This is a genomic window from Kribbella sp. NPDC023972 (assembly GCF_040639075.1).
In the GTDB taxonomy this organism is placed as follows: domain Bacteria; phylum Actinomycetota; class Actinomycetes; order Propionibacteriales; family Kribbellaceae; genus Kribbella.
The window spans coordinates 171,219-228,889 of record NZ_JBEZZH010000002.1; the positions used below are offsets into that span (position 1 = coordinate 171,219).

Annotated in this window: 49 protein-coding genes (2 of these 49 cut by a window edge); 30 read left to right on the top strand and 19 right to left on the bottom strand. The window is 68.7% G+C overall.

The genetic code is table 11. The features are described 5' to 3' along the window. Window positions 1-322, bottom strand: partial view of an STAS domain-containing protein gene (locus tag AB0F43_RS10095; RefSeq protein ID WP_360473391.1) — the 5' portion only. It extends 62 nt beyond the left edge of the window; the window shows 322 of its 384 coding nt (coding positions 1-322); the start codon lies at window positions 320-322; the stop codon falls past the left edge of the window. A gap of 400 nt (window positions 323-722) precedes the next feature. Between AB0F43_RS10095 and AB0F43_RS10100 the strand changes: the two genes are divergently transcribed. Both AB0F43_RS10100 and AB0F43_RS10105 read left to right on the top strand, forming a co-directional pair. Further along, a complete protein-coding gene (locus AB0F43_RS10100) occupies window positions 723-1,466 on the top strand; it encodes an SDR family oxidoreductase (RefSeq protein ID WP_360473393.1) in 744 nt (247 codons plus the stop codon). 23 nt (window positions 1,467-1,489) lie between these two features. Further along, window positions 1,490-2,191, top strand: a complete 702-nt coding sequence (locus AB0F43_RS10105) for a DNA alkylation repair protein (RefSeq protein WP_360474501.1) — start codon at window positions 1,490-1,492, stop codon at window positions 2,189-2,191. A 101-nt stretch (window positions 2,192-2,292) separates the two neighbouring features. Here the strand turns inward: AB0F43_RS10105 and AB0F43_RS10110 are convergent, their stop codons facing one another. The 3 genes from AB0F43_RS10110 to AB0F43_RS10120 all read right to left on the bottom strand — a co-directional run bounded on the left by AB0F43_RS10110 (window position 2,293) and on the right by AB0F43_RS10120 (window position 5,482). Then, window positions 2,293-3,123: a CPBP family glutamic-type intramembrane protease gene (locus AB0F43_RS10110; RefSeq protein ID WP_360473395.1), complete on the bottom strand. Its 831-nt coding sequence runs from the start codon at window positions 3,121-3,123 to the stop codon at window positions 2,293-2,295. Between the two features lie 84 nt (window positions 3,124-3,207). Then, window positions 3,208-4,674, bottom strand: a complete 1,467-nt coding sequence (locus AB0F43_RS10115; RefSeq protein ID WP_360473397.1) for an MFS transporter — start codon at window positions 4,672-4,674, stop codon at window positions 3,208-3,210. Between the two features lie 16 nt (window positions 4,675-4,690). Continuing rightward, on the bottom strand, window positions 4,691-5,482 hold the full coding sequence (locus tag AB0F43_RS10120) for a hypothetical protein (protein ID WP_360473399.1): 792 nt from the start codon (window positions 5,480-5,482) through the stop codon (window positions 4,691-4,693). A gap of 236 nt (window positions 5,483-5,718) precedes the next feature. Between AB0F43_RS10120 and AB0F43_RS10125 the strand changes: the two genes are divergently transcribed. From AB0F43_RS10125 to AB0F43_RS10145, 5 genes are all read left to right on the top strand, one after another. Continuing rightward, window positions 5,719-6,540, top strand: coding sequence for a DUF4397 domain-containing protein (locus tag AB0F43_RS10125; RefSeq protein ID WP_360473401.1), 822 nt, complete (start codon window positions 5,719-5,721; stop codon window positions 6,538-6,540). Window positions 6,541-6,722: 182 nt separating this feature from the next. After that, window positions 6,723-7,229 (top strand): class F sortase, encoded by a 507-nt coding sequence (locus AB0F43_RS10130; protein WP_360473403.1) that lies wholly within the window; start codon window positions 6,723-6,725, stop codon window positions 7,227-7,229. 19 nt (window positions 7,230-7,248) lie between these two features. Next, entirely contained in the window at window positions 7,249-7,866 is a 618-nt protein-coding gene (locus tag AB0F43_RS10135; RefSeq protein WP_360473405.1) for an L-threonylcarbamoyladenylate synthase, read from the top strand. A 111-nt stretch (window positions 7,867-7,977) separates the two neighbouring features. Further along, window positions 7,978-8,595: a penicillin-insensitive murein endopeptidase gene (locus AB0F43_RS10140; RefSeq protein ID WP_360473407.1), complete on the top strand. Its 618-nt coding sequence runs from the start codon at window positions 7,978-7,980 to the stop codon at window positions 8,593-8,595. A 316-nt stretch (window positions 8,596-8,911) separates the two neighbouring features. Beyond that, on the top strand, window positions 8,912-9,559 hold the full coding sequence (locus AB0F43_RS10145; RefSeq protein ID WP_360473409.1) for a nitroreductase family protein: 648 nt from the start codon (window positions 8,912-8,914) through the stop codon (window positions 9,557-9,559). Here the strand turns inward: AB0F43_RS10145 and AB0F43_RS10150 are convergent. Continuing rightward, complete coding sequence (locus AB0F43_RS10150) at window positions 9,546-10,046, bottom strand: DNA polymerase ligase N-terminal domain-containing protein (protein WP_360473411.1); 501 nt, start codon at window positions 10,044-10,046, stop codon at window positions 9,546-9,548. The two genes, AB0F43_RS10145 and AB0F43_RS10150, sit on opposite strands and share 14 nt — an antisense overlap. After that, the gene (locus AB0F43_RS10155; protein WP_360473413.1) at window positions 10,043-10,864 is read right to left on the bottom strand and encodes a SigB/SigF/SigG family RNA polymerase sigma factor; all 822 of its coding nucleotides are present in this window, start codon (window positions 10,862-10,864) and stop codon (window positions 10,043-10,045) included. The genes AB0F43_RS10150 and AB0F43_RS10155 overlap by 4 nt, the downstream gene beginning before the upstream one ends. A gap of 195 nt (window positions 10,865-11,059) precedes the next feature. Here AB0F43_RS10155 and AB0F43_RS10160 point away from each other — a divergent pair, with 195 nt between their 5' ends. Both AB0F43_RS10160 and AB0F43_RS10165 read left to right on the top strand, forming a co-directional pair. Then, window positions 11,060-11,242, top strand: a complete 183-nt coding sequence (locus AB0F43_RS10160; protein ID WP_360473414.1) for a hypothetical protein — start codon at window positions 11,060-11,062, stop codon at window positions 11,240-11,242. Between the two features lie 68 nt (window positions 11,243-11,310). Then, entirely contained in the window at window positions 11,311-11,673 is a 363-nt protein-coding gene (locus tag AB0F43_RS10165; protein ID WP_360473416.1) for a VOC family protein, read from the top strand. Here AB0F43_RS10165 and AB0F43_RS10170 read toward each other — a convergent pair. From AB0F43_RS10170 to AB0F43_RS10180, 3 genes are all read right to left on the bottom strand, one after another. Continuing rightward, complete coding sequence (locus AB0F43_RS10170; RefSeq protein ID WP_360473417.1) at window positions 11,670-11,891, bottom strand: hypothetical protein; 222 nt, start codon at window positions 11,889-11,891, stop codon at window positions 11,670-11,672. The genes AB0F43_RS10165 and AB0F43_RS10170 overlap by 4 nt on opposite strands. Window positions 11,892-12,112: 221 nt before the next feature. After that, on the bottom strand, window positions 12,113-12,250 hold the full coding sequence (locus tag AB0F43_RS10175; RefSeq protein WP_360473418.1) for a hypothetical protein: 138 nt from the start codon (window positions 12,248-12,250) through the stop codon (window positions 12,113-12,115). A gap of 5 nt (window positions 12,251-12,255) precedes the next feature. After that, window positions 12,256-12,786, bottom strand: coding sequence for a hypothetical protein (locus AB0F43_RS10180; protein ID WP_360473420.1), 531 nt, complete (start codon window positions 12,784-12,786; stop codon window positions 12,256-12,258). 213 nt (window positions 12,787-12,999) lie between these two features. Between AB0F43_RS10180 and AB0F43_RS10185 the strand changes: the two genes are divergently transcribed. The 7 genes from AB0F43_RS10185 (at window position 13,000) to AB0F43_RS10215 (ending at window position 20,330) form a co-directional block, all read left to right on the top strand. Then, on the top strand, window positions 13,000-13,932 hold the full coding sequence (locus AB0F43_RS10185; RefSeq protein ID WP_360473422.1) for a LysR family transcriptional regulator: 933 nt from the start codon (window positions 13,000-13,002) through the stop codon (window positions 13,930-13,932). 150 nt (window positions 13,933-14,082) lie between these two features. Beyond that, window positions 14,083-14,823, top strand: a complete 741-nt coding sequence (locus AB0F43_RS10190; protein WP_360473424.1) for an SDR family oxidoreductase — start codon at window positions 14,083-14,085, stop codon at window positions 14,821-14,823. 31 nt (window positions 14,824-14,854) lie between these two features. Further along, entirely contained in the window at window positions 14,855-15,745 is an 891-nt protein-coding gene (locus AB0F43_RS10195) for an SDR family oxidoreductase (protein WP_360473426.1), read from the top strand. Continuing rightward, a complete protein-coding gene (locus AB0F43_RS10200; RefSeq protein WP_360473428.1) occupies window positions 15,745-16,647 on the top strand; it encodes an amidohydrolase family protein in 903 nt (300 codons plus the stop codon). The genes AB0F43_RS10195 and AB0F43_RS10200 overlap by 1 nt, the downstream gene beginning before the upstream one ends. Window positions 16,648-16,657: 10 nt before the next feature. Then, window positions 16,658-17,356, top strand: a complete 699-nt coding sequence (locus AB0F43_RS10205) for a GAF and ANTAR domain-containing protein (RefSeq protein ID WP_360473430.1) — start codon at window positions 16,658-16,660, stop codon at window positions 17,354-17,356. Between the two features lie 275 nt (window positions 17,357-17,631). After that, on the top strand, window positions 17,632-18,930 hold the full coding sequence (locus AB0F43_RS10210) for an SWIM zinc finger family protein (RefSeq protein ID WP_360473432.1): 1,299 nt from the start codon (window positions 17,632-17,634) through the stop codon (window positions 18,928-18,930). After that, window positions 18,897-20,330, top strand: coding sequence for a DUF5691 domain-containing protein (locus AB0F43_RS10215; protein WP_360473434.1), 1,434 nt, complete (start codon window positions 18,897-18,899; stop codon window positions 20,328-20,330). Before AB0F43_RS10210 ends, AB0F43_RS10215 begins: the two co-directional genes overlap by 34 nt. Window positions 20,331-20,364: 34 nt before the next feature. Here AB0F43_RS10215 and AB0F43_RS10220 read toward each other — a convergent pair whose 3' ends face one another. Beyond that, window positions 20,365-21,561, bottom strand: coding sequence for a transposase (locus AB0F43_RS10220; RefSeq protein ID WP_360473436.1), 1,197 nt, complete (start codon window positions 21,559-21,561; stop codon window positions 20,365-20,367). A 103-nt stretch (window positions 21,562-21,664) separates the two neighbouring features. Here AB0F43_RS10220 and AB0F43_RS10225 point away from each other — a divergent pair, with 103 nt between their 5' ends. From AB0F43_RS10225 to AB0F43_RS10240, 4 genes are read left to right on the top strand one after another with little or no spacing between them, the layout of a single operon-like run. Next, window positions 21,665-22,747, top strand: coding sequence for an AAA family ATPase (locus AB0F43_RS10225; protein ID WP_360473438.1), 1,083 nt, complete (start codon window positions 21,665-21,667; stop codon window positions 22,745-22,747). Next, on the top strand, window positions 22,744-24,921 hold the full coding sequence (locus AB0F43_RS10230) for a DUF5682 family protein (RefSeq protein WP_360473440.1): 2,178 nt from the start codon (window positions 22,744-22,746) through the stop codon (window positions 24,919-24,921). Before AB0F43_RS10225 ends, AB0F43_RS10230 begins: the two co-directional genes overlap by 4 nt. A gap of 5 nt (window positions 24,922-24,926) precedes the next feature. Then, the gene (locus AB0F43_RS10235; protein WP_360473442.1) at window positions 24,927-26,093 is read left to right on the top strand and encodes a VWA domain-containing protein; all 1,167 of its coding nucleotides are present in this window, start codon (window positions 24,927-24,929) and stop codon (window positions 26,091-26,093) included. 4 nt (window positions 26,094-26,097) lie between these two features. After that, window positions 26,098-26,430 carry an antibiotic biosynthesis monooxygenase gene (locus AB0F43_RS10240; protein WP_360473444.1) on the top strand — a complete coding sequence of 111 codons (333 nt, stop codon included), beginning with the start codon at window positions 26,098-26,100 and terminating at the stop codon, window positions 26,428-26,430. A gap of 6 nt (window positions 26,431-26,436) precedes the next feature. On the opposite strand, the gene AB0F43_RS10245 is transcribed toward AB0F43_RS10240, so the two are convergent. The 3 genes from AB0F43_RS10245 to AB0F43_RS10255 form a co-directional block, all read right to left on the bottom strand. After that, window positions 26,437-26,784 carry a YciI family protein gene (locus AB0F43_RS10245; protein WP_360473446.1) on the bottom strand — a complete coding sequence of 116 codons (348 nt, stop codon included), beginning with the start codon at window positions 26,782-26,784 and terminating at the stop codon, window positions 26,437-26,439. A gap of 10 nt (window positions 26,785-26,794) precedes the next feature. Further along, complete coding sequence (locus AB0F43_RS10250; protein WP_360473448.1) at window positions 26,795-27,736, bottom strand: aldo/keto reductase; 942 nt, start codon at window positions 27,734-27,736, stop codon at window positions 26,795-26,797. A 115-nt stretch (window positions 27,737-27,851) separates the two neighbouring features. Beyond that, entirely contained in the window at window positions 27,852-28,304 is a 453-nt protein-coding gene (locus AB0F43_RS10255) for an SRPBCC family protein (RefSeq protein WP_360473450.1), read from the bottom strand. A gap of 118 nt (window positions 28,305-28,422) precedes the next feature. Here AB0F43_RS10255 and AB0F43_RS10260 point away from each other — a divergent pair, with 118 nt between their 5' ends. Then, window positions 28,423-28,992 carry a TIGR03086 family metal-binding protein gene (locus tag AB0F43_RS10260; RefSeq protein WP_360473452.1) on the top strand — a complete coding sequence of 190 codons (570 nt, stop codon included), beginning with the start codon at window positions 28,423-28,425 and terminating at the stop codon, window positions 28,990-28,992. On the opposite strand, the gene AB0F43_RS10265 is transcribed toward AB0F43_RS10260, so the two are convergent. Next, entirely contained in the window at window positions 28,963-30,129 is a 1,167-nt protein-coding gene (locus AB0F43_RS10265; RefSeq protein ID WP_360474504.1) for a hypothetical protein, read from the bottom strand. The genes AB0F43_RS10260 and AB0F43_RS10265 overlap by 30 nt on opposite strands. A 19-nt stretch (window positions 30,130-30,148) precedes the next feature. Beyond that, window positions 30,149-31,171 carry a glycosyltransferase gene (locus AB0F43_RS10270; RefSeq protein ID WP_360473454.1) on the bottom strand — a complete coding sequence of 341 codons (1,023 nt, stop codon included), beginning with the start codon at window positions 31,169-31,171 and terminating at the stop codon, window positions 30,149-30,151. 119 nt (window positions 31,172-31,290) lie between these two features. Here AB0F43_RS10270 and AB0F43_RS10275 point away from each other — a divergent pair, with 119 nt between their 5' ends. From AB0F43_RS10275 to AB0F43_RS10290, 4 genes are read left to right on the top strand one after another with little or no spacing between them, the layout of a single operon-like run. Next, complete coding sequence (locus AB0F43_RS10275; protein WP_360473456.1) at window positions 31,291-31,854, top strand: TetR/AcrR family transcriptional regulator; 564 nt, start codon at window positions 31,291-31,293, stop codon at window positions 31,852-31,854. Beyond that, window positions 31,851-32,708 carry an LLM class F420-dependent oxidoreductase gene (locus AB0F43_RS10280; RefSeq protein WP_360473458.1) on the top strand — a complete coding sequence of 286 codons (858 nt, stop codon included), beginning with the start codon at window positions 31,851-31,853 and terminating at the stop codon, window positions 32,706-32,708. The genes AB0F43_RS10275 and AB0F43_RS10280 overlap by 4 nt, the downstream gene beginning before the upstream one ends. 54 nt (window positions 32,709-32,762) lie before the next feature. After that, window positions 32,763-34,328, top strand: coding sequence for a malate synthase A (gene aceB / locus AB0F43_RS10285; RefSeq protein ID WP_360473460.1), 1,566 nt, complete (start codon window positions 32,763-32,765; stop codon window positions 34,326-34,328). Window positions 34,329-34,365: 37 nt separating this feature from the next. After that, a complete protein-coding gene (locus AB0F43_RS10290) occupies window positions 34,366-34,590 on the top strand; it encodes a hypothetical protein (protein WP_360473462.1) in 225 nt (74 codons plus the stop codon). A 44-nt stretch (window positions 34,591-34,634) separates the two neighbouring features. Here AB0F43_RS10290 and AB0F43_RS10295 read toward each other — a convergent pair whose 3' ends face one another. Both AB0F43_RS10295 and AB0F43_RS10300 read right to left on the bottom strand, forming a co-directional pair. Then, window positions 34,635-35,291 (bottom strand): Rid family hydrolase, encoded by a 657-nt coding sequence (locus AB0F43_RS10295; protein WP_360473464.1) that lies wholly within the window; start codon window positions 35,289-35,291, stop codon window positions 34,635-34,637. Then, a complete protein-coding gene (locus tag AB0F43_RS10300) occupies window positions 35,288-36,871 on the bottom strand; it encodes a flavin monoamine oxidase family protein (protein WP_360473466.1) in 1,584 nt (527 codons plus the stop codon). Before AB0F43_RS10300 ends, AB0F43_RS10295 begins: the two co-directional genes overlap by 4 nt. A gap of 325 nt (window positions 36,872-37,196) precedes the next feature. Between AB0F43_RS10300 and AB0F43_RS10305 the strand changes: the two genes are divergently transcribed. Next, a complete protein-coding gene (locus tag AB0F43_RS10305; RefSeq protein ID WP_360473468.1) occupies window positions 37,197-38,870 on the top strand; it encodes an alpha-amylase family protein in 1,674 nt (557 codons plus the stop codon). A gap of 47 nt (window positions 38,871-38,917) precedes the next feature. On the opposite strand, the gene AB0F43_RS10310 is transcribed toward AB0F43_RS10305, so the two are convergent. After that, the gene (locus AB0F43_RS10310) at window positions 38,918-39,862 is read right to left on the bottom strand and encodes a zinc metalloprotease (RefSeq protein ID WP_360473470.1); all 945 of its coding nucleotides are present in this window, start codon (window positions 39,860-39,862) and stop codon (window positions 38,918-38,920) included. 106 nt (window positions 39,863-39,968) lie between these two features. Continuing rightward, window positions 39,969-42,101, bottom strand: a complete 2,133-nt coding sequence (locus tag AB0F43_RS10315; RefSeq protein ID WP_360473472.1) for a glycosyltransferase — start codon at window positions 42,099-42,101, stop codon at window positions 39,969-39,971. 3 nt (window positions 42,102-42,104) lie between these two features. Here AB0F43_RS10315 and AB0F43_RS10320 point away from each other — a divergent pair, with 3 nt between their 5' ends. The 4 genes from AB0F43_RS10320 to treY form a co-directional block, all read left to right on the top strand. After that, the gene (locus AB0F43_RS10320; RefSeq protein ID WP_360473474.1) at window positions 42,105-42,362 is read left to right on the top strand and encodes a hypothetical protein; all 258 of its coding nucleotides are present in this window, start codon (window positions 42,105-42,107) and stop codon (window positions 42,360-42,362) included. Between the two features lie 492 nt (window positions 42,363-42,854). Next, window positions 42,855-53,027: a calcium-binding protein gene (locus AB0F43_RS10325; RefSeq protein ID WP_360473476.1), complete on the top strand. Its 10,173-nt coding sequence runs from the start codon at window positions 42,855-42,857 to the stop codon at window positions 53,025-53,027. Between the two features lie 120 nt (window positions 53,028-53,147). After that, entirely contained in the window at window positions 53,148-55,265 is a 2,118-nt protein-coding gene (gene glgX / locus AB0F43_RS10330) for a glycogen debranching protein GlgX (RefSeq protein WP_360473478.1), read from the top strand. Beyond that, a protein-coding gene (gene treY, locus AB0F43_RS10335) for a malto-oligosyltrehalose synthase (RefSeq protein ID WP_360473480.1) crosses the window boundary here: on the top strand, window positions 55,262-57,671 show its 5' portion. Its footprint extends 23 nt past the window's final position; 2,410 of the gene's 2,433 nt are visible here — the first part of the coding sequence; it begins with the start codon at window positions 55,262-55,264; its stop codon lies beyond the right edge, outside the window. Before glgX ends, treY begins: the two co-directional genes overlap by 4 nt.

Consider the following 57,671-nt stretch of genomic DNA (forward strand, 5'->3'; position numbering starts at 1 on the left):
TGATGGACAACGGCCGGTCGACCGGCCGGCCGACGCCGACCAGGGCCAGGGTGATGTTGTGCTGGCCGGCCAGGTTGCGGGCCTCGACCAAGTTGCCGAGACCGGCCGAGCTGCAGAACGTGACGGCGGAGACGTCGATCAGGACCAGCCGGGCCGGCGGTGCCACCGCGGCACGGATCGACTCGGCGGCGAAGTCGGTGGTCGCGATGTCGATCTCACCGGACAGCCGGACCAGCAGTACGCCAGGCTCCAGCTCCTCGGTCACAGCGTCGAACGTGGTTTTGATCATCTCGCCGTCCCGCGGCTCAGGCTGGCTTGTCACGCCGGTCTCTCCCCCGGGTAATCCCGCGAACGCCGGTCGGTCCTGGCGAGGTGGAACTGCCCTGCCCTCACCGTATGCCCCAACACACAGGCGTCACAACGGCTCTGACCCGGATGACCTCGGAGCGTGATCTAACCAGGGATGTAAGCGCTACCAGCCAGCGCAACTGCCGGTGCAAACGCTGCGATCATCTGCCTCGTGCAAACGCCCACTCCGCAAGCAAACGCATCACCTCCAAAAGGCCGGCCGGTTTTCCTTCGGCGCCAAGCCTAAGCCGTGGTTGATACGTTATGGAAGCGATCTGACACAAAGAGTGAGGCGGTGGGTATCACCGAGACGCCGTCATGAAGAGCGGCACGGTGATAGACAAAGGAGTGCGGCGACTGCGGAAGGAGCTCTGATGGGCGTACTCGACGGCAAGGCGGCCCTCCTCACGGGTGGCTCGCGTGGGATCGGTGCGGCGATCGTACGGCGGCTGGCCGGCGACGGTGCCGTGGTCACCTTCACCTACGCGTCGAACGAGTCCGCGGCCGCGGACGTGGTCAACGAGGTCAAGGCGGCCGGCGGTCAGGCGATCGCGGTGCGGTCCGACCAGGCCGACCTCGCGGCGCACGCCGAGCTGGTCGAGCGAGCGACCGAGCCGACCGGGGCACTCGACATCCTGGTCTGCAACGCGGCGATGTCGCACGTGCGGACGATCGCCGACGTCACCGAGGACGAGTTCGACCGGCTGATGGCGACGAACCTGAAGGGCCCGTACTTCCTGATCCAGCGAACCGCCCGGGTGCTTTCGGACGACGGCCGGATCATCGCGCTCTCCACCCTCAACACGGCGCTGCCCGGTCCCGGCATCTCGCTGTACGCCGGCAGCAAGGGAGCGCTCGAGCAGTTCGTCAAAGTCGCCGCCCGCGAGTACGGTCCGCGCGGGATCACCGTCAACACGGTGTCACCCGGAACGACGGACACCGACATGTTCCACGGCAGCAACCCACCGGACGCGGCCGAGCGAATGATCGCGATCACCCCACTGCGCCGCCTCGGTCAGCCCTCCGACATCGCCGACGTCGTCGCGTTCCTGGCCGGCCCCGACGGCCGCTGGGTCACCGGGCAGAACCTGCTGGCCACCGGAGGGCTGGTGATCTGAGCACCGCGGACCTGCTCGCCGACATCGACGCTGCCGCCGACCCGGCGGTGGCGAAGATTCTCGTGGGCTACTTCAAGCTGGGACCCGGTGGCTACGGCCACGGCGATCAGATGATCGGCGTGAAGCTCTCCACCATCCGCGGTCTGCTCAAGCCCTACCTGCGCGCGGACCTTCCACTCGCCGAGCTCGAGCAGGCGCTGCAGAGCCCGATCCACGAGCACCGGCTGGCGATCCTCTGCCTACTCGCCGATCGCGCGGCCCGCAGCCTCAAGCCGCGGACGGCGAACCCGGCCGAGGTCACGGCGATCTACGAGCTGTACTTGCGCAGTACGGCGTACATCAACAACTGGGACCTGGTCGACTGCAGTACGTCGGAGATCGTCGGCGGGTACCTGCTCGACAAACCGCGGGACGTTCTCTCCACGCTGGTCCGGTCGTCGTCGTTGTGGGAACGGCGGATCGCGCTGGTCGCGACCCATCGGTTCATCAGGCACGGGCAGAGCGCCGACACCTACGCGTTGTCCGCGCTCGTGCTCGACGACCGGGAAGACCTGATCCACAAGGCGTCCGGGTGGATGCTGCGCGAGGCCGGCAAGCGGGTCTCGGAGGACGAGCTCCGGGTGTTCCTCGACCAGCACGCGGCGGTGATGCCGCGGACCATGCTGAGGTACGCGATCGAGCGGCTGTCGCCCGACGTACGCAAGCACTATCTGTCGCTGCGCTGACGTTTTCGCCCAGGTCGAAAGACCTGGCGGTCGGCGTACAACCACTGGTGGATGAAGCCCGACCTCGACGTCGGCCCGGCGAACCAGTGGGTGTCGGCGTACTACCTGTCCCGCTGGGGCAACGACGAGGCGAAGGACAACACCGGCCGCGACCTGCCCAACTGCTGATAGATCAGGGCCGCCAGCACCAAGTACAGCGGTACCAGCAGCAGGACGTCCGGGCTGTCGAGCGTGGCTGACCAGCCGGCGTCGCGTTTCGCGCCGTCGATGGTCAGCCGGTTCACGGTCAGGAATGTCAGGTGGGTCGCGATGCTGGTCCACAGCGAGCCGGTGGCCTGGCGTGCGGCGATCAGGGTGAAGCCGAAGATCGCCAGCAGGACCAGGTACACCACCGGGTCCTCGCCGGGTGGCGTGAAACTCAGTTCCTGCGTGGGTACGCCGACGATGCCGCCGAGCACGAGCTGGACGATCGACGCGATACCCGGGACGAGCAGGAACAGGGCAGTGGTCCCGGCCGCGGCGATCACACCGCGGTAGCGGGAGCGCAGCGCGGTCCAGGTGTGCCCGCGCAGGCTGATCTCCTCGGGCAACGCCTCCAGCAGAACGGCGATGACCGTGTTGGTCACCAGGAAGACCAGCACGGTGCTCAGGTCGAACGGGCCCCAGCTGATCCATCCGGCGAGCGTCCCGGCGCCGAGCACCAGCACCGCACTTCCACCTGTGACGCCAACACCGAGGGCGAAGCCGCGCCCGGCCTGCGTGAGCCCGAGTTCCTTCCGCCGCCGGAACGGCCTGATCAGCAGGATCGCGACCAGCGCGCACACCACGGCAGGCACGTACCTGTTGCCGATGAGCTCCGACACCACGATCGAGCACCCGAGCGCCAACCCCATCGCCGCGGGCCCGAACGCCGCCCGCCCCCAGACCTTCACTGCCCGCCTCCTCCGCGGTTTTGACACGATCGTACCGTACAGCCGTGTCAAAAAGATCCGGGATTTGTCGACATGTCTCCGAACTCAGGAGTTGCGGCTGTGCGCGTACGGCGGGGATTCCAGCGCGCAATGGGGGTGGTGATGGACCGGCGCCGGCTTCGCGCCACGGTCGCCCAGGGTGAACCAGGCGATGACGCCGCCGGCCACGGCCAACGCGGCAGAGATCCACAGCGCGCGGGCAAACCCATTGCCGAAGGCAACGGGATCGAGGTAGCTGTCACCGGTGATACCGGCCGCGATCGGGATCGCGGCGACCGCCATCAACTGCGCCGAGCGCGCGATCGCGTTGTTCACGCCGGACGCGATCCCGGCGTGGTGATCCTCGACCGCCGACAACACCGTCGCGGTCAGCGGCGCGACCGTCGCGACGAGTCCGAGGCCGAGTACGACGACCGACGGCAGGACCGCGCTGACATAACTCACCCCCGGCTCGATCCCCAGCATCAACAGGAAACCCGCGCCCATCAGGATCGGCCCGACTGTCATCGGGATTCGCGCACCGATCCTCTCCGCGAGACCACCGGCGTACCCGGACAGGCCGAGCATCAAGATGGTCATCGGCAGCAGGGCGGCCCCGGCCCAGATCGCGTCGTACCCGAGTGCTGTCTGCAGGTACACGACGACCAGGAAGGTCGCCGTACCGAGAGCGCCGTACACGACGACCGTGACCAGGTTCGCGCCGGTGAAGCGGACGTTGGCGAAGATGCCGGGTGGCAGCATCGGGTGGGACTCGCGCCGCTCGACCACCACGAAAGCCGCGACCGCGACCACTCCGATCGCCAGCGAGACCAGCACGAGGAGGTCGCCGAACCCGCGGTCGCCCGCGCTGATGAGGCCGTACGTGAGGCCGGCCAGGCCGATGGTCGCGACGGCGGCGCCGGTCAGGTCGAGCCGTCCGGCCGCGGTCTCGTCCCGGGTCTCCGGCACATGCCGCAGGGTGATGAGCACGGTCACCACCGCGAGTGGGACGTTGATCAGGAAGATCAGCCGCCACGAACCGCTGTCGACCAGGCCACCGCCGACGAACGGGCCGATCGCCGCGGCGACCGAGGTCAGGCCGGACCAGGCGCCGACCGCCTTGCCGCGATCCGACTGCGCGAACGTCGTCTGCAGGATCGCCAGGCTGCCCGGCGTGAGCAAGGCGCCGCCGATACCCTGCAGGACGCGGCCGGCGATCATCACCTCGAGGTTGGGCGCCACCGTGCACACCACCGACGCGACCGCGAACCAGATCACCCCGACCACGAACATCCGCCGCCGGCCGAGCCGGTCGCCGAGTGAACCGCTGAGCAGGATCAAAGCCGCGAGCGGCAGCATGTAGCCGTTGATGATCCACTGCAGGCCGGCCACGTCGGCGTTGAGCTCGTCGCCCATCGCCGGCAACGCGACATTCACCACCGTCCCGTCGAGAAACGCCATCCCCGATCCGAGCGCCGTGGCCGCCAGCACCCACCTCGCCCGGCTGGTCCCGAACGCGATCCGCTCCGTCATGGACACACAGTAGGCGTTACTGCGACAGCGGGAGATCCAATTGAAGGACGACGAGGGCCTTGTCGGCCGGGATGCCCTGAAGGACCGAGAGCTTCGGTGGATTGCCGACCGCGCACCGGGTCTCGGTCAGCAGCGGGCAGACCGCGTTGAGCAGTTCGCCACCGGCGACGGTCAGGTTGGTCGGCAGGCCGCCCTCGACGATCGCGGTGAGCGGTCTGATGGCCGACGTGGCCCGCTCCGGTTTCGACTCCGTTCGTCGTACCGTCGAGCCGGACAAGCGGTAGGTCAGGCGCAGGTTCGCCGCGGCGGTGGTCAGCGGTACATCGGTCGTGGTGGTGACGCTCGAACTGATCAGCGGGACGGTCGAGCCGTTGGCCAGTATGCGCAGATTGGTCGCGATCGGCGACGTCTTGGTCATCATCCCGGGCAGTTGTTCCCCGGACACGGGCAGTTGGACCTGCAGAATGTTCGTCGCCTTCGGCAGCATCACGTCCTCGGTGATGTCGAACGATCCATCCGGCCGCGCTACGACGACCATCCGGATACCCGGCCGGGTCGCGCCGATGGCGGGTGTGGTGGTGGGCGTCTGGCTCGGCGGAGTGCGCCCGGACGGTGCGGCTGGGGTGATGCCCAGTCCTGGGCTGGGTGCCACCGGACGGGGGACATCCGATGAGCAGGCCGCGGTCGCGCTGAGCCCCAGAGTCAGCGCGGCCGTGGCCAGCCACCGTGCCCCCGAAGCCCGCCGCCTGAGGTCCTCCACCCCCGATACGACGCCGGGGAGGAACTCCTGGGCGGGAGTCGATGCCATGCCCGCGGAATCGCGTTCGGACACGTCGCACCGCCCCCCAAACGGATTCGGCCGCTCCTCTGGCGGCCGGATCAACTTCGGAATAGGATACGCCGAAATTGGTGGGGTTCGGCAATTATTGTCGTATTTTGCGGGGGACTTCGAGAGGGCGCAGAATGGCGAGACGGAGCGTGTCCGGATCATTCCATGCGGTATTCGAGAAAATTTCGAGAATTCATGGTCCGGCAATTCGGAGGGTGATTCCACTGACGCTGGCGGTGACCGTTGCGGCGGCGCCGGCGGTGCTCACGGTGCCTGCGGAGGGGGTCGTAAGCGCAAACCTGTACGTCGTCCAGGGCCTGCCCGGACGGTCGCTCGACATCAGCATCGACGGCCGCACGGTGGCGACCGGGCTGGCGATCACGAAGGTCGCCGGGCCGTTCGGGGTTGCCGCCGGCAAGCGGATGGTGACCGCGCGACAGGACGGAAAAGTGGTGGTCCAGCGTGAGGTCACGGTCGGGTCGGGGACCAGCGTCGACGCCGTCATCCACCTGCCGGTCTCGCCGACCGGTGCGCCGGTGCTGACGTCGTACCCGAACAAGCTGAGCGCGATCCCGCGGGACAAGGCCGCCTTGCGGGTCGCGCACGACGCGTCCGTCGGACCGGCCGACATCCGGGTGAACGGAAAGGTCGCGTTCGCGAGTATCGCGAACGGGGAATCGCTCGAGGCGGTCGTCCCGGCGGCCACCTACAAGGTGGACATCGTGCCGGCTGGCGCGACTTCACCTGTTGTTCTCGGTCCGTTGGACCTGCCGGCCCGGGCTGGATATCTGACCCGGGTCTTCGCGGTCGGTAATCCGAATGCGAGGACGATGAACGTCGCGGTGGGCACGATCAAGTTGCCCGGTTCAGGTTCGGGGACGCCGGAGTTGGTGAACACCGGGACCGGCGGACAGGTGGCGGGGCTGAACCAGGCGCACAGCTCCAGGGCCGGTTCCAACTCGGACCTCTGGGTCGCGCTCGTCCTGGCCGGCTTGCTGGCCGCGGTGGTGACGGTCCGGAAGGTGGTACGCCGCTGAGGCCCCTCGTGCTCGCATTGGTGCTGTGCTGCGGCGGCCTGGAGGGGTGCGCTGCGCAGGTGAACGGTTCCGTGCCGGGCCCCGGGGCGGACGGCGGTACCCCAACGCCGTCGTCCGCCCCGGCTACTCGTGGTGTCCCTGGGTTCGCACCCGAGATCACTTCATCCCAGGTCGAGGCGGGCGTGACGACCGCACCACCGGCCCGGATCGGTACGCCGGCTCCGAGTCAGCGGATCTGGTTCGTCCCCGCGCAGGTAGTGCTGCCGGGTGGGGCGAAGTCTCCGGTGCTACCGGTGAGCACGGTCCGCGGTGAGCTGAAGGTGCCCGAGCACGGCCAGAGCGTCGGGTGGTGGGACGGCGGTGCTCAGGCCGGCGACCCGTTCGGATCGGTGGTGCTGGCCGGCCACGTCGACACCAAGGCCGAAGGCATCGGCTACTTCGCCCGTCTGCTTCGCATCAAGCCGGGTGAGCTCGTCGTACTGCACGGCTCCGGCCGCACCGCGACGTACCGGGTCAGCTCGATCGTCTCGGTCCGGAAGAACGCGCTCGCGACTCACAGCGGCGCCTTCGACCAGAAAGTCGACCACCGGCTGGTCCTCATCACCTGCACCGGCGCGTACGACGCCTCCCGCGGCGGCTACGAGGACAACCTGGTTGTCACGGCCGCCGCCGTCGGCCAAGCACGCTGAGCCACTAGGCTCGGCGGTTATGGCGAGGTATTTCGACGTACATCCGGAGAATCCGCAGCGGCGGGCGGTCGGCCAGGTGGTGGACCTGGTCCGCGAGGGCGGGCTGATCGCGTACCCGACCGACTCCTGCTTCGCGCTCGGCTGCCAACTGGGGAACCGGGAGGGGATCGATCGGATCCGCGCCATCCGGCACCTCGACGATCGGCATCACTTCACCCTGGTGTGCCAGGACTTCGCGCAACTCGGCCAGTTCGTGCACATCAGCAACGCGGTGTTCCGGTCGATCAAGGCGTCGACGCCGGGGAGCTACACGTTCATCCTGCCGGCCACGAAGGAAGTGCCGCGCCGCCTGCTGCACCCGAAGAAGAAGACGGTCGGCGTGCGAATCCCGGACCACGTCGTGGCGCGGGCTCTGGTGGAGGAACTCGGTGAACCGCTGCTCTCCAGCACCCTGCTGCTGCCCGATCACGAGATGCCGATGACGCAGGCCTGGGAGATCAAGGAAGAGCTGGACAACCAGGTCGACGCCGTCATCGAAGGCGAGACCGGCACCGAACCGACCACGGTCGTCGACTTCTCCGACGATGTCGCCGAGGTCGTCCGCGTCGGCGCCGGGGATCCCACACCTTTCCAGTGAACTCTTGCGGGCGGGAAGGTCATGGCTGATCGTGGCTGGTGAAGGTTAGTAAGTAACCACGTGCACCTCACCCGCCCTGGAGGAGTCCGGTCGGGCGACAACAACGCGGCGGTGAAGGCGTTACAGGTCGAGCTCAACGGCATGCGGCGGCTCAACCTGCCGGTCGACGGGGTATTCGGTACTGCGGTTCGCGACGCGGTGGTGGCGTTCCAGTCCCATGCCGGGATCGGCGCGGACGGGATCGTCGGGCCGATCACCTGGCGCAACCTCGCCTGGCACTACGACTACCCGGACTTCGGGGCCAACCTGTGCGACCAGGACCCGGACGGCAACGGTACGGCGGCCAACTGGGCCACGTCAGCGGCCGTCGCCCAACTGGAGCAGGCGGCACGATCGTTCGCGAGCACGTCCCAAGGCAAGGTCCCGTACGGCGACGCCGGCTTCGAGCACGGTGGTGACATCCCCGGGCACGGCAGTCACGAGGTCGGGCTGGACATCGACATCTGGCCGATTCGCACGGACAACGCGCAATGCACCGCGGGGCGGATCACCTGGGAGTCGTCGACGTACGACCGGGCCGCCACCCGTCAACTGGTACAGGCGATTCGCGCCGCCGCACCAGGCCATGTCCGCATCATCTTCTTCAACGACCCGGTGCTGATCAACGAAGGCCTGACCGCCGAGTGGCCCGCCCACGACAACCACCTGCACGTCCGCTTCTGCGAGTAAGTCCACCCCAACAACCTCTACACCTGCTGACCGACCTGGCACGCGATCCTCGGCTACGTCAGTGCCGCCTTGCTGTTCCTGTCGTCCTCCGCCAGTCCCTACAACGCCCAAGGGGCTAACAGAACTGGGCCGATCGGCCTCATCGGCTGGCTCGGTTGGGCGACCTGGATCGTCGTCTACAGCATCACGCTCCTGCGTTCCTGACCTGACCGCGTACAACTGCCGGGACCGTGAACACCCTCTCGGGCGGAAGGACACGACATTTGCTGTCCAGGACCTCTGCGGTTGTCCAATCCCCCCAGCGCAGACTGGGGTGGTGACGTACACCTTGGAGCTCAATCCGGACGAACTGCTCACTACCACCCGCACCGTGCGGAAGCGGTTGGATTTGGGGAAGCCGGTGCCGATCGAGGTCGTGCGCGAGTGTCTTGAGATCGCGTTGCAGGGGCCGTCGGGGAGCAATCGGCAGACGTGGCACTGGCTGGTGATCACCGACGCGGAGAAGCGGACGGCGATCGGTGAGTACTACCGGCTCGCCGTGGAGAAGTACCTGGCCGGGTCCCGAGCGGCTGGGAAGCTCTTCGCGGATGATCCCGTGCGCGGCCCGGTGCAGCGACGGATCGGGAACAGCGTGGCCTATCTGGGCGACCGGATGGGACAGGTGCCGGTGCTGGTGATCCCGTGTCTCGAGGCGAAGTCGTTGCCGGCCGGCAACCAGGCCGGGCTGTGGGGCTCGATCCTGCCCGCGGCTTGGAGCTACATGCTGGCCGCGCGCGCCCGTGGACTCGGTACGGCGTGGACGACCCTGCACCTGAACTACGAGCAAGAGGTCGCCGCCGTACTCGATCTCCCCGAACAGGTGCGGCAGTCAGTGCTGATCCCGACCGCGTACACGATCGGCACCGACTTCAAACCCGCCCCACGCCAGCCGCTGGACGAAGTCCTGCACGTCAACGGTTGGTAGTGGCCATGTCCTCGATGGTCAGGCCACTGAGCACCGACCGGGGCTCGGTGACGGTCAGATCGAGGTCCGGATCGGCGGCAGCGTCGCGGACCTTCACCAGTAACCAGTCCTCCCCGGTCCTGGTGAAGGCCCACGCGCCGTTGAGCTTCACGCCATGCAACTGCACCTTGAGGTGCCCGCGCTCGATCGCCACCGCCGGATCCACCGGCCGGCGACGCTCGTCGAGCGTGAGGTTGGTGTAGAGGCCGGCGTCCCACACGATCACGGCGCCGCTGCCGTACTGGCTGTCCGCGATCACGCCCTCGTAGGAGGCGTACTCCAGCTCGTGATCGGTGGTGAAGACCGCGAGCCGTTTGACGGTCGGGTCCAGGGACGGTCCACGGGGAACCGCCCAGGACTTCAGAACACCGTCCACCTCCAGCCGAACGTCGTAGTGCAGCCGCCGGGCATCATGCAGCTGCACCACGAAGATCGGCTTGGACGTCAAGCGGCAGCTGCCGTGGGTGGTTCGATGCGGTTGCGCAGCCGGTCCAGGATGCCGCGGAGCAGCCGGGAGACCTGCATCTGGCTCACTCCGATCTCGGCGCCGATATCCGCCTGGGTGTGTCCTTCGACGAAGCGCAGCTCGAGGATCCTGCGCTCCCGCGGCGCCAGGTCGTTGAGCACCGGCTCGAGGACGGCAACCGCCTCGCTCCGCTCGAACGCGGTGTCGTCGGTGTCCGCGATCGTGTCCGCCAGGTTCGCGGTCGAGTCGCCGTCGACCGGACGGTCCAGGGACAGGACGGAGAAGCAGCCGTCCGCGGCGATCGCCGCCTCCACTTCGTTGACCTCGGCACCTATCTTGGCGGCGAGCTCGGCGAGCGTGGGCTCACGGTGCAGGTCCTGCACGAGCCGCGGGCGGACCGCGGCGATCGTGCCCTGCAACTCTTGCAGGCGGCGCGGGATCCGGACCGTCCACGAGCAGTCGCGGAAGTACCGTTTCACCTCGCCCCTGATGGTCGGTACGGCGTACGCCAGGAACGGTGTGTCAGTGCTGGGGTCATAGCTACGGGCGGCCTTGACCAGCCCCAGGTAGGCGACCTGATCCAGGTCCTCGGGTTCGACACCCCGGCCACGGAACCGGGTGGCGATGCTGTGAGCGATGCTCAGGTTGAGCTCGATCGCCTCGTCCAGGAGGGCCTGGCGGAGATCTTCGTCCGTCGTGGCGGCCCGTCGGCTCAGAAGGCTTCGGGTCGTCCTGTCTCTGCGCTGTTTCGGATCACTACTGCGCTCTTCGACGGTACTGCTGGAAACTACGGTGACCATTTTTGCTGACCTCGCGACTTTGAGTCACGGCGCGGCACATGTCTGGACCGCGGTCAGAGCTATCTGCTGACATTCCTACCCCAGGTTTCGCGGGGTTATGCATCTCTATCAGTACCGACCACGGACCGCAACACGGACCCCTCGCATGCGTAACCGGAAACCGGGTACGGCGTCGGGGTTCAGGAAGGAGGAACCATGACAGAGCCGAACGACTTCAGCACTGCCGGACCGGACGAGCCGCTGGTCGACGACCTCCTCGACGAGACCCGCCGCCCGGAGGACCCGCCGGCGAACCACTCAGCGGACGCCCCGGCGGAGGAGAAGAAGCAGCAACCGGACCCACCGGCCACGCCGGACGTTCCGGAGGCCCCGGACTGAACACGAGCACCTCGTCGAGGGAGGTCAGGCACGTCCGGCCGCCCCCGACGAGGCGCTAAGTTCTCCCCATGGACTGGAAGCTCGAGTTGGTGTCGGTACCGGTGTCGGATGTGGACCGGGCGAAGGCGTTCTACACCGAGAAAGTCGGGTTCAACGCCGATCACGACCACCAGGTCAGCGAAGAACTGAGGTTCGTTCAGCTGACGCCGCCCGGGTCGGCTTGCTCGATCGCGATCGGGAGCGGGATGGAGCAGGCTGAACCCGGCTCGGTCCGCGGGCTGCAGATCGTCGTACCCGACGTGGCTGCGGCCCGGGCTGAGCTGGCCGAGCGCGGCGTCGAGGTGTCGGACCTGCAGGAGTTCCCGTGGGGGACTTTCGCCTTCTTCAGCGACCCCGACGGGAACTCCTGGGCCCTGCAGCAACTGCCCTAGCTCTCAAAGCGCGGGAGCTGGTCGTTCGGGTCCTCCTCCGGGGCGTCCGGGTTCGAGGCCGGTTGCTCGAGTGGTGAGTCGTCGTCCGGCCGGATGCCGACGGCCGGCTCCTCGTCAATGGCCGGGTCGACCAGGTCCGGCATGTCCGGATCCGGGTTGTCGGGGTTCCGGGAGTCGCCAGGTCCGACCGGCATGGGTGGGATCGGATTCGTACTCATGCTCCACCTCCAAGGTGAGATTCTTTCCGGTACCCAGGGCGTTGAAGGTCAATTCGGGTTATCGCTAACGCTGTGTCATGTCGCGGTTGTAGGGTGGCCTTTGGTTGAGTAGCCAGCCCCCCGACGTTGGCTGCCGTGTCCCTGCGAGGGCGACGATGACCGATCTTCAGCACCACACCAGAGCAGTACGCCGACATCCAGTGACCGCCCCTGTCCAGAAGTCAGGTGCCATGCCTGTAGCCCCCTCTCCGGCCCGGCCCGTCGCCGTCCAGGTCCGCATCGGCGGCCGCTGGATCGCTGGTCAGGAGCTGGGACGCCGGACCGGCGCGACGGGTGCTGACGAAGTTCTCGTCAGCCACCACGGTCACCTGGTCTGGGTCGACCACCAGTCCGTCCGCAGCGCGTAAAGCTGCTGGAAAGCCCTTACACACAAGGGGATTTCAGCAAAGAGCTTTCGCAACCAGGTTGCCGATCTCGACGCCGGGTTCGACTGCGCCGGGTCGAACAAGGTCCGGGTCAGCCCGAACGCGACGCCGGCCCGGGTATCGGCCCAGGCCGCGCTGCCACCCATGCCCGGCATCCCGAACGTCGTCGGGCTCTGCGCGCCCGTCGATCCGAGCCGCCCGATCCCGTAGCCCATCGCCCACGACACGTCGTTGCCCATCAGTTCGTCCTGTCCGGTGAAGACCGGGCCGGTGATCTCCGCGACCCGCTCCGGCCGGACCAGCCGGACACCGTCCACCGCACCGATCAGAGCGGCGTACAGCTTGGCGATGCCGCGTGCGGTCAGGACACCGGCCGAGGGAGTCTCGGCGGTGAGGTACTGAGGGCTGTTGCACAGCGCGGCCCGGGGGAGGATGGTGGCCGGGGTGACCTTGCCGAACAGGCCGGCCACGGATAGACGGCCACTGTAGACCGAGCTCGGTCTCGGCCAGTTCGTCGAGGCGCTGCTGGATCTGGTCCTGAAGGTTCGTCACGATGGTTCATCCCGTCTGTGCGTGGGCCCGTCACCAACAGGTCGGACCCAGCTTGCCGGTTTTGACACAGCTTCTTGGAGCGCCCGGGGTCGTCCCGGCCGTGGGGGCACGGGGGCTGACAGACTGCCTTCGTGGAGTTGCGGCAGTTGGAGTACTTCGTGGCGGTGGCTCATGAGCGGAGCTTCACGCTGGCGGCGCGGCGGCTGCATGTGGTGCAGAGCGCGGTCAGTGCCGCGATCGCCGCGCTGGAACGCGATCTCAAGGTCACGCTGTTCGAGCGCAGCGCCCAGCGTGTGGTGCTGACTGAGGCCGGTACGGCGCTTCTGCCCGAAGCGCTCGCGGTGATGGACGCCGTACAAGGTGCTCGGGATGTCGTCGACGAGCTCGGCGCGGGGATGCGTGGCTCCGTCCGGGTTGGGCTGCTGCCGGGCCTCGGGCTGGTCGATCTGCCGGCCGCGGCCGGGGAGTTCCGGCGGCGGTACCCGAACGTCGAGCTGCGGTTGCGGGCCGAGGCCGAGGGGTCGGCCGGCGTGATCGCCGGCCTGCGGAACGGCGACATCGACTGTGGATTCCTCGGTGTCGCGGCCGGCAGCGCACCACGCGATCTGACCACGTGGGAGCTGCTTCGGGTACCGCAGGTGCTCGCGGTCCCGGTCGGTCACCGGCTGGCCCGGCGGCGGTCGGTGACGCTGGCCGACCTGGCCGACGAGGCGTTCGTCGACTTCCCGCCCGGGTCCGGGACCCGGACGCTGATCGACCAGAAGTTCGAGGCGGCCGGGATCGAACGCAAGGTCGTGGTCGAGGCGCTCGGTATCGAGGGTGGGGTCCAGTTCGTCGCCCACGGCGTGGGTCTCGGGATCCTGCCCGGGTACGCCGTCGCGGAGATCGACTCGATCCGCGCCGTACCGGTCTCCGACGAATCGTTCAGGTGGACGCTCTACCTGGCCACGCTGAGGAAGCGGAAGCCGTCCGCCGCGCTCCGCGCCCTGCTCGGCCTGGTGAGCACGCACCTTCAGCACCCGCCCGGCACCGAGCTCGGCGCCGACCTACCTCACCAGACGTGATCCAGCCCTCGCCATACCCCTGGCCAAGGGCGATCCGGTGGATCAATGAAATTGATTCATCCATCGACTTGAGTCGTTGGACTTGATCCATCGCCCGCAGCAAGATCTTTGGTGTCAGCAAGAGACCGAAGATCTGAAGGAGCAAGGGCGATGAACAACGCAGCCGAGCGGGTAGCGATCGTCACCGGTGGTTCGAGCGGGATCGGCCGCGAGGCGGCGACCCGGCTGGGCCGCGACGGCTACGCCGTGGTGATCGGGTACGCCGGTAACCAGGCCGCGGCCGAGGAGGCCGTCAAGGAGGTCGAGCAGGCCGGCGGCCGGGCCATCGCGGTGCAGGCCGACGTGGCCGACGAGACGGCGGTGGCGGCGCTGTTCGACCGGGCCGAGCAGGAGTTCGGCGGGATCGACGTGGTCGTGAACGCGGCCGGGATCATGCCGCTGGCGCCGCTGGCCGAGCTCGACCTCGACGTGTTCGACCGCGTCGTACGGACCAACCTGCGGGGTACCTTCGTGGTCGACCAGCAGGCGGTACGGCGGGTGCGCGGCGGCGGGGCGATCGTGAATGTCTCCAGCTCCCTGACCAAGCTGGCCCGGCCGAACTACTCCGCCTACTCCGCGACCAAGGGTGGCGTCGAGGCGATCACGCTGATCCTGGCCCGCGAGCTGCGCGGCCGCGACGTCACCGTCAACACCGTCGCGCCCGGCCCGACCGCGACCGCCCTGTTCTTCGAGGGCAAGTCGCAGGAGCTGATCGACCGGATCGCCGCGGAGCCGCCGCTGGAGCGCCTCGGGCAGCCGTCCGACATCGCCGAGGTCATCGCCTTCCTGGCCGGACCGGCCCGCTGGATCAACGGCCAGGTCATCTACGCCAACGGCGGCTCGGCCGCCTGACAACCCCACCTGAGCTGAAAGGAAAACGACCATGAGCAAGACAGTTCTGATCAGTGGCGCCTCGAGTGGCTTCGGTGCCCTGACCGCCCGAGCCCTCGCCGACGCCGGCCACCTCGTGTACGCCGGGATGCGCGACCTCGCCGGCCGGAACGCGACCGTGGCGGGCGACGCCAAGGAGTACGCGAGCGAGCACCAGGTCGACCTCCGCCCGGTCGAGCTGGACATCAGCTCCGACGCCTCCGCCCAACAGGCCGTCGACACCGTGATCAGTGAGCAAGGGCGTCTCGACGTACTGATTCACAATGCCGGGCACATGGTCACCGGGCCGGCCGAGGCGTTCACGCCCGAGCAGCTCGCCGAGCTCTACGACACCAACGTGCTGGGCACGCAGCGGCTGAACCGGGCCGCACTGCCGAAGCTTCGCGAGCAGCAGGACGGGTTGCTGGTGTGGGTCGGTAGTTCGAGCACGCGCGGCGGCACGCCGCCGTACCTGGCTCCGTACTTCGCGGCGAAGGCGGCGATGGACGCGCTCGCGCAGAGCTACGCGCTGGAGGTGTCGCGGTTCGGGATCGAGACCACGATCGTCGTACCGGGTGCCTTCACGCACGGCACCAACCACTTCGCGCACAGCGGTTCACCGGCCGACGCGGACGTGGTCGCGGCGTACGAGACGAAGTACGCCGGACTGATGGAACAGGTCAGCCAGAAGCTCGCCGAGCTGGAGCCGGAGTGGGCCGACGTCGCCGAGGTTGCGAAGGCGATCGTGACTGTGGTCGGCACCGACAAGGGCCGGCGGCCGTTCCGGGTGCACATCGACCCGTCCGACGACGGCGCCGCGGTGGTGAACGCGGTCGCCGACCGGGTCCGCGCGGAGCTGCTCCGCAGGATCGGCCTCGAGGACCTGCTGCACCCGGTCGCCTGATGACATTCATCGACCTCCACGCTCACTTCCTGCTGCCGGAGTACGTCGCCGCGGCGGAGCGGGCGGGACACCTTCGGCCAGACGGGATGCCCCGCTGGCCGGAGTGGTCTGTCCGCAAGCACCTGGAGGTGCTGGACCGGAACGAGATCGACACCGCACTGCTGTCCATCTCGTCGCCCGGCGTGCACTTCGGCGATGACTTCCGCGCCCAGGTGCTCGCGAGGCGGGTCAACGAGAGTGCGGCCGAGCTGAGCCGGGACCACCCCGGGCGCTTCGGGTTCTTCGCCAGTCTGCCGTTGCCGGACCTCGAAGGGTCGCTGGTCGAGTTGGATTATGCGTACGACGTGCTGCACGCGAACGGCGTCGTACTGATGAGCAATGCGGGCGGCCAGTATCCGGGTGAGCCGTCGTGGGAACCGCTGTGGCGTGCGCTGAACGACAGGTCCGCCGTGGTGCTGCTGCATCCGACCTCGCCGCCGCAGTGGCGTCAGGTCGCGCTGGACCGGCCGCGGCCGATGATCGAGTTCCTGTTCGACAGCGCCCGGGCCGTCACCGACCTGGCGTTGACCGGGATCTTCACCCGCCATCCACGCATCAGCTTCGTCGTCGCGGATGGCGGCGTACTGCCCTTGCTCGGCGATCGGCTCGAGCACTTCCGCCGTACCTTCGCCCCCGACAGCCTGCCCAGCGTGACACCGCAGCTGGAGAACCTCTGGTACGACGTCGCCGGTACGCCGGATGCGGTGGCGGGGGACCGGGTGTTGTACGGGAGTGACTACTGCTTTACGCCGGCTGATGCGATCCGGCGTCAGCTGGAGACACTCGACGCCCGGTCCGACGGCTGGCGGGAGCGTGTTCGGGCGAATGCTCAGCGTCTCGTGGGGAACAAGGTCGCGGCGTAAGGTTGCTGGTGTGAAGGATGACAGCGCTAGTGTCGCTGAGGTCTTCGCGAGGCTCGCGTTGGAGCTGCACGAGGAGGTCGGCGTCGGCGAGACGGTGGAAGCGGTGGTGCAATTCGCCCTGCACGCCGTGAGCTGCACGCACGCCGGCGTGCTGCTGTCATCGCGCGGTGGGCAGTGGGAGACGATCTCGGCCACGGACCCATTGGTCGAGGAGTCCGACCGGATGCAGGTGGAGCTGGGCGAAGGGCCGTCCGTCGACGTGCTGACTGAGCACACCGCCGTCCTGGTCCCCGACACCGCGTCCGATCCCCGCTGGCCGACCTGGGCGCCGAAGGCGGCCGCGCTCGGGTTGCGCAGTGTGCTCAGCGTGCGGCTGGCGGCCGGCGGGAGCACGCTCGGCGTCCTTCAGCTCTTCAACACCGAGCCCTACGCCTTCGAGCCGGATGACGACGCCGTCGCCCACATCCTCGCCCGGCACGCCTCGGTCGCCCTCGCCAGCGCCCGCCAGGAGGCGACCCTCTGGCAGGCCATCGACGCTCGCAAGCTGGTCGGCCAGGCGCAGGGCATCCTGATGGAACGCTTCGGCATCGACAGCGACCAGGCCTTCGCCGTCCTTCGCCGCTACTCCCAGGACAACAACGTCAAGCTCCGCGACGTGGCCCAACGCCTGATCGACACCCGCACCCTTCCAGGCCAGCGGCAGGCGTAGCGGGCCTTCGGGTGAGCTGAGGGACCCCGGCGGGCCCTGACAGCTCCGCCGGGGTGGCTGTTGATCTCTCAACAGCCACCGGATCGTACGCGGTAAGCCCTCTCCGGAGGAGGGTTCGTCACTGCTTCCGTCGTCGAGTCGTCACACTCGGCTCCAAAAGCTGGCCTCGGCGCACCACAATCGACGACTCGGCGGACGTCGGACCCCGGGACCGGGTGATGTCGGCGGCGGATGGGATGCTCTCGGGAGAAGGGCGTCGTCGAGCGAGGAGTGTTGTGGGGGCGTGGGACGTTGATCAGGTGCTGGGGTTGGCGCCGGATCCTGCGTCGGCGAAGGCAGCCCAGACTCTGGCACGTACGACGAAGTGGCCGGAAACCGGCGCGTCCGAGCGAGCCGTGTGGGGGCTGTGTCAGGGCAGCGGCAAACAGCCGTATCAGACCGGGGTTGATCTGAGCGGTCCGGCGTACAAGTGCTCCTGCCCGAGCCGGAAGTTCCCGTGCAAGCATGCGGTCGGGTTGCTGCTGCTCTGGGCCACGGGCGAGGTCCGGCAGGGCGACGAGCCGGAGTGGGCGAAGTCGTGGTTGGATCAGCGGGCCACTCGGGCTGAGCGGCCTGAGCGGAAGCCTGGTGAGGTCGCCGACCCGTTGGCCGCTCAGCAGCGCGCGTCGAGGCGGGCCGACCGGGTCTCCGCCGGGATGGCCGAGCTCTCCAGTTGGCTCGACGACCAGGTCCGGCAGGGGTTGGGCGGGTTCGACCAGCGGGCGTACAGCGAGCTCAGCCGGCTGGCCGCGCGCATGGTCGACGCGCAGGCGCCAGGTGTTGCCGGAGCGGTACGGCGTGCCGCGGGGGTGGTCGGGCGTGGACACGGCTGGCCGGGTGAACTGCTGGAGGAGTTGTCGCTCATCCATCTCATCGTCTCCGCGCACGCCCGGCTGGCCGACCTCCCGCCGTCGCTGGCCGACACCGTGCAGGCGAGGATCGGCTGGACCGTCGAGACCGCGCGGGTGCTGGCCGAGGGCGAGAAGGTCGAGGACGACTGGCTGGTGCTCGGCCGGGTGGTCGAGCCCGACGACCGGCTCACCGTTCGCCGCGTCTGGTTGCGCGGGGCAACAACTGGACGACTTGGGCTGATCCTCAGCTTCGCCGCCGCCGGCCGTCCACTCGACCCGCTGCCGGCCCGTCCGGGCGAGTACGTACCGGGCGCGCTGTCCTACTACCCCGGTGCGCTCCCGATGCGCGCTCTCCTCACCCAGACCGCTCCGCGTCTGCCCGCGCCCCGGCCCACCGGGTTCACGGCGCGACAGGCCTTGGCGTCGTACGTCGAATCCCTCGCGGCGGACCCGTGGAACGAACGCTGGCCGCTGGTCCTGCAGGATGTCCGCCCGGCCCGGTGCGGCGAGGGATGGGCGCTGGTGGATCAGGCCGGCGACGGGCTGGAGATCCTGCCCGGGGCGGATCCGCTGAAGCTGCTCGCTGTTTCGGCAGGCGAGCCGGTCACGGTCGCGGGTGAGTGGAATCGGGCCGGGTTTCGTCCGATGACGTGCTGGCACGGCGACAGGCCGGTGATCCTGTGAAGGGCTGGGACGGGCTGGTCAGTTCGGCGCTGCTCGGGACCGATCGACGGCCGGTGCACTTCGAGGACCTGCCTGAGCACATTCGGGAGCGGCTGGGGGACGGCGGGCTGCTGGATGCGGCCGCGTTGGCGACCGTTTACAAACGGGCCGGCCGCAAGCCGTTGCGTGAGGTCGAACCGTTGCCTGCGGCCCCTGGCGAGGATCGCCCGCTGCCCCGGCCGGTCGCGATCCGCCGATTGGCCGCGATGCTCGGTGGATTCCAGACCACGGCGCTCGGCGAGTGGTTGCGTGCGGCCGACGCTCGCGGTTGGGGTGTGCCGCCGGAGCACCTGCCGGCGTTGGCCGACTACGCGCGCAACCGCGCGGAGTATCGTCCGCTCGTCATCGCCGCGGCGGGCCGGCGTGCGACCTGGCTGGCGGAGCTCAACCCGGAGTGGAAGTTCCTGCACGCAGCGGTTGCTGAGAGCAATGACGTCGAGCTCTGGACGCATGGCAACGCGCTGCAGCGGCGGAGCTGGCTGCGGACGACGCGACGGCAGGATCCCGCCGCCGCACTCGAAGCTTTGAGCGGGGTCTGGGCGACGGAGTCAGCTGCCACCCGGGCTGAGTTTCTCGGTGTCCTGGCCGACGGATTGTCCCTGGATGACGAGGAGTTTCTCGAGGCGGCGCTCGACGATCGCGCCAAGGACGTTCGCCTGGGTGCGGCCCGATTGCTGGCCCGGCTCCCGGGGTCGCGGTACGGCGACCGGATGACCGAGCGACTCTGGTCGCATCTGACCGTCGCGCAGGGTGTCCTGGCGGTCGACCTGCCGAAGCGTGTCAGTGCGTCAATGGAACGTGACGGCATCGACTCGCAGAACCCGGAGGGCATCGGCAAGCGGGCCTGGTGGTTCCTCCAGATCGTTGCCAACACCCCGCTTTCTGTGATGGACCCGGCCTGGCTGGGGATACCGGTGGAGGGCTGCGCGCCCGACGTACTGCAGGCGGCGTGGGCCGACGCGGCGGTGCGAGAGCGTTCGGAGCTCTGGGCCCGTGAGTTGCTGAAGGCAAATGCATCGACCGGCAGTCGCAGTGCGGCCGAACTGCTGCGCGTCCTGCCGGCCGAGGAATGGGTCCGGGCAGTGACGGCGCTGAAGGAAGCCGTCGACCTGGCTGAGCTCGTGGGCGGCCTACCGGTCCCGTGGCCGGCGTCGCTCGGCGCGATGATCCTGGATCAGCTTGCCGCCGTCGGGACCGCCCGCGGCTGGGCCCGGCTGGCGAGTATCGCGGCCCGCGCGGTGCCACCCGACGTACTGAATCATCCGATCACCCGTGAACCGACCGGCGAGGAAGACACCTGGCGGCGCCGCCTGGTGGAGACCCTGATCTTCCGCCGAGAAATGTACGAGGAGCTTTCTTGACGTCCTCCCCTCTGAAGGTCGGGGATTCCAACTACTACGCGGAGGTAGCGTGTTGAGGTTCACGCTTCGGCGAGACCCGTACGGGCGTCTCTCGGCGTGCGCTGACGGCCCGTCCGGCCGCGATGTTGACTGCCGCGTTCACGTCCGCATTTGTCCGGTGTCCGCAGGCCACGCATCGGAACACCGCTTGATTCTCGCGGTTCTCCGGTGCGCAGTGCCCGCAGACGCTGCAGGTCTGCGACGTGTACGCAGGGTTGATCTTCTCGACGCGACCGGCGGCCTTGTGCTCCAGCCGCTGGACGAGCAGTCCCCAGCCGTTGCCGAGGATGCCGCGGTTGAGGCTGGCCTTTGCGCGGCGACGGTTCGGCAGGTAGCCGCCCGGTCGCTCGGGGTCCGGTTTGGGCTTGGGGCGGCGGGTCATCTGCGCGAGCCGAAGGTCCTCGACGCGGATGACATCGAACCTTTGGGCGAGGCTAGTGCTGGTCTTCTCGACCCAGTCCTTGCGCCGGTCACCGGCCCGGGCGTGCAGCTTGGCGATCGCGGCCTTCACCCGTCGGCGCCGGTTGGAGCCGCGGCGGCAGCGAGCAAGGCGATGTTGCAGTTGCTTGAGTCGTTCCTGCTCACGTTCCGAGAGGCCAGGGCAGGACAGGAGTTCTCCGGTGGAAAGTGCCGCCGAGACGGTGACGCCGCGGTCCACGCCGACGACCTCACCCGTGCACGGTGCGGAAATCGGTGGCGGGATCGCCGCGAACGCAATGTTCCAGCGGCCCGCCCGGTCGCGAGTCACCCGGTAGGACTTGGCCTCGGGAACGGCGCGGGACAGCCGGAACCGTACCCAGCCGACCTTGGGTACCAGCACCCGCGCCCACTTCCGACTCATCTGCTCGACACGACCCGCTTGCGGGCCGACGATGCGGAACCCCTCATGCAACCCGGCCTTGCGCCAGGTCGGCCGCCGGTGAGTGCCGGCGTAAAAGTTCCTGACGGCCTGGTCGAAGTCCCGCAGCGCTTGCTGTTGGACGGTCTGCGACCCGGCCCGCAGCCACCCGAACGCAGCCCGCGCCTCGGTCAGTTGCCGCGCCTGCTCGACGTACCCGGGCGTCGGGCCTCCGTCGCGCGTCCACATCGACCACTGCTCCAGCGCCAGGTTCCACACGTACCTCGCATGCCTGCACTGCTGCAGCAACGCAGCCTGCTGCGCGGGAGTTGGGTACATCCGGAACCGGGACATGCCGTCCACCCAATCAGCCGGGACCGACAGTCCCCGATCCTCGAAGGGAGGCAGTCGCGGTTCTTTCCCACCGTGCAGCACGGGACTTCCCGCGACCAATCCGATGAGCACTGAAGTACTGAGGCCGCACGCTGAAGATGAATTTGCCAGCGAGCTCGCCGCGCTGGCTGCTGTGGACGACCGGCCGCGGCCGCCGGCGTGGCGGCTGTCGCCGGCCGCGGTGGTCACCTACCTGCTCGGCGGACGTGCCGGTGACGTGGAGATCTCACCCAAGTACGTCGGCCCGCGCCGGCTGGTCGAGGTCGCGGTCGCCACCCTGGCGACGGACCGTGCACTGCTGCTCCTCGGCGTGCCGGGCACGGCGAAGACATGGGTCAGCGAGCACCTCGCGGCCGCGATCAGCGGTGACTCGACCCTGCTCGTGCAAGGTACGGCGGGGACGGCCGAGGAGTCGATCCGGTACGGGTGGAACTACGCGCAGTTGATTGCCCAGGGCCCCAGTGAGCAGGCGCTGGTGCCGAGCCCGGTGCAGCGGGCGATGACCGAGGCGAAGATCGCCCGGATCGAGGAGCTGACCCGGATGCCGTCCGACGTACAGGACGCGCTGATCACGATCCTGTCCGAGAAGGCGCTGCCGATCTCCGAGCTGGCGACGGAAGTCCAAGCCCGTAAGGGTTTCAACGTCATTGCCACCGCGAACGATCGCGACAAGGGTGTCAACGAGCTGTCCAGCGCGCTCCGGCGGCGGTTCAACACCGTCGTCCTGCCGCTGCCCGACTCGGCCGAGGACGAGGTCCAGATCGTGTCCCGGCGGGTCGCGCAGCTCGGCTCCGCGCTCGAGTTGCCCCAGCCGGACGACGCGCTGGAGGAGATCCGGCGGGTGGTGACGATCTTCCGCGAGCTACGGTCCGGCCGGACCGAGGACGGCCGGACCGCGGTGAAGTCGCCGTCCGCCACGCTCTCCACCGCCGAGGCGATCAGCGTTGTCACCGGTGGGATCGCGCTGGCGGCACACTTCGGTGACGGCGTACTCCGACCGACCGACGTCGCCGGTGGCATCCTCGGCGCCGTGGTCAAGGACCCGTCCGCGGACCGCGTCGTCTGGTCGGAGTACCTGGAGACCGTCGTCCGCGAACGCGACGACTGGGCGCCCTTCTACCGAGCCTGCCGAGAGATCTCCGGATGACCGTTCACCTGCTGGGGATCAGGCACCACGGGCCGGGGTCGGCACGGGCGGTGGCGACCGCGCTTGCTGAGCTCAAGCCGGACGTGGTGCTGATCGAGGGTCCGCCGGAGGCCGACAAGGTGGTCGAGCTGGCGGCGTCGGAGGAGATGGTGCCGCCGGTCGCGCTGCTCGCGTACGCGGTGGACGACTCGACCCGGGCAGCGTTCTGGCCGTTCGCGGTGTTCAGCCCCGAGTGGCAGGCGATCGAGTACGCGCTGGCGGCCGGCGTACCGGTGCGGTTCTGCGATCTGCCCGCGGCCCATCAGTTCGCGTCGTCCGGCGGTGACGGACGGCGCGGGTTGTCGATCGATCCACTGGCCACGTTGGCGCACGCGGGCGGGTACGACGATCCCGAGCGGTGGTGGGACGACGTGATTGAGTCCCGGCGCGAGGGCGCCGAGCCGTTCACCGTGATCGCCGACGCGATGCGTGAGCTCCGGCACGGCGAGCACGCGACCGGACGTGAAGCGCAGCGCGAGGCCTACATGCGGACCGTACTGCGGAAGGCCTTGCGCGAAGGGTTCGAGCGGATCGCGCTGATCTGCGGCGCCTGGCATGTCCCGGCGCTGGAGGCACCGTTGCCCCCGGCAACACATGACCAGCGGATCCTGAAGGGCCTGCCGAAGCGGAAGGTCGCGTGTACGTGGGTTCCGTGGACGCACGGCCGGCTGGCGGCGGCCTCTGGGTACGGCGCCGGGATCACGTCGCCCGGTTGGTATCACCACCTGTTCACCGCGCCGGACCAGATCACCACGCGCTGGTTGTCGAAGGTCGCCCAGGTCCTGCGGGAGGAGGATCTGCCCGTCTCGAGCGCGCACGTGATCGAAGCGGTCCGGCTCGCGGACACCCTGGCTGCCCTGCGGGAACGACCGCTGGCCGGGTTGAGTGAGGTCACCGAGGCGACGCGAGCCGTGCTCTGCGGCGGAAACGACGTACTGCTTGATCTGGTCACGCGGGAAGCAGTCGTCGGGGAGTTGCTGGGGTCCGTGCCAGGCGAGACACCACAGGCTCCGGTCGCGGCGGATCTGGCTGCGCAGGCGCGGCGGCTCCGGATGCGGCGGGACGCGACCGAGCGGGTGATCGAGCTCGACCTGCGGAAGCCGAACGACCTGGAGAAGTCCCGCCTGCTGCACCGGCTGCGCCTCCTCGGTGTGCACTGGGGTGTGCCGGCTGCCGACGAGCGACGGGCGCAGGGCACGTTCCGGGAGATCTGGCGGCTCGCCTGGGATCCCGGCCTCGAGGTCGAACTGGTCGCCGCCGGCGCGCACGGTACGACGGTTCTCGGCGCCGCGACGACCGTGATGCTGCGGGTCGCCGACGAGTCGTCCACGCTCGCCGACGTGACTGCCGCGTTGGAGAAGTCGCTGCTGGCCGATCTAGCGGACGCGTTGCCCGACTTGCTGCGCGGTGTCGACACCCGTGCGGCCGCGGATGCCGATGTCGGTCACCTGATGGCGGCGTTGCCCGCGCTGGCGCGATCGTCGCGGTACGGCGATGTCCGCGGCACCGACACGGCCGGGCTGGCCGCGGTCGCCGGGCGGATGGTCTCCCGCGTGTGCGCCGGCCTCGGCCGGACCGTGCACGGACTCGATCCGGACGCGGCGGCCGCCGTACAGGACCTGATCGACGGGGTGCAGGACGCGACGGCCTTGCTGGCCGAGGATGTACGGGCGGAGTGGCTGGCGACGCTGGAGGGGTTGAGCGATCGGTCGTCGGTGCCGCCGTTGATCCGTGGGCGGTTGACGCGGTTGATGCTCGACACCTCGCGGTTGCCCGATCACGAGGTGGCGCTGCGGCTCGGGCGGGCGTTGTCGCCTGGCACGCCGACCGCCGACGCTGCTGGTTATGTCGAGGGATTCCTGGCCGGTGGCGGGTTGCTGCTGGTGCACGACGAGCGGTTGCTGGCGTTGGTGGACGCGTGGCTGGGCGCGATTCCGGACGACGCGTTCGTCGAGGTGCTGCCGCTGCTTCGTCGTACCTTCGGGACCTTCGCGTCGCCGGAGCGGCGGTCGATCGGGACGCGAGCTCGTGCGCTGGGTGATCCGGCGGCGATGGTTGTTGCTGATGACGACGACCTTGACACCGAGCTGGCTGCGTCCGTCCTTCCCGTCGTCGCGCAGTTGCTGGGGGTGTGATGGCTGTGTCTTCAACGGATGGCGAGCGGATGCGCCGCTGGCGACTCGTGCTGGGCGGCGAAGCCGAGGACGAGATCGGTACGACGCTCTCCGCCGAGGACCGGTCCGTCGACGCGGCGATGGCCGCGCTGTACGACGCGACACCCGGCGAGCCGGGGTCGCAGCGGGCGTCCGGCCTGGGGTCGTCGGCGCCGCGGGTGGCGCGGTGGCTGGGTGACATCCGGAAGTACTTCCCGAGCACGGTGGTCCAGGTGATGCAGCGGGACGCGGTCGAGCGGCTCGGCATCACCCGGATGCTGATGGAGCCCGAGTTGCTGGGCGCGGTCGAGCCCGACGTACACCTTGTGAGCACACTGCTTGCTTTGAACGAGGTGATGCCGGAGGAGACCAAGCAGACCGCGCGGGATGTGGTCGGCCGGGTCGTCGCCTTGCTGGAGGCCCGCTTGGCCGAACGGACCCGGGCAGCGGTCACCGGAGCACTCGACCGGGCCGGGCGGACGGGCCGGCCGCGGCACTCGGACATCGACTGGGACCGGACCATCCGGGCCAACCTCAAACACTACTCACCGGCGCTCGGCACGATCGTCCCGGACCGGCTGGTCGGGTACGCGCGGCGGAACCACAGCGTCCAGCGCGACATCGTGCTGGCCATCGATCAGTCCGGCTCGATGGCGGAGTCGGTGGTGTACGCGTCGCTGTTCGGGGCGGTGCTCGGATCGATCCGCACGCTGCGGACCAGCCTGGTCGTGTTCGACACCGCGGTGGTCGACCTGACCGATCAGCTGGAGGATCCGGTCGACGTACTGTTCGGCACGCAGCTCGGCGGCGGCACGGACATCAACCGGGCGCTCGCGTACTGCGAGGAACTCGTCACCAAGCCCGCCGAGACGGTGATGGTGCTGATCTCCGACCTGTACGAAGGCGGCGTCCGTGAGGAGATGCTCCGCCGAGCCCGCACCCTGGTCGAGTCCGGCGTCCAACTGATCGCCCTACTCGCCCTCTCCGACTCAGGCACCCCGTCGTACGATGCCGAAAACGCCGCCGCCCTCGCGGACCTCGGCGTACCCACCTTCGCCTGCACTCCCGACCTGTTCCCTGACCTGATGGCCGCCGCGATCCGCCACGAGGACATCACCGGCTGGGCGGCCACCAATTTGTCGGGAAGCAACTGAGACCGTGAGCGTTGCTGATCAGCAGAACGACTACAGATGGGGTTTCGTGATGACGACGGTTGAGTTGGTCCGGTTCCGGGTTCGGCCTGATCAGGTCGAGGAGCTCCTGGCCGCACGCCCGGGCATGCTGAAAGACTTCGCCGCCGACCGCGCCGGCTTCCTCAGCGCCCGCCTGGTCCGGCTGCCGAACGACGAATGGCTCGACATCGTCGAGTGGATCACCCCGGATGACTACGCGGCATCTCGCGACAAGGGCCCCAACCGGCCCGGCATCGCCCGCTTCTTCGCCGCCATCGACTCCCTCATCACCGCCGAGGAAGGCACCCTCGCCGGCTGATCCGGTTCAGTCGGCTAGTTCGAGGATGTCGATGGGGGTGTTGGGGTCGGCTTCGGCGAAGCGGAGGGCCCAGGAGACTGCTTCGGCCTTGGACTCGACGCGGATGATCGAGACGCCGGCGATCAGTTCCTTGGTCTCGGCGAACGGGCCGTCGAGCACGCGAGGCTCGTCGCCGGGGGTTGGGAAGGTGATCCGGGCGCCGCGGGAGCTGGGCATCAGGCCCTCGGCGGCGAGCAGTACGCCGGCCTGCCGCATCTCCTCCAGGACGGCGTCCGCCCGGGCCAGCATGTCCGGGTCCGGCGGGTTGCCCGCCTCCAGGCTGTCGTTGGTCTTGTGAAGCAGCATGTACCGCATACAGCAGACCTTAATGCCGCTCGAGGGCCCGCCAGAACGCCGCCGGGATCTCGTGGTCCAGCCACCCCGCGACCTCGGTGATCTCCTGCGGGCTGCGCGCCCCGACCACGACAGCGGGTACGGCGGGATGCGCGAGCGGGAACTGCACCGCGGCGGCCAGCAACGGCACGTCGTACCGGCGGCACACCTGGCGTAACCGGTCAATCCGCCGTACCAGCTCAGTCGGCAGACGCTCGGGGCCGGATGGCGCGCCCTCGGCCAGTACGCCGCCCTGGAACACGCCGGCCGCGAGCACCGTGACGCCGAGCTTCTCGCAGAGCGGCAGGAGCTCGTCGGCGCCGGACTGGTCCAGCAACGTGTAACGACCGGCGAGCAGGATGCAATCGGGTCCTTCAGCACCTGTCTCGCGGAGGAAGCGAGCCGCGACGTCGGCGTGGTTCACGCCGAGCGAGACGGCGCCGATGGTGCCGCGGCCGCGCAGCTCGGCGAGCGCCCGGAGGGCCTCGGTCGACGACGTCGCGTAGTCGAGCTCGGGGTCGTGGATGTGCAGGACGTCGATCCGGTCGATGCCCATCCGCGCCAGGCTCTCCTCGAACGACCGCATCACCGCCCGGTACGAGTAGTCGAGCCGCGGCCCGATCCCGGCCGGCGGCTCAACCCAGATCGGCTGGATGTCCGGGCCACCCGGCTCGATCAGCCGGCCGACCTTGGTGCAGAGCACGAACTCATCCCGCGGGCGCCCGCGGAGCGCGATTCCGGCCCGCTGCTCCGAGAGCCCGTAGCCGTACACCGGCGCGGTGTCGAAGAGGCGGATGCCGAGCTCCCAGGCGCGGTCGATCGTCGCGACCGCCTGCGGCTCCGGCACGGTGGCGAACATGCCCCCGATCGAGGCCAGTCCGAGCCCCAGCCTGCTGACCCGCAAACCCGTCCGCCCCAGCTCCACAGTGCGCATGCTGCCGACACTAGAAGCAGCCGCCGACAGTTCCTCCCACCTGAAGGAGGAACTGCCGGCGGTCGTCACTCCGGCTCAGCGAGTTATCGTCCGCCTCGCCGAGCGCGGGTCCAGCTCAGCGCGGTACTTCGCCGCGCCAGGCACCCGTCTCGGACGGACGCTCCTCGATGAAGTGCTTGAAGCGCTCGAGGTCGCCCTTCACCCGGCCCTCGATCATGCCCACCTTGTCGGCGGCCTTCTCGAGGAACCCCTCGGGATCGATGTCCATCTGCGCGGTGACGCGCGTGTGGCTCTGGTCCAGTTTGTGGAACGTGATCACACCGGCGTGTTGCGGACCGGCGTCGGACCGCCACGCGACCCGCTCGTCCGGGTGCTGCTCGGTGATGGTGGCGTCGAACTCCCGGGTCGCCCCGCCGACCTTCGTCACCCAGTGGGTGTGCGTGTCGTCCAGTTGCCGAACCTCCTGCACGCCCTCCATGAACTGCGGGAAGGACTCGAACTGCGTCCACTGGTTGTAGGCCTGGGTGACCGGGACGTCGACGTCAACGGACTCTGTGATGGTGCTCATGTTCGTTCCTCCTCCTTTGCTCGTTCGGCCGACCGGTACCCCGGTTGGCTCGTTGTACCCGTGGAATCTTCCGCGAAATCCGGCGGAGGGGCAGGATGCGGGTACGGAGGAGATCGGGATGGGTGAGATCGCGGAGCGGTACCGGCGGCGGGCCGAGGCGTTCGAGCGAAAGGTCGCCGCGGTACGGCCGGAGCAGTGGGGCAACCAGTCGCCCTGCGAGAAGTGGACGGCCAGGGACGTGGTCGAGCACGTCGTGATGATGCACGGTGTGATGCTGATGCCGGTGGCCCGCAAGCTGGAGCCGGCGGACGACCCGCTGACCGCGTTCCAGGAGGCCCGGGCCGCCGTCGAGGACGTCCTGGACGACCCGGTGCTCGCCCTGACCGAGACCGACGCGCCGACCGGCCGGCTGACGACCGAGCAGCACATCGACCAGGTGGTCTCCGACGACCTGGTCCTGCACGGCTGGGACCTGGCCCGTGCGACCGGCCAGGACGAGACGATGGACCCGGTGGACGTCGAACGTCTCTGGGCCAGTACGACGGCCATCCCCGCCGACGTGATGGAGAAGTTCCGCACGCCGGGCGCCTTCGGCGAAGGTGTGGAGGTCTTCGGCCCCGAGGTCGAGGTGCCGCCGGACGCCCCGCTCCAGGATCGCCTACTGGGCGTGATCGGCCGTCAGCCCTGAGAGCTTGCTCGGTGCGTAGTAGGTGGCGGGGTCGGGGCAGAGTGGGGCTGCTGTGAGCTGGGTGGGGTTGGTCATCAGCATGGCGTGGCCGCGACCGATCGGCCGCTCCAGGTACTCGTGGCCCGGCAGGTTGGCCACCGCCGTACGGCAGCCGAGCGCCATCCCTTCGAACAGCGCGGTCGTGGACACGCCGACCTGATAGGTGGCCGAGGCCAGCAGCTCGAGCGTGCTGCCGGCGGTGGACAACCTGACGCCGGCCGGGATCGTGTAATCCGACGCGCGTTCGCTCGGATGCAGCCGGAATACGACGTCCACCGCCGGGTGCTCCTTGGCCACCGACTCCGCGACGTGCAGCAGCTCGGCACCGATCGTGCCCTGAGACAGGAAGACCGCCAGCTTGGGGTCCTTCTGGGTCGCACCGGGCAGGTATGACGCGCCGATCACCGACGTACTCATCCCAGCCGGGAGGTCGGCGACGTCGGTCCAGTACGAGCCGAAGCACCAGAGCTCATCCGGCTGGTCGGCCACTGCCGGACGACCGGGGTAGCTGTAGCCCAGATGGAACGGGCTGATGGCGCCGTGCTGGAGCTCGACCACCCGGATGCCCAGGTCGCGAGCCGCGCCGACGATGTGCTGGTGGAAGTAGGCGACCACGACATAGACCGTCTTGATCCGGTGCCGCCGCAGCAGTACGCGATAGAGCGCCCGCAGCCGCCGATGTTTCGGCACCTCACGCGCCAGCAGGGCACCCACCGGCACGGAGACACCGGTCAGTTCCTCGAGCGCCGCGCCGACACCGCGATCGTCCAGCCGACGCTTGTGCACGGCGCCGGCGGCCGAGGTGAAGAAGTCGAGATTCCGGCTGCCCGCGAGCGGGGTCCCGTTGATACCCGAGTCCAGGATGAGCGCACGTGGGCCGAGGGCCTTGCGGAGCTCGTCGGTGTAGATCTCGACACCGCCCGGTTTCCGCGGGTGCGGTACGACGACGGCGTCGTACCGGCCGAGGAACGGGTTCCTGGTGACCAGGCCGGTCGCGTGCCGGCTGACGAGTCGCGCTTTGTCGTACGGCGTACGTCGTACCGGATGGGAGGCGCCGTGGATGCCGGTGCGCCGAGTCAGCTGATGGAAGATGCGCATCCGGATGACCGGCCACGGGCTAACGTCGCCGATCCGCCAGTCGAGGAGACTCAGCTCCCGCTCCACCTGCCAGATCGCCCGGCACAGGCTCGCCACCGTCGGACCAGTGCTCGGCCCCGTGCCGTTCCCGGTACTCGTCATGGTTGATCCCTACTATCCCCGCGAGACTACCGACGCCCGAGAAGAACCGGCGGACTGCCTTCAGCAGGTGCGTCTTCCGGCCGAGCAGCAGCCCGGCGAGGGCGAACCCGATCGCCGAGACCACCCGGGCCGAAGCATAGGCCAGCACCAGCAGATAGCTCACCGCGCCGGGCCGGATCAGCAGCCGGCTGATCGTGTCACCGCTGCCGGACCGGAACGCCCGCCGCACCAGCCAGCGCAGCGTCGTGCGGGTGGCCGGCACCTCCTCGGCGATCCACGCCTCCTCGCACCAGACGATGCGAAACCCGGCCCGGTGCACCCGGAGGAAGAAGTGCAGGTCGCTCGAACCGGTGTAGCGGAACGCGGGATGGAACGCCGGCGTGACCGAGTGGTAGACCCGCCGGCTGACCAGGGTGTTGTTCGTGTACGCCTTGCGCAGTTCCTCGCCGGTGGTGTGCCTGCCGGTCGAGTCGTGCACGTCGCTGTAGTGGTTCCAGGCCGGTGCGCCGGGCGGGAGGTTGCCCTTCACCGGGCCGGTGACAACGTCGGCACCGGACGTCTCCCACGCGTGCAGCAGCGTCGCCAGCCAGCCCGGTGGCGCCACCTCGTCGTCGTCCACGAAGATCAGCGCGTCGTCGTTCCAGCACAGCTCGACCGACTTCTCCCGGGCGAACGGGATCCCCGGCTCGGGCTCGACCACCGACTCGATCGGGTATCGCGCCTGAGCGAACGTGCCGATCACCGCGGCCGCCGTACCGTCCGCGTCGTTGTCGACCACCACGATCCGGACCGCGTGATCGGAATCCTCGGGGAGTTCCTGGGCCTGCAGGCTGGTCAGCAGAGCATGCAGCAGAGCAGGTCGCCGGAAGGTGATGACCGCGATGGCGACGCTGGTGCTCATGGCGCCCGAGACTATCGTTCCCCCCAACCCAGAGCCATCCGCCGTACCTGCAGGTAGGTACAAATTCACACCTCAGAAACACCCCTGCCTCTGTACCTGTAAGTAGGTACGGTTGGTGCGTGGAGACCGTGGAGCGGCTGATTCGCAGTACTCAGGACTTGCTGTGGGAGCGGGGGTATGTGGGCACGAGTCCGAAGGCTATTCAGCGGGCTGCTGATGCGGGTCAGGGCAGTATGTACCACCACTTCAGTGGCAAGGCTCAGTTGGCCAAGGCCGCGATCGAGCGGTCCGGCGTCGAGTTGCGCGAGGCGGCTGAGGAGCAGTTCAGCGGTTCGGGTACGGCGACTGAGAGGATCAGCCGCTATCTCGAGCGGGATCGCGACGTGCTGCGGGGGTGCCGGATCGGGCGGTTGACCGCGGACCCGGACGTGATGGCGGACTCGGAGCTGCGGGCGCCGATCGCCGAGACGTTCCTGTGGTTGCGGGCCCGGCTGGCCGAGATCATTGCTGAGGGCAAGCGCACTGGCGAGTATCCCGACGCCATCGATCCGGAGCGGACGGCGGCGACGATCGCCGCCGTACTGCAGGGTGGGTATGTGCTGGCCAGGGCCGCGGGTTCGGACGAACCGTTCGAGCTGGCCGTCCGGGGACTGATCGACTTGTTGCCGGAGGCTACGAAGTGAAGATCGGGGCCGTGTTCCCGCAGTTGGAGATCGGCGCGGATCCGGCTGTGGTGCGGGCGTGGGCCACGACCGTGGAGCAGGCTGGGTACACCCACATCCACGCCTACGATCATGTGCTCGGCGCGGATCCGGCGAATCGGCCGGGATGGACCGGCTACACCGACAAATCCTTGTTCCACGAGGTTTTCGTGTTGTTCGGATACCTCGCCGCGATCACGACGTCGGTTGAGCTGGTGACCGGCGTACTGGTGTTGCCGCAGCGGCAGACGGCGCTGGTGGCCAAGCAGGCGGCTGAGGTTGACGTGCTGAGTGGCGGTCGGCTGCGGCTGGGCGTGGGCATCGGGTGGAATCAGGTCGAGTATCAGGCGCTTGGTGTGCCCTTCCGGCAGCGTGGGGCGTTGCTGGAGGAGCAGGTGGACGTGCTCCGGCGGCTGTGGGCGGAGCCGGTGATCTCCTACCGAGGCAAGTTCCACGAGATCGAGGAGGCCGGGCTCAATCCGCTGCCGAAGCGCACGATTCCGATCTGGTTCGGCGGCGGTGCGGACGCCGTACTGCGTCGGACTGGGCGGATCGGTGACGGGTGGATGCCGCAGACCGCGCCCGACGCCGAGGCGAAGGCTCGCGTCGACCAGCTCCGCGCGTACGCCGCCGAGGCCGGTCGCGACCCGGCTTCCATCGGCATCGAGCCGCGTCTCACCCTGGCCGAGCTGCCGGAGAAGGACTGGTCTGGGTTCGTCGAAGGCTGGCGCGAGCTGGGCGCCACGCACCTGGCCGTCAACACGATGAAGCTCGGCCTCGAGCGTCCCGAAGATCACGCAGCCGTTCTGCGCGAAGTCCTGCCCAGGGTGCGTTAGTGGATTACGGTCGGAGTAGGCCGGATTCCCGATCACGATGCTAAGGAGCCTCCTGTGCCAGTCGACGTCACCGGGCCGATGAACGAGCGGTACGACGAGATCCTGACCGAGCGCGCTCTCGGGCTGATCGAGACGTTGCACCGGGCGTACGGCGAGCGGCGGCTGGAGCTGCTCGAGCGTCGCCGGGAGCGGGTCGCGGAGATCGCCGGCGGGGCCTCGCTGGGCTTCCTGCCGGAGACGAAGGACGTGCGCGACGACCCGGATTGGCGGGTCGCCCCGGCGGCACCCGGGCTGGTCGACCGACGGGTGGAGATCACCGGGCCGACCGACCGGAAGATGACCATCAACGCGCTGAACTCCGGCGCCAAGGTGTGGCTGGCCGACCAGGAGGACGCGAACACGCCGCTGTGGGAGAACGTGATCGGCGGCCAGCTCAACCTGCTCGACGCGATCACCCGGCAGATCGACTTCAGCACCGGGACCAAGAGCTACGCCCTGAAGCCGGACGACGAGCTGGCCACCATCGTGGTCCGGCCGCGGGGCTGGCACCTGCCGGAGAAGCACCTCCAGGTGGACGGTGCGGCGGTGTCCGGCTCGCTGGTCGACTTCGCGCTGTATCTCGCCGCCTGTGGGCAACTGCAGCTCGACCGCGGCCAGGGACCGTACTTCTACCTGCCGAAGATGGAGTCGCACCTCGAGGCCCGGCTCTGGAACGACGTGTTCGTCACCGCGCAGGAGTATCTCGGCATCCCGCGCGGCACCATCCGGGCGACGGTGCTGATCGAGACCTACCCGGCCGCGTTCGAGATGGAGGAGATCCTCTACGAGCTGCGTGAACACTCGGCCGGGCTGAACGCGGGCCGCTGGGACTACATGTTCAGTGTGATCAAGACGCACCGGACCCGCGGCACCGACTTCCAGCTGCCGGACCGCAACAGCGTCACCATGACGGTCCCGTTCATGCGCGCGTACACCGACCTGCTGGTCCGCACCTGCCACAAGCGCGGCGCGCACGCGATCGGCGGGATGGCGGCGTTCATCCCGAGCAAGGATCCGGCGGTGAACGAGCAGGCGTTCGCGAAGGTCGAGGCGGACAAGCGGCGCGAGGCCGGTGACGGGTTCGACGGGTCGTGGGTCGCGCATCCTGGCATGGTCGAGACCTGCCGGGCCGTCTTCGACTCGGTGCTCGGCGACCGGCCCAACCAGTTGGACAAGCTCCGCGAGGATGTCCAGGTCACCGCGGACCAGTTGCTCGACGTCGCGTCCACTCCCGGCGAGGTGACCGAGGCCGGTCTGCGCAGCAACGTCAGCGTCGCGATCCAGTACCTGGCCGCCTGGCTTGAAGGCACCGGCGCGGTCGGCATCTTCAACCTGATGGAGGACGCCGCCACCGCCGAGATCTCCCGCTCCCAGATCTGGCAGTGGCGGCAGAACGACGTCGTCCTGGACACCGGCGAGACCGTCACGACCGAGCTGGTCCAGCGGATCGTCGAAGAGGAGATCGCCAAGCTCGACGAGCCCGATCGCTACCGAGCCGCCCGCGACCTCTTCCTCGAGGTCGCCGTCGCGGACGACTACGTCGACTTCCTGACGCTGCTGGCGTACGAACGCATGTCTTGAGCGCGCGAGAAGTGGGCTGTGCGCCTAGGCTGCCAGCATGGCTAACGTCGTATTACGCGTTCGGCTCGTGAGCGGTGACCAGTTGGATGTCAGCTATGAGGAGTCTGCCGCGGTCGACGACGAGGACGTCGTCGAGCACGCCGTCTCGGCTCTTGCGGGCGACGACGGCATGCTTCGGTGCAGGCATGGCGACCGGCTTCTCGTGTTGTTCGCGCGGGGTGTCGCCACCGTGGAGATCGCGCCCCGGGGTGCGGTTCTGTAGCCACCACCGGATGCCCTGGCGGCCCACCAGGGCATCCGGGCGGTTCAAGGCGCCGGGTACGCCGCGTCGACCTCTACCTCGACGAGCCAGCCGGTGACCGGGAGGTTCTCGATCTCCAGGGCGAACCGGGACGGCCTGGCCTTGTTGACCACGAACGGTTTGGCGGGTGGCGCCGTACCGAGGGGGACAGGGACGTACTGACCTGTGGTCAGGTCGGTGTTGGCGAAGTACTGCCGGTAGGCGCGGTTCCAGCCGGCGAAGTCGGCGGTCGCGGCGCCGGCCGGGTTCTGCAGGAAGACGCGCATCGTGTAGACGTCGGCGTACGAGAGGCCCTGCGCCTGCAGGTTCTCGCCGATCCGCCGCAGCACGTTGATGCCCTGGGCCTCGGTGATGGTGACGCCGGCCGGCAGCGTCCCACCCGGGAAGACCGCGGTGTCGATGTACGACGCCTCGGAACCCGCCGGCGCCCCGGCGTTGAGTGCCGACGGGCCGAGTCCGCTGGTCTTGTAGACCGGGGTGTTGGCGCCGATGCCTACGCCGCTGGCGATCATCGGGTTGGACTGACCGGCGGGCAGCGCCGGTACGACGGTGCCGGGCCGTGGCGGCTTCGGCTTGTCCCACCATCCGGCGGCCGTTCCCGCGCCAACGCTGAAGGAGAGCGCGACCGCGGCCACGCCGCCGATCAAGGCTCGTTTCCTCATCGGCTCGTCACCACCCGGCTGTGCAGGGCGGTCACGGCCGCGCGGGCGGACACCATCGCGCCGTGTTGCCAGGCGATGGCGTGGGACAGGTGGTCGCCGGCGAAGTAGATGTTGCCGGTGGCCTCGAGCAGCCGGGCGTAGATCCCGTCGGTCTGTGACGGCCAGCTGACCCAGGCCGCTTCGGAGTACTTGGTCCCGGTCCAGTTCACCGAGAAGGCTGCCTTGACGTCCTTGCCGTACACGTCGCCGTGGATCTTGGTGCCCTGCAGCAGGGCTCGCTCCAGCCGTGCGGCGGGGCTCAGAGCGCCGTACACGTTGGCGTTCGCGCCGGTGTTGTAGTAACCGATCACCGTGCCGCGCTGGCCGTGGAAGCCGCTCGACGGATACCAGGTGTTGACCGTGTCGAGGTTGCTGTTGGTGATGCCGCCGTAGATCCGGTGGTCCTCCTCCCACCAGCGCCGGCCGTACTCGATGCCGATCTTGCCGGCGTTCGTCGGCCGGGCGTACTTCAGCGCCTCGATGATCGGGGCCGGCAGGTTCGATCTGACCTTCGCGGCCAGGTGCGGTGGCAGGGTGCAGATGGCGTAGTCCGCGGTGACTGTCCGGGTCCGCGACCCGGTCTGGTAGGTCACCTCGACGCCGGTGGTGGTGTTGCGCAGCCCGGTCACGTCGGCGTCGTACTGGATCTTCTCCCGGCCGATCGCCTTCTCGAACGCGTACGGGATCCGGTCCATCCCGCCGGCCGGCTGGAACATCATCATCGCCTGGTCCCAGCCGAACTCGAAGGAGAAGTAGTTGCCGACCCCGCTGGCGAACACGTCGCTCAGCGGGTAGGGCGTGCCCGTCGTACCGCCCTCCATTCCGGCGCCGGGTTCGACGTCGTACCCGCGGCGGCCGCCGGCGCCGGTGTAGGCGAAGCCGCCGGCCTTGTTCGCGATCGAGCCGAAGCCGGTCAGGAACCCGATCAGCGCCTCCTTGTCGGTGCCGGTGAGATAGCTGTCGAGGGCGCCCTGGTCGGTCGCCTTCGCCAGCATCTCGGAAACGTAGCCGTAGACGTCCGCCTTGGCGGTGCGGTGCCGGATCGGCTTGTTGGACAGGGCCGTTGCGCCTTCGCGGTACAGGTACGCGTCGGCGTTCTGGTTCACGAACGGTTCGATCGCGACGCCGAGCTCACGGCAGTAGTCGAGGGTCACGTGGTGCTGCGGGATGCGGGCGGGTCCGGCGTTCATGTACTGGCCGGGTGAGAACGCCGCCCGCTGGGTGTTCCCGGCCAGGTCGGTCTCCACGGTGCCGCCGCGGACCGTCCAGTTCCGGCCGCCAGGGCGATTACGGGCCTCGAGCAGGGTGACCTTGTACCCGGCCTTCAGCAGTTCGTACGCCGAGGTCAGTCCGGCGATACCGGCGCCGAGCACGACGATGTGCGCGCGGCTCCGGCCGTTCAGGTCGGCCCGCGTCGGGGCGGCGTACGCGGGAGTCTCGGCGACGCCGGCGAGCCCGAGCGCCGACATCGTGGAATACATGACCCCGGCGCCGCCGGTGATACCGACCTGCTGCAGGAACTGACGTCTGGTCTGCGCCATGCCTTCTCCTCACTGGGTTACCTGACCAGAAAGGTAAAGACCTGGTGTTTCTGCGCTGTGTCCGTTCGGTGAGGAGCTGACGCCGGTACTGACAGGTATGTTTCGGTTAACGAACCTGTCGAATCTCCGCTTGCAGTGTCCTCACGACAGGTGCTATTTCCGCGTAGACGCCTGGAGAACCACAGCAGCTCTTTTCAACATGGCGACGAACCTTACTCCACGTAAGCAGTCGATCACGCGGAGATCAGGACGACAGTCAACACGGCGAGTCCCTGTCCAACCAGTGGCCCGTGTATTTCATCGCGCCGTGGGGACCGGGAGGAGCATGAGGCTGACGGAGACCGCGGATGTCTGGTGGAAGAACGCAGTGGTGTACTGCCTCGATGTCGAGACCTTCTTCGACACCGACGGCGACGGGCGTGGTGATCTGCGCGGGGTGAGTCAGCGGATCGACCACCTGGCCGAGTTGGGCGTGACCTGCCTGTGGCTGATGCCGTTCTATCCGACGCCGGACCGCGACGACGGTTACGACATCACCGACTTCTACGGTGTCGACTCGCGGCTGGGGACACACGGTGACCTGGTCGAGTTGATCACGCTCGCGCAGGACCGCGGGATGCGGGTGATCGCCGACCTGGTCGTCAACCACACCTCCGACCAGCACCCGTGGTTCCGGAGCGCTCGGTCCTCGCGGCAGTCGCCGTACCGGAACTGGTACGTCTGGCGGGACGAGCCGCCGCCGGACGCGGACAAGGGCATCGTGTTCCCGGACCAGGAGCAGAGCCTCTGGGAGTACGACGAGGAGGCCGGGCAGTATTACCTGCACCGGTTCTACAAGCACCAGCCGGACCTCGACATCGCGAACCCGGAGGTGCGCGAGGAGATCATGCGGGTGATCGGCTTCTGGTTGCGGCTGGGGCTGTCCGGTTTCCGGGTCGACGCCGTACCGTTCCTGATCGACCCGACGGGGTCGCTGGAGGCGGCCGACCTGCCGGACCCGCACGACTACCTGCGTGACCTGCGGGCCTTCCTGTCCCGGCGCAGTGGTCAGGCGATGCTGCTCGGCGAGGTCAACCTGCCCTACAAGGAGACCCGGAGCTTCTTCGGTGACGAGGACGGCGACGAACTGACCATGTCGTTCGACTTCATCGCCATGCAGCGGATGTACCTGTCGCTGGCACGCAGTGACCCGGCCGAGCTGGTCAAGGCGTTGCGGGAGCGTCCGGACCCGCCGGAGGAGGCGCAATGGGGCACGTTCGTGCGCAACCACGACGAGCTCACGTTGGACAAGCTGTCCGACGAGGAGCGGCAGGAGGTGTTCGACGCCTTCGGGCCTGAGGAGCACATGCAGCTCTACGGCCGCGGTCTGCGCCGCCGGCTCCCGCCGATGCTCGGCAACGACCCGGCCCGGCTGAAGATGGTCTACAGCCTGCTCTTCTCGCTGCCCGGTACGCCGGTCCTGTTCTACGGCGAGGAGATCGGCATGGGCGAGAACCTCGCCGCGGAGGGGCGGAACGCGGTCCGGACCCCAATGCAGTGGACGGCCGATGCGAACGGTGGCTTCTCGACCGCGGATCCGAACGACCTCCCCGCACCGGTCACCGAGGGCGAGTACGGCCCGGAGCACGTCAACGTCGCGGCCCAGCGACGGGACCCCGAGTCACTGCTGAACTGGATCAAGCTGCTCACCCGGCGCTACCGCGAGTGCCCCGAACTCTCCTGGGGCGACTGCACCATCCTCGAGCCGGAGTCGCCGTCCGTGTTCGCGCATCGCTCGGACCACGAGGACGGCACCATCGTCGCCGTCCACAACTTCGCCGGCGAACCCGCTCGCGCGACCCTCGCGGTAGCCGGCGCGGGCGTCGGCGTCCAAGCGGTCGATCTGCTGGTCGACGGTACGGTGGACGTCCGCGAGGACGGCGTACTCGAACTCGACCTGGAGCCCTACGGCGCCCGCTGGCTGCGCATCATCCGGCCGGGCGACCGCTACATCGTGTAAAGGTGGCCACCCCGGCCACGCATGCCGGGGTGACCACGTCTACGAGCCTAAGCCCTGTAAGCGGTCCACATGTTGCTGATGCGGGTGCTCTGGCCAGGAGTGAACTGGTTGTAGCAGGAGTCGTACGAGTAGTCCATGTAGTTGTGGATCGGGTCGAGGCCCGGCAGCGAGCAGGAGTCGCGGCCCTCCGGGCAGCCGTTGGTGGAGCTGCTCTGCGCCGGGGTGTCCGTGACCTCGTCGTTCGTGCTCGTGCAACCGCCCTGGAACGTGTGGTACAGCCCGAACCAGTGGCCGGCCTCGTGGGTCGCGGTCTCGCCCAGGTTGTAGTTGGCGATACCGCCGCCCGGCAGCGAGTCGTAGTGCACCCGGATGCCGTCCACACCGGGGTTGCGGCTGTAGTCCCACGGGAACGTGGCGATGCCGAGGTAGGCGAAGTCGACCAGCCAGATGTTCAGCGCGTTCGCACCGCCCTTGCGGGTCTGCTTGCGGTACGTGCTGCTCTGCTTGTCCTTGTGCCAGTTGTTGTTGTTGTAGCGGAACGTCCCGGCCAGCGTGAAGGTGAAGCCGGTGTTCGCCGCGGCTGACGACTCCTGGCCGCCGAACGTCTTGTTCAGTACCGCCATCTGCTGCGAGATCTGGGTGTCGGTGACGTCACCGTTGCCGGCCGCGTCGCGCATCACGTGGAAGTACACCGGTACGTTCGCGGCCGCGAGCGCACCCTGCGGTACGGCGATGCCACGGGCGGCCTTTGCCTTCAGCAACTGTGCGGTCCGGGCCTCGATCGCCTTCTGTTCGGCGGCCGACACCTCGCGCGTGTCCGGACCGTGGCCACCCCTGGCCGACGCACCGGCCGGTGGCACGAAGCAGTCCGCCGACGGCAGCTGGTCGACCGGGAGCTTGGCGGTCGCCTGACCGCCCAGCGGGCTGAAGGTGAGCGCCGTACCGGCCAGCAGGACCGCCAAGGCGCGGGGACGGGTGATGAAAGATCGCATGAGAGCGTCCTCCGGGGTCGGGCCGCTGGGCGGGCGGCCGGTTGCCCGGCATCTTCCGCAACAACCTCCCTTCTCCGGAAGCGATCACCAGTGATTTTCCGGTGGTCTAGGGAAAACCTTCGGTCCGCGCGGGGGCGTGCAGACTTCCGTAGCGTTCCATTCTTTGCCAGCGGAGGCGGGAGCCGGCCAGTGCGGTGAAGACGGACTGGATGACGACGAGGTACATGAGTTGCCGGTAGACGAACTGCTGCAGCGGCAGCGTCCACAGCGGACCGGCCCGCTCGCCGTCCAGGTGGAAGGCATAGCGGCCCATGGCGAACTGCAGCGCCAGGAAGCCCAGCCAGACGAGGCCCACCCGCAGCGGATCGAGGAAGAGCAGTCCGTAGATGGCGAACACGTCGACCACCGGCGCCAGGAGTGGCAGCAGCACCTGGAAGAGCAGGAGGTAGGTCAGGCCGCGCCGGCCGAGCTTGCCGGCCTGCCCCCGCTGGGCCCAAGCCCCACGGTGTTTCCACATCGCCTGCAACGTCCCGTAGCACCAGCGGTACCGCTGCCGCCACAGTGCACCCAGTGACGCCGGTGCCTCGGTCCACGCGACCGCCCGCTCCTCGTAGACCACCCGCCACCCGTCCCGGCACAGGGCCATCGTCAGGTCGGTGTCCTCCGCCAGGGTCACGTCACTGAGCCCGCCGATGCGCTCCAGCGCCGTACGACGGAAGCCGCCGATCGCACCGGGGACGGTCGGCATGCACTCGGCCAGGTCGAACAGCCGCCGGTCCAGGTTGAAGCCGACCACGTACTCGATGTGCTGCCAGCGACCCAGCAGCCCGCGCCGGTTGCCGACCTTGGCGTTGCCCGACACCGCACCGACGGACGGATCCGCGAAGGGCTGCACCAGCATGCGGACGGCGTCCGGCTCGAACACCGTGTCGCCGTCCACCATCACGATCAGGTCGAAGTGCGCCGCCTGCAGCCCGGTGTTGAGGGCGACCGGTTTGCCCGCGTTCGGCTGCCGGATCACGCGGACGCCGGGGATCCGCATCGCCTCGACGATGTCCGCCGTACCGTCGGTCGAACCGTCGTCGACGACGATCACCTCGATCGGGTGGTCCGACGCGACCAGCGACCGGATGGCCGCCTCGATCCCGGCGCTCTCGTTGTACGCCGGCACGATCACGCTGACCGGTTCCGTGACCGGATCGCCCCACGACCAGTCCCGCTGCCGCGCGTGACGCCGGGCCGCGACGACAGTCGTCAGCGCACGAAGCACGCTGAGCCCGCCGGCGGCGTACAGGAACCAGGTCAGCAGGGTCAGCACGCTGTCACTGATCCGCAGCGCCCAGATGGCTGCCAGGCCTCGCCCACGCTCGACCAGGCTGGCCTTGTGCACGGGCTGCGGCAGCCCCACCGCGTCGCTCACCGTCGCGAACTTGAACTCACGTGCCTTCAACGTCGGAATCAGCTTGGCCAGCGCGGCAATGGTCTCACTCCGATCGCCACCCGCGTCGTGCATCAGCAGGACCTGACCCGCCGTACCCCGCGGCATCGAGTTCGCGATGACCTTCGCGGTTCCCGGGCGTCGCCAGTCCTCGCTGTCCTGAGTGCTCAGCACGGTCAGGTACCCGGCCTGCCGGGCCGCCTCGATCGAGGTCCAGTCCGCGTCGGTCAGCGCGTTCGCTTCGGACGAGTACGGCGGTCGCAGCAGCGGCGTGCTGAGCCCGGTCGCACCGGCCAGGATCAGCTGGCTCTGCCGCAGTTCGAGCGATCGGCGCCAGCCGGCCGCCGTACTCAGATTCGCATGGGTGAAGGTGTGCACGCCGATTTGGTGGCCCTCAGCAACAATTCGGCGAGCCAGCTCCGGGTGGGCGGCGACCTCGGTGCCGACGACGAAGAACGTCGCCTTGACCCGCTGGGCCTTGAGCAGGTCGAGCACCTTCGGGGTCCAGACCGGATCCGGGCCGTCGTCGAAGGTTAGCGCGATGGTCCGCGCGGCGGGCCGCACCGAGCGGACGTCGGCCGGCCGGGCGTCGATCACCGGACCGCCGTCGACGACCTTCCGCGGTACGGCGCCGTCCGGACCCTCGGCCGTGACCGCACCGTCAGGCTCGGTGCCGAACATGTGATGCGTGTAGCCGTGCAGGACCAGCATGCTGGACAAGCAGACGAGCAGCATGGTCAGCACGACCCAGTGGGTGCGCAGCGGCACAGGCTTCGCGCGTCGCGCGACCGGACGAGTCACGGCTTGGCAGGCGACTTCGTCCGGCCAGGCGGCACGGTCGGCTTGTTACTCGGGTGCACCGTCGTCGGCTTACCGGGGGGAGTGCTGGGCGACCCGGTGGTCGGGGTGCTCGGTGCAACGGTGGTCGGTACGACGGTCGGCGTGGCGGACGGCGTACGCGTGGCCGAGGTGCTGGTCGGAGTCGAGGTCGGGGTCGGTGTGCTGGTCGGCTCGTTCTCGCGACCCGCTGTCGGTGTCACCGCACTGGGCCGGACCGACTGAATCGCGGCCGGACCCGGCGTGATGACCGGTCGAGGAGCGGGCTTGGCCGCCTCGGGCAGCGGAACCAGCGGAGTGTCCAGGCTCGGTCCGCCGAGCAGGCTGCTGACCAGCAGAATCAGATAGCCGGCAGCGGGGACCGCGAGAATCGCGCCGGCACGGCGGATGGCGCGATGACGGCGCCCGGTCGAGTCCAGAAAAACCGGTCGCCGGGAGGAGGGCGACTTCACAAGCGCGGGATCTTACCTGCCCCGCCCGCATCACCACACCGCCCACCACCTATTCCGAGATGCGTCAAACGCTTGTACTACAAGGCTTTTCGCCTCCGCATCGACACGTGGCAGCAGGTGAGCCGAGCATGCGTTTGCACGAAAGGGCACCCGAAGTGTTGTCAAGGTGACTGTCTGTCATCTACCTTTCTCGTCAGCGGCCAGGAGGTCTCCCACTGCGCAACCGAGGGGGGAGCGCGGGCCTGGGGCCGCGGGGGTGGGAACCATGGGGATGGTCCGTCGTGCTCGCATGCTCGTCCACTCGCGGTTGACAGCGGTTGTCGCCGCCTTCAGTCTGCTGATCGGCCTGATCGTCTACACGCCACTCCCGGCCCGCGCGGCCGTGGCCGGCGTCGATGATCTCCTTGCCACCCTCGGCTCCAACGGCGAGGCGAACAGCCTGGCCGCCTGGACCTCGGGGCTCGCTTCGGTCGACAAGCTCGGTGAGCAACTGCCGCTGGTCGGCGCGAGTCCCGGCGGTCTGCTCGGGCTGAACGACCTGGTCGGCAAGGCGATCGCGGACGAGCTGAAGACCGCGACCGACTTCGGCGATCTCGAGGTCGATCAGCCGATCACCATCGACGGTGGCCGCAGCGGCCGGCTCGAGACCTCGGTGAGCGATGTCGGCGAGGGCAAGAAGCTCGACATCCTCGCCACCGTCGACCGGACCGTGACCGGCCAGGACCTGCGGGTCACCAGCGCCTCGCCCAAGGTCGAGCTGGCGGTGTCCGACGGCGTCACCGTGGCGCTCACGTCGCGGTTCGCGCTCAGCCTGGTCTGGACCGGCCTCGCTGACGACAAGGTCTACCTGGTCCGCTCGAACACCACGCCGCGCCTCGACGTGGACGCGCACGCGAGCATCGACAGCGCCGCCGCCCAGGCCGCGATCGGGATCCTGGGCGTCTCGCTGGCCGGCTCGACGCTCGACCTGGACGCGCACTTCGCCGGCACGGTCAGCGACCCGGACAACGACGGCAAGCTCTTCTTCGCCGACAACGGGGAGCTGGCTCAGCAGGGCTCGCTGGACGGGTTGTTCAGCGTCGGTCTGGACCCGCAGGGCTCGCTGCCGATCGACGACTCCGACGCCGGCTCCCGTGGATCTGTCCACGCCACCTTCCAGCTGGGCGCCGCCGCGGCCGGGATCCCCGCCGCGCTGCCGAGTGAGATCAGTACGACGGTCAAGGTCGACTGGAACGACATCGGAACCGGGGCCCCGGTCGTCACCGCGCCTGATCTCGCGGCCACCGTCGGCCGGTTCCAGAACATGAGCCTGCAGGACCTCGCCGAGGGCCTCGCCCAGGTGATCGCGACGCTGACCGCCGTGCAGAAGGCCAAGTTCGACCCCGACAAGGACGGCCCGTTGCCGACCGTCGGCGACCTGGACCTGCCGTTCATGAAGGGCACCCTGGCCGACGCGATCCAGGTGAACAAGGTGCTCAAGGACTTCCTCGGGAAGAACACCGTGCCCGCACCGGGCCAGCCCGGCTACGTCCAGGGCACCGATCCGGCCCAGTACGGCAAGCCGACCTTCACCTCGTTGCAGGACCTGCTGAAGAAACTCGACACCGCGACCGGCATCGACCTGAGCAACCTGGTCTGGGACGCGACGACCAGCAAGCTCGCACTCACCCTGAACATGAGCGAGACGAGCGCGCAGACAGACCTCGATCCGATCAGCATCGAGGCCTCCGGCAAGGTCGCGACGTACGACACGAACACGCTCACGGTCCAGGGCGCCGGGTGGTCGGAGAACCAATGGGCCGGCCGCCGGGTGGTCGCCGGGACCTCTGCCGGCGAGGTGGCGAGCAACGACGCGAGCACGATCAAGCTGAAGACGGACTGGATCGGCGGCAAGCCCGACAAGGACACGCCGTACGTGATCACCGGCTCCGAGCCGCACGTCGGCGCGGTCAGCTTCGCGAACCGGATCGGCCAGGACAAGCGCGGTATCGAGAATGCGAACGCGGACCAGACCTTCGCCAAGGTGACGCCGTCGTTCACCGCCGCGCTGACCTTGGTGCTGGACCTGCAGGACCCGAAGACGGGTAACGACTGCATCGGGTTCCTCGGCAGCACGCAGGCCTGCCCGTTCACCCAGCACAACGGTCCACTGGACACCGTCGTACCGTCGCTGCCGCTGAACACCGATCGGATGCTGATCCGGACCGGATCGGCGCTGTTCTCCGCCGACTTCCCGATCGAGACCGCGGTCGACCTGACCGCGAACGCCGGCTTCTTCAAGGTGAAGCTGGACGGTCAGCTGAAGGTCTGCAACTCGTCCCTCGCCGAGACCTGCGCCTCCGGTGCGCCGACCGGGCACATGGTCAGCGTCGGCCTCAAGCAGCAAGGCGACGCTCAGCACGACCTGCGGATCTCCGAACTCTTCAAACAACTCGTCGACGCGCCCGCCGCACTGCTGGACGTGGACGTGAACGTCCGCGCGTACGGCGACATGACCGTCAGCGTGCCGGATGCCGAGCAGTTCCTGCCCGCGGGATCGACCACGACCTTCAAGGCGAAGTGGACCGACCTCACCGCTCCGGAGACGCTGTCGCTCGACACCGGTGACCTGACCGAGATCTTCCGGCTCGACTTCGACGAGAACGACCCCAAAGCGCTGTTCACAGCGCTGATCAAGACCCTGCAGACGCTGTCCAAGGAACTCGCCAAGGCGAACCCGGGTGCCGGTTCGGGTGTCTACGACAAGGAGATCCCCGGGCTGGGCAAGTCGTTGCGTGACCTGCTGGTCAGCGACGAGTCGAACGCCGGCGCCGGCGTCGAGTACGGCGCGAACACGCTGACCGACAAGACGCGCACGGAGGACCACGAGCTGTTCCCGCCGACCCTGGTGGGCCGGTCGATCGTGGTCGGTTCGCAGGTCGCGATCGTGGACTCGGTCTCGGCGGACGGTAAGACGCTGACCATGACCAAGCCGTGGGCACCGGAGCCCGCGGACGGAACGGCGTACATGATGAGGGCGGCGCTCGACGACGCCACCGACCGGCTGCTCGCGAAGACGCCGGGCAGCATCCAGGACGCGGTCGGGTTGCTGAACGCGGCGCTCGGTGCGAACAGCAGCGTGAAGTTCCGCTACCTGGAGAAGAACAACGAACCGCACCTGGTGCTCGACCTCGACTGGCAGCGGAAGTACCGCGCGGCGTCGGCGGTGAAGCTGTCGCTGGGTTCGCTGAACGGCGCCGACCAGACCTTCGCCGGCGCGCAGGCGAGCGGGCTGGCCCAGGTGGATGTCAACGGCCGGGTGAAGGTCGGCCTGGTGCTTCCGCTCAAGGCGAGTGACGGACCGGTCGACGCGGCGGCGCTGCAGGTACTGGAGGACTCGTCGATCAGCATCGGTGCCAAGGCGAAGCTGGACAACGGCGTCATCCAAGGTGTGGTCGGGCCGCTGTCCATCGCGTTGGGCAACCCGGCCGCCGGCGCACCCGCCACGGAAAAGGCGCAGGCCAACGCGGACCTGAGCATCGCGCTCGCGAAGTCCGGCGCGGCCGTGGACACGCCGGTGTCGTTCAGCGACTTCCTCGGCGCGGTCGGCGTGAACTTCAACGCCACCAACGGAACAGTCTCCTGTGGAGAGACGATCACCACGCCGCTGATGGTCTGCGGCAACCTGCCGATCTACCTGAACAACACCGGCACCGAAGCGGGGTGGACCCCGATCGGCACCATAGCGCTGCGTGTCCCGGATTCGGACGACCCGGCCGACCTGCTCGACCTGGACGACAACCTGCCCGCGCCTGACGACACCTTGAAGGAGCTGCAGGTCCCCGACAATCTGGACGACCAGCTGGCCGCGGCGCTGCTCGACTTCAGCAACTTCGGTGACGGCATCGAGGGTTACCTGGCCGCTGTGGAGCAGGCGTTCCGTACGGCGAGCCTGCAGGGCAAGTTGCCGTTGGTCGGTGACGACCTGCAGCAGGGGGCCAACTTCATCGGTGACCTGCGGGCGAAACTGCGGGCGTCGATCTGGAACGAGCTCCCGGGCGGAGGCCGGCCCGCCAACTCCAAAGAGTTCGCGGACTTCATCAACGGCAAGTTGGCGACCGCGCTCGCCGAGGTGCAGATCGCGGCCACGGACATCAGCGTCACCTTCGAATGTGCCGAGGCGCTCGAGATCTGCCCGCTCGACAAGATCACTGGTGCGTACCTCGACTTCACCGCCCAGCGCGGCAAGATCGTTCCGGGCCAGGGATGTGTGAACGACGGCGCGCCGAAGCCGTGCCACACCACGAACATCCCGCTGGACATCGGCATCCCGGGCCTCGCGTTGCGGCAGGGCAAGGACGGCACCGACGGAATCAGCGTGGCCGCCGGCTTCGCGCTGCACTTCCGGCTCGGGCTGACCAAGAACGACGGGTTCTTCATCAACACCCACGACGGCTGGGGGCCGGACAACAAGGCGCGGCCGGAGCTCCAGGTCGGACTGGCGTTCGACCTGCCGGACACGATGGTTGCCGAGCTCGCGTTCATCAAGATCAACGTCGACAAGGCGAAGGGCGGGGAGCACGACGAGACCGTGCCGTTGTTCGCCGGGACGTTCCAGGTCGACCTGAAGGCGCCCGGCGACGGCGACTGCCGCAAGGGTGACGAGGGCGACGCCTGCAACCCGACAGACGCGAAGATCAAGTTCGCCGACCTGGGCAACACCGAGGGTCTGTTCGGCGTCTCGATCAAGGGCGACTTCCTGCTCGACTGGATCATCCAGGCCGAGGTGGGCGCACCGGAGGACGAGAAGTCCGCGTTCCCCGGCGTACGGGCGAACTTCCTGCTGAAGTGGTCGTTCGACAACGAGGCCCCGGATCAGGCGAAGCAGATGCCGACCATCGCCTTCCGGGACGTCGGCATCAGTGCCGGTAGCTTCTTCGAGGAGCTGCTCGGTGACGTGGTGAAGGAGATGAAGCGGGTCACCGGTCCCTTGCAGCCGGTCATGGACACGCTGTACGCGCCGATCCCGGTGCTGTCCGATCTGAGCCGGATGGCCGGTGGCGACGACGTCACGCTGATGACGCTGGCGAAGACGTTCAGCACGCTGGCCGACGGGCCGAAGCTGGAGTTCGTCGACAAGATCAAGGCGATCATCGAGTTCATCAACCGACTGCCGAGCTGCACGCCGGAGGATCCGAACGACTGTTACGTGCCACTGGGTGAGTTCTGGATCTCCGGTGAGAAAGCGCTGAACACCAGCAACTCGCCGACGACCGCTGACAAGATGTACGAAACGGTCAAGGCGAAGTCCGAGACCGAGGTCAAGTCCGCGCTGAACGAGAGCAACGACAACCCGGACGCGAAGGACCACAAGGTCTTCGGCGGTGTGGGGCTGGCGGCGGATGACGGCGACGCGGAGAAGTCCGGGTTCAGCTTCCCGATCCTGGTGGAGCCGGCCAAGGCGTTCAACCTGCTGATGGGTGGCGACGTCACGCTGGTCGAGTTCGACTCCGGCCCGCTCACCCTGGGCTTCAGCTGGCGGCAGTCGTTCGGGCCGGTGTACGCGCCGCCGCCGGTGTTCGTCACGCTGGCGGGCTCGGCGTCGGTGAGCCTGCACATCGTCGCCGGCCTGGACACCTACGGCATCCGCAAGGCGGTCGAGGCCCAGCAGGACGGTGCGCCGGTCAAGGCGGTCGACGTCCTCGACGGGCTGTTCTTCAAGACCGTCGACAAGGACGGCGCGCCGCTGCCCGTCGTCGAGCTCACCGGTGAGATCGCGGCCGGTGCCGCCGTCAGTGCGCTGATCATCACGGTCGGCATCGAGGGCGGCCTGCGGTTGACCATCGGGTTCTCCTGGAACGATCCGAACAAGGACGGCAAGTTCCGGGTCAGCGAGTTCCTGCACGCGGCGCTGAACAACCCGCTCTGCCTGTTCACGGTCAGCGGACGGCTGTCGCTGTTCCTGCGCGTCTACATCACCATCGGCGTCAGCATCTTCTCGGTCTCGTTCAGCTTCACGCTCGCCGACGTGACACTGCTCGACTTCTCGGTGGCACCCGACTGTTCACCACCACCGCCGAAACTCGGTGGCACGACCGGTGACACGTTGGTCGTGTTCGCCGGGAAGTTCGGCAAGAACGGCCAGCGCGGCGAGCCCTGGACCAATGACGCCGAACCGATCGAGAAGGACACGGTCAAGGTGATCTCGCTGCACTATGCGCAGACGAAGACCGACCCGACCGGTGCCGACGGCGCCTTCGACGGCTTCGCGGTGGAGATGCTCGGCGAGCGCCGTGAGTACCTCGACCCGAACCTGAAGCGGGTCGTGGTGGACGGCGAGGACTACACCAAGCCGATGGTCGTCACGTTCATCGGCGACGGCAAGAAGGAGACCGACGGCAACGCGGGCAAGACGCCGGCCGTCTTCGACAAGGACGCCGTCGTGATCGGCGGCAAGGCGGCCGACGTGATCACCACCGGGCGCGGTCTGTCGTACGTCGACGGCCGCGGCGGTGACGACATCATCGTCACCGGTGACACCGGTGGGGCGGACTCGAAGGCCGTGGTCGCCGGTGGCGCCGGCAAGGACACCATCACGGTCGGCAACGGTGATGACACGGTCGCCGGTGACGCCTCCCTCGGGAACGTCCGGCGAGAACAGACCGACGTCACGTACAACGAGCAGGACGGCGGCGGCACCACGAAGCTGGCCGGTGTCTTCGATTGGACGAAGCTGACGAGCGTCGACCCGACCACACTGGCCGAAGACGACCAGCCGGCCGACGCCCAGGTGCCGGACGACGACACCATCGGTCTCGGCCTGGGCACGAACAAGGCGCGTGGCAACGCGGGCAAGGACAAGCTCGCGGTCGCGGCCGACGCGCCGGACGGATCCAGGAAGGCCGGCGTCAATACCCTGATCGGCGACGGCGGCAGCGACCGGCTCACCGGTGGCTCCAACGCCGACCGGATCTTCACCGCGGCCGAGGGTCAGTTCGGCGTCGACGCGGCCGGACTGGACGACGTGGACCCGGGCAACAAGCCGGCGACCAACGTGGTCGACACCGGGACCGGGAACGACCAGGTCTGGGGCAGCAACGCGATCGAGACGGTGACCAGTCACTCGCTGGGTGACCAGGGTGCGACGATTCGCGGTGGCGGCGGCAACGACGTCCTCACCGGTGGATACGGCACCGACGCGGTGTACGGCGGTCCGGACCACGACTACGTGATCGCGGAACCGGCCCTGGTCGGCGACGACAGCGGGAAGGACGACAAGGTCGGGGACGTGAACTTCGGGCCGTTCCGCCAGGTCGAGGTACAGCCGCTGCCCGAGGGTGTGCAGTCCAACCCGAAGACGCTCGTCGGCGGTCTGGGCAACGACCACATCTACGGCGGCGACGGTCCGGCCACGGTCTTCGGTGACAAGCGCATCGACGCGGAGAAGTGCGTCACCGGTACGCCGGTGACCTCCGATCCGGTGGACCAGAGCACCAATGCGGCTCTCGGCGACGGCAACGACCGGATCCTCGGCGGTGCGGGCGTCGACACGGTGTCCGCCGGTGGCGCGGACGACCTGGCCGAGGTTGCTGGAGGCAACGACCTCGTGTGCGGCCAGCAGGGGAAGGACACCCTGCGCGGTGGTGCCGATGTCGACCAGCTGTGGGGTGGTTCGGAGGCCGACGTGCTGTACGGCGACGCCGGAGCGGACCAGGTCTTCGGCAACGCCGGCGACGACACCGAGTACGGCGGCCTCGACCCCGACGTCGTCGAGGGCAACAACGGCAAGGACTGGCTGACCGGTGGCGGGGGCGGTGACGTGATGTACGGCGGGACCCGTGCGGCGGGCCGTACCGACACCGGTGACGATGACCTGTACGGCGACCTGGGCAACGACCGGCTGATCGGTGACAACGGCACCGTCGGCGCCCTCGCCGTACCGGTCGACCTCGATGGCGAGACCCCGGCCGCGGGTACGGGTGACCGCATCCGCGGTGGTGACGGTGACGACACGGCGTACGGCGGGCTCGGCAGTGACATCGTCGACGGGAACGGCCACGACGATCACCTGGAGGGCAACAACGCCTCCGACGTGGTGCACGGCAACGCCGGTGAGGACGCCATCGCCGGTGGTTCGTTCGAGCAGGCTTCGGCCGGCATCGGACGACCGGACGCGGGGGACCTGCTGTTCGGTGACGAGGGGCCGGACCTGCTGACCGGTGACAACGCGGTCCTCACCCGGACCCCGGATCCGGCGGCGACCACCCCGGTGACCCGGCAGCGTGGTTTCGCGCTCGGCCATGTGGTCGCGCTGCTCGACCTCGGGCTGACGCCGGTGGCGAACACCTCCGGCAACGACCAGATGTCGGGTGGCGACGGTCAGGACGTCCTCTACGGCCAAGGCGGCGAGGACCGGGCCAAGGGCGACGGTGACGACGACTACGTCGAGGGCGGTCAGGCCAGTGACTGGATCGAAGGCGATCTGGCCGACGACGACCTGGTCGGTGGCAGCTCCACCCCGCTGAACGGCTCGACAGGTCAGCAGGACACCGCGGACGCCATCTTCGGTGGTCCGGGAGACGATGTGGTCACCGGTGACAACGGCGCCGTACTGCGGCCGGCGGCTGGGCAGACGCCGACTCGGGCAACCGTCCGGCTCGGCAGCGAGGCCGGTACGCCGATGGCACCGCGGATCGTGAACCGTTACGACCTCGCGGCGCTGCCGCCGGCAGACCGGTTCGGCGCGGACCGGGTGTCGGGTGGTGACGGCGTGGACGTGCTCTACGGTCAGGACGGCGGGGACTTCCTCTCCGGCGGTGCCCGCGCCGACTACGTCGAGGGCAACGGCGGGGCGGATGTGGTCCGGGGTGACCTGTCACTGGCCGGCGACTCGCCGTTCACCACCGTGCAGCCGCTCCCGGACCCGGGCTGGCCCGGTACGGCGAGTGCGGCCGCCCTGCTGGAGGGTGCGACCGCACCCGACGGGCAGGACGACCTGATCGGCGGCAGCTCCGCGAAGGGGTTCCGGGACACCGGCGACACGATCGAGGCCGACGGCGCGGACGACGTCGTACTCGGTGACAACGGCTCGCTGCTGCGGACAGTCACCGGTGCGACCGAGCGGGTCTACGCGGACCGCTATCCGAACGGGACGCCACCGGCGGACGCGACCGTGGCCCGGACGCACGATCCGGACCTCGGTGACCCGAGCCCGCGGTTCTGCACCGAAGCGCAGGCGACGTGTGAGGTGGCCGGGGCGTTCGGCGCCGACACCCTGTACGGCGAAGCCGGTGACGACGGTGTGTGGGGCCAGGACGGGAACGACACGATCTTCGGCGGGCAGGACGACGACGACCTGTACGGCGAGCTCGGTGACGACACCGTCTTCGGTGAGGCCGGCGAGGACGCGATCCTCGGCGACCGGGGCGGCGTGGTGAACCAGTACCTGGACACCGGTGACACCCCGGCCCAGTTCACCTTCACGATGACCACGCCGCCGGCCGAGACGTACGTCGGGTTCCGGCGTACGGCGTACGACCGGCGGGTCGACCTGGAGCACGACGTCGACGGGGACCTGTGGATCGGTGCCTCAACCGCCGCGGAGATGCCGCACGACGGCATCACCGAGGGCGGCCGGGACAGGCTCCGGGGCGGCTCGGGCGCGGACAACCTCCACGCCGGGTACGGCGACGACCTCGCCAACGGTGACAGCGGCGGCGACCAGGTGTTCGGCGCCGACGGTGAGGACGTGCTGTGGGGCGGCAAGGGCTGTGACCCAGTCCTCGACGCCGCAACGGCGGACTGCCTGAAGAACGGCGTGTTCGACCCCGACGCCCGCGGGACGAACGACCGGTACGTGGACCACATCTTCGGCGGCGTCGGTGAGTCGGACGCGGCCGAGCAGGATGTGTCCGGGTCGGACCTGCTCGACTTCAACCCGCGGGGTGCCTTCCCCGGCAACTGTGCACCCGGCGACTGGCCGGTCACGACGGCGGGGGTCACCGTCGACCCGTGCCTGTGGTTCCAGTTGACCGGCAAGGACGACGACACGGCCGACCCGGCGACGCTGCGGAACAACAACCATCACCAGGGCACGGACTGGATCTACGGCGGCTGGGACCGCGACGTGATGCAGGCCGACGTGGCCGAGAACGGGCCGAACCCGGGTGACCGGCTGATCGACTGGAACGGCGCGTACAACCTGTACACCCACTGCAACCCGGCGTACGGCGGGTTCAACGACGTCCGGCAGCACTCGCCGGCGATGCACCAGTTCCTGACGTCGGTGGCGTGGGGCTCGGGGGCCGGGCGGTCTGCGACCGACGTGACGACGGCCGGGACGTCGGCGTACCGGGAGCTCGCCTTCGCCTACAACCCCGACTACAACTCCCACGCGGTCGGACCGGCGTACCCGGGTACGCCGGGGCACTTCGACGACCCGGTGGCCTGTTCCGACTGAGTTGATCGAACCGGTGCGCTGGACCGCTCAGACAAGCGGTCCGGCGCACCGGAGTGAACTCTCGGGAGCAAAACACCCCACCATGCATGCTCTGGGGGTGGAGGTGGCTACTGTCATCGAGTGCAGAAATGGCCTGGTCGTCCTTATCCACTCGGAGCCACGTACGACGGCTCCGGGACGAACTTCGCGTTGTTCTCGGAGGTAGCTGAGCGAGTAGATCTGGCCCTGATCGGTGACGACGGGGAAGAGCAGTTGGTCCAGCTGACCGAGGTGGACGGTTTCGTCTGGCACGGGTACCTGCCGGCAGTGGAGCCGGGGCAGCGGTACGGATTCCGGGTGCACGGCCCGTACAACCCGGCCGAGGGGCATCGGTGCAACCCGTCCAAGCTGCTGCTGGACCCGTACGCGAAGGCCATTGACGGCCAGATCGACGGTGACGAGTCGCTGTTCAGCTACCGGTTCGCCAAGCCGGACGAGCTGAACACGATGGACAACCGCGAGCACACCATGCTGTCGGTGGTGACGAACCCGTTCTTCGACTGGGGCAACGACCGCCCGCCGGGGCACGCGTACCACGAGACCGTCATCTACGAGGCGCACGTGAAGGGCCTGACCAAGACCCATCCGGCGCTGCCGGAGGAGATCCGCGGCACGTACGCCGGGATCGGTCATCCCGCGATCATCGAGCACCTGAAGGAGCTCGGGGTGTCCGCGATCGAGCTGATGCCGATCCACCAGTTCGCCCAGGACGGTCACCTGCAGGAGCGCGGCCTGTCCAACTACTGGGGCTACAACACCATCGGCTTCTTCGCGCCGCACAACGACTACGCCGCCGGCGGCACCCGCGGCCAGCAGGTGACCGAGTTCAAGACGATGGTGAAGGCGCTGCACGAGGCCGGCATCGAGGTCATCCTCGACGTGGTCTACAACCACACGGCCGAGGGGAACGAGTTCGGCCCGACGTTGTCGTTCAAGGGCATCGACAACGCGGCGTACTACCGGCTGGTGGACGCGGACAAGCGGCACTACTACGACACGACCGGCACCGGGAACAGCCTGCTGATGCGGCACCCGCACGTCCTGCAGCTGATCATGGACTCGCTGCGCTACTGGGTGACCGAGATGCACGTCGACGGGTTCCGGTTCGACCTGGCGGCCACGCTGGCCCGCCAGTTCCACGAGGTCGACCGGCTGTCGGCGTTCTTCGACCTGGTCCAGCAGGACCCGGTGGTGAGCCAGGTGAAGCTGATCGCCGAGCCCTGGGACGTCGGCGACGGCGGCTACCAGGTGGGCAACTTCCCGCCGCTGTGGACGGAGTGGAACGGGAAGTACCGCGACACCGTGCGCGACTTCTGGCGTGGCGAGAAGTACACGATGGCCGAGTTCGCGTCCCGCCTCACCGGCTCGTCGGACCTCTACCAGGACGACAGCCGCCGCCCGCTGGCCAGCATCAACTTCGTCACCGCGCACGACGGCTTCACCCTGCGCGACCTGGTCTCCTACAACGACAAGCACAACGAGGCGAACGGCGAGGGCGGCAAGGACGGCGAGAGCCACAACCGCTCCTGGAACTGCGGGGTCGAGGGCTCGACCGACGACCCGGCGGTGCTCGACCTGCGGGCCCGCCAGCAGCGCAACTTCCTCACCACGCTGCTGATCTCGCAGGGCGTGCCGATGATCGCCCACGGTGACGAGCTAGGCCGGACGCAGAGCGGCAACAACAACGTCTACTGCCAGGACAACGAGATCGCCTGGGTCGACTGGAAGCTCACCGAGCCGCAGAAGGACCTGCTCGCGTTCACCCGCTCGCTGGTCAGGCTGCGCAACAACCATCCGGTGCTGCGCCGGCGCCGTTTCTTCCACGGCGACACCGGCGTCGACGGTCTCGGTGACCTGGTCTGGTTCACGCCGAAGGGCACCGAGATGCAGAACGGCGACTGGACCCGCGACGACGCCCGCGCGATCGCGGTCTTCCTCAACGGCGACGCGATCTCCGAGCCGGATCTCCGCGGTGAGCCGGTGGTGGACGACTCGTTCCTGGTCCTGCTGAACAGCAACCACGAGCCGATCGACTTCCTGCTACCGCCCAAGCAGTACGGCGAGACCTGGACGGTCGTCGTGGCCACCTCGACCGCGCGAGGCGGCGACGGCGACGAGCCGCACGCGGCCGGCAGCACGATCCGGCTCGAGGCCCGCAGCACGCTGGTCCTGACCCGCCCGAGGCGGGCCCAGGGATGACTTCGGCGCCGATTCCTTCCCGCCCCGGTCAGGGCCCGCAGGCCACCTACCGCCTGCAGCTGCATGCCGGTTTCGGGTTCGACGACGCCGTCGAGGTTGTGCCGTACCTGCACAGCCTCGGCATCTCCCACGCCTATCTGTCCCCGATCCTGCAGGCCGCGCCCGGCTCCACCCACGGGTACGACGTGGTCGACCACAGCCGGCTGTCCGAGCCGGCGGGCGGTCGTCCTGCGTTCGACCGGCTCGCGGCTCGGCTGGCCGACCATCGGATGGGTGCGGTGGCGGACGTCGTACCGAATCACGTCGCGGTGCCGACCCCGGCCCGGCTGAACAAGGCGCTGTGGTCGGTGCTGCGGGACGGGCCGGGATCGCCGTACGCGGAGTGGTTCGACGTCGACTGGGGTGCGGGCAACCAGCCGTTGCTGATGGCGGTGCTGGGTCAGCGGATCGGCAAGGTGCTGGCGGACGGCGAGTTGTCGGTCGATGGCGACGTACTGCGGTACTACGAGCACGAGTACCCGCTGCGGCCGGGGACCGAGGACCTACCGATCGCGGAGCTGGTGACCGAGCAGTGGTACCGGCTGGCGCACTGGCGGGTCGCTGACGAGGAGCTGAACTACCGGCGCTTCTTCGACGTCGACACCCTCGCTGCTGTCCGGGTGGAGACGCAGGAGGTCTTCGAAGCCACGCACGAGCTGTTGCTGGAGCTTCTGCACGAAGGGAAGCTCAACGGCTTCCGCATCGACCACCCTGACGGACTGGCCGATCCGCGTGGGTACCTGCGCCGTCTGGCCGAGCGTACGGGTGGCGCGTGGGTCGTGGTCGAGAAGATCCTCGAAGGCGACGAGCAGCTCCCGTGCGACTGGCCCTGCGCCGGGACGACGGGTTACGACGCCTTGCTGCGGGTCGGAGGGCTCTTCGTCGACCCGTCCGGTGCGGCGCCGCTGGCAGCCCTCCACTCCGAGCTCACGGGTGAGCCGGCTGACTTCGGCCCGGTCATGGAGGAGGCCAAGCGGGAGATCGTGAGGCACGGGCAGTACGCCGAGGTGCACCGGCTGGTGGAGTTGCTGGCCCGCATCTGCCAGGACGACGTACGGCTGCGTGACCACACGAGACGGGCGTTCCACGAGGTGGTCGTGGAGTTGCTCGTCAACTTCGAGATCTACCGGGCGTACGTCGTACCGGGGGAGCAGCCCGAGCCTGAGGCGGTGCGTGCGCTGGAGCGAGCGGCCGAGAAGGCGCGGGAGAACCTGGACGAGGACCGGCAGGAGACGTTGGACGTCGTATTGCACCTGCTGCTGGGTCGCGAGACCGGTACGGCGAGCAGGATCGACGAGCACGCGCGGCACGAGCTGATCGTCCGGTTCCAGCAGACGTGTGGTCCGGTGATGGCCAAGGGAGTCGAGGACACCGCGTTCTACCGGTGGTTCCGGCTCGCCTCGCTGAACGAGGTCGGCGGAGACCCGGAGCACTTCGGCGTGACGCCTGAGGAGTTCCACGCGTTCGCGGCCCGGCTGAACCAGCACTGGCCGAAGACGATGACCACACTGTCCACCCACGACACCAAGCGGTCCGAGGACGTGCGGGCCCGGCTCGGTGTGCTGTCCGAGCAGCCTGCCGCCTGGTCGGACGCGGTCCGGGAGTGGCGGCGGCTGTCGGAGGACCACCGGAGTCCGGTGCTCGACGGCAGCACGGAGTACCTGTTCTGGCAGACGCTCTTCGGCACCTGGGACGACGGCCCGCTGCCGGAGGACCGCTTGCAGGCCTATCTCCTCAAGGCGATCCGCGAAGCCAAGCGCCACACCACCTGGACCTCCCCGGACGAGGAGTACGAACAGGCCGTCGCCGGCTTCTGTAGCGCGGTCCTTGCCGACCCAGACGTGATGGAGTCGGTACGCCGCTTTGCCGCAAGACAAGCCGGATTCGTCCGCGCGGCCACGCTCGGCCAGAAGCTGGTCCAGTTGACGATGCCCGGCGTACCGGATGTGTACCAGGGGACGGAGTTGGTCGACCTGTCGCTCGTGGACCCGGACAACCGGCGGCCTGTGGACTACCAGCACCGGATCGACCGGCTGCGGCGGCTGGACGACGGCGCCAAACCCGACGACCTCTCCGATGAGAAGCTGCTGGTCACCAGCCGAGCACTCCGCATCCGCAGGCAGTACCCGGAAGCCTTTGCCGGCAGCTACACCCCACTGCCGACGTCGAACGGCCATGCGGTCGCCTTCGCTCGCGGCGACGCGGTCATCACGGTCGCCACCCGCCTCCCAGCCGCTCTGCACCGCCTGGGCGGCTGGGGTGACAGCACGGTGGTGCTGCCGGATGGTGAGTGGAAGAGCGTGTTGACCGGCCGTGAGGTGGGTAGTGGAGCAGCCCGGATCCACGAGCTGCTGGAGGACCTCCCGG

Bases quoted from the DNA above. Each gene is read 5' to 3' on its own strand.
- AB0F43_RS10100 (WP_360473393.1), top strand. From the start codon at position 723: ATGGGCGTACTCGACGGCAAGGCGGCCCTCCTCACGGGTGGCTCGCGT.
- AB0F43_RS10115 (WP_360473397.1), bottom strand. From the start codon at position 4,674: ATGACGGAGCGGATCGCGTTCGGGACCAGCCGGGCGAGGTGGGTGCTG.
- AB0F43_RS10120 (WP_360473399.1), bottom strand. From the start codon at position 5,482: ATGGCATCGACTCCCGCCCAGGAGTTCCTCCCCGGCGTCGTATCGGGG.
- AB0F43_RS10135 (WP_360473405.1), top strand. From the start codon at position 7,249: ATGGCGAGGTATTTCGACGTACATCCGGAGAATCCGCAGCGGCGGGCG.
- AB0F43_RS10155 (WP_360473413.1), bottom strand. From the start codon at position 10,864: ATGGTCACCGTAGTTTCCAGCAGTACCGTCGAAGAGCGCAGTAGTGAT.
- AB0F43_RS10160 (WP_360473414.1), top strand. From the start codon at position 11,060: ATGACAGAGCCGAACGACTTCAGCACTGCCGGACCGGACGAGCCGCTG.
- AB0F43_RS10165 (WP_360473416.1), top strand. From the start codon at position 11,311: ATGGACTGGAAGCTCGAGTTGGTGTCGGTACCGGTGTCGGATGTGGAC.
- AB0F43_RS10170 (WP_360473417.1), bottom strand. From the start codon at position 11,891: ATGAGTACGAATCCGATCCCACCCATGCCGGTCGGACCTGGCGACTCC.
- AB0F43_RS10190 (WP_360473424.1), top strand. From the start codon at position 14,083: ATGAACAACGCAGCCGAGCGGGTAGCGATCGTCACCGGTGGTTCGAGC.
- AB0F43_RS10195 (WP_360473426.1), top strand. From the start codon at position 14,855: ATGAGCAAGACAGTTCTGATCAGTGGCGCCTCGAGTGGCTTCGGTGCC.
- AB0F43_RS10200 (WP_360473428.1), top strand. From the start codon at position 15,745: ATGACATTCATCGACCTCCACGCTCACTTCCTGCTGCCGGAGTACGTC.
- AB0F43_RS10220 (WP_360473436.1), bottom strand. From the start codon at position 21,561: ATGTCCCGGTTCCGGATGTACCCAACTCCCGCGCAGCAGGCTGCGTTG.
- AB0F43_RS10225 (WP_360473438.1), top strand. From the start codon at position 21,665: ATGAGCACTGAAGTACTGAGGCCGCACGCTGAAGATGAATTTGCCAGC.
- AB0F43_RS10230 (WP_360473440.1), top strand. From the start codon at position 22,744: ATGACCGTTCACCTGCTGGGGATCAGGCACCACGGGCCGGGGTCGGCA.
- AB0F43_RS10245 (WP_360473446.1), bottom strand. From the start codon at position 26,784: ATGCGGTACATGCTGCTTCACAAGACCAACGACAGCCTGGAGGCGGGC.
- AB0F43_RS10250 (WP_360473448.1), bottom strand. From the start codon at position 27,736: ATGCGCACTGTGGAGCTGGGGCGGACGGGTTTGCGGGTCAGCAGGCTG.
- AB0F43_RS10255 (WP_360473450.1), bottom strand. From the start codon at position 28,304: ATGAGCACCATCACAGAGTCCGTTGACGTCGACGTCCCGGTCACCCAG.
- AB0F43_RS10260 (WP_360473452.1), top strand. From the start codon at position 28,423: ATGGGTGAGATCGCGGAGCGGTACCGGCGGCGGGCCGAGGCGTTCGAG.
- AB0F43_RS10265 (WP_360474504.1), bottom strand. From the start codon at position 30,129: ATGCGCATCTTCCATCAGCTGACTCGGCGCACCGGCATCCACGGCGCC.
- AB0F43_RS10270 (WP_360473454.1), bottom strand. From the start codon at position 31,171: ATGAGCACCAGCGTCGCCATCGCGGTCATCACCTTCCGGCGACCTGCT.
- AB0F43_RS10290 (WP_360473462.1), top strand. From the start codon at position 34,366: ATGGCTAACGTCGTATTACGCGTTCGGCTCGTGAGCGGTGACCAGTTG.
- AB0F43_RS10295 (WP_360473464.1), bottom strand. From the start codon at position 35,291: ATGAGGAAACGAGCCTTGATCGGCGGCGTGGCCGCGGTCGCGCTCTCC.
- AB0F43_RS10300 (WP_360473466.1), bottom strand. From the start codon at position 36,871: ATGGCGCAGACCAGACGTCAGTTCCTGCAGCAGGTCGGTATCACCGGC.
- AB0F43_RS10305 (WP_360473468.1), top strand. From the start codon at position 37,197: ATGAGGCTGACGGAGACCGCGGATGTCTGGTGGAAGAACGCAGTGGTG.
- AB0F43_RS10310 (WP_360473470.1), bottom strand. From the start codon at position 39,862: ATGCGATCTTTCATCACCCGTCCCCGCGCCTTGGCGGTCCTGCTGGCC.
- AB0F43_RS10325 (WP_360473476.1), top strand. From the start codon at position 42,855: ATGGGGATGGTCCGTCGTGCTCGCATGCTCGTCCACTCGCGGTTGACA.